Annotated in this window: 53 protein-coding genes and 3 pseudogenes (1 of these 56 running past the window's edge); 23 read left to right on the top strand and 33 right to left on the bottom strand. The window is 63.9% G+C overall.

Going from position 1 to position 57135, the window contains the following annotated elements:
• Both SE91_RS07555 and SE91_RS07560 read left to right on the top strand, forming a co-directional pair.
• A pseudogene (locus SE91_RS07555) lies at nt 1–344 on the top strand (acetyl-CoA C-acyltransferase); the annotation flags it as partial.
• 358 nt (nt 345–702) lie between these two features.
• A complete protein-coding gene (locus SE91_RS07560) occupies nt 703–1005 on the top strand; it encodes an HU family DNA-binding protein (RefSeq protein ID WP_060736676.1) in 303 nt (100 codons plus the stop codon).
• A 72-nt stretch (nt 1006–1077) separates the two neighbouring features.
• Here the strand turns inward: SE91_RS07560 and SE91_RS36945 are convergent, their stop codons facing one another.
• From SE91_RS36945 to SE91_RS07590, 7 genes are all read right to left on the bottom strand, one after another.
• Nucleotides 1078–1233, bottom strand: coding sequence for a hypothetical protein (locus tag SE91_RS36945; RefSeq protein ID WP_197489437.1), 156 nt, complete (start codon nt 1231–1233; stop codon nt 1078–1080).
• A gap of 4 nt (nt 1234–1237) precedes the next feature.
• Nucleotides 1238–3631, bottom strand: coding sequence for an endopeptidase La (gene lon / locus SE91_RS07565; protein WP_061847130.1), 2394 nt, complete (start codon nt 3629–3631; stop codon nt 1238–1240).
• Nucleotides 3632–3639: 8 nt separating this feature from the next.
• Entirely contained in the window at nt 3640–4023 is a 384-nt protein-coding gene (locus SE91_RS07570; RefSeq protein WP_060736674.1) for an Hsp20/alpha crystallin family protein, read from the bottom strand.
• Nucleotides 4024–4178: 155 nt separating this feature from the next.
• Complete coding sequence (locus SE91_RS07575) at nt 4179–4745, bottom strand: YciE/YciF ferroxidase family protein (protein WP_060736673.1); 567 nt, start codon at nt 4743–4745, stop codon at nt 4179–4181.
• A gap of 102 nt (nt 4746–4847) precedes the next feature.
• Nucleotides 4848–5054, bottom strand: a complete 207-nt coding sequence (locus tag SE91_RS07580; protein WP_008562594.1) for a hypothetical protein — start codon at nt 5052–5054, stop codon at nt 4848–4850.
• An 80-nt stretch (nt 5055–5134) separates the two neighbouring features.
• Nucleotides 5135–6352 carry a carboxylate-amine ligase gene (locus tag SE91_RS07585; RefSeq protein WP_197489438.1) on the bottom strand — a complete coding sequence of 406 codons (1218 nt, stop codon included), beginning with the start codon at nt 6350–6352 and terminating at the stop codon, nt 5135–5137.
• Complete coding sequence (locus SE91_RS07590) at nt 6327–7322, bottom strand: gamma-glutamyl-gamma-aminobutyrate hydrolase family protein (RefSeq protein ID WP_082813683.1); 996 nt, start codon at nt 7320–7322, stop codon at nt 6327–6329. The genes SE91_RS07585 and SE91_RS07590 overlap by 26 nt, the downstream gene beginning before the upstream one ends.
• 86 nt (nt 7323–7408) lie before the next feature.
• On the opposite strand from SE91_RS07590, the pseudogene SE91_RS07595 reads away from it, so the two are divergent.
• From SE91_RS07595 to SE91_RS07605, 3 genes and pseudogenes are all read left to right on the top strand, one after another.
• Nucleotides 7409–7704, top strand: a pseudogene (locus SE91_RS07595) (MarC family protein); the annotation flags it as partial.
• 167 nt (nt 7705–7871) lie between these two features.
• Nucleotides 7872–8525 carry an L-fuculose-phosphate aldolase gene (locus tag SE91_RS07600; protein ID WP_197489440.1) on the top strand — a complete coding sequence of 218 codons (654 nt, stop codon included), beginning with the start codon at nt 7872–7874 and terminating at the stop codon, nt 8523–8525.
• Between the two features lie 12 nt (nt 8526–8537).
• Nucleotides 8538–10325 carry a chloride channel protein gene (locus tag SE91_RS07605; RefSeq protein WP_082813684.1) on the top strand — a complete coding sequence of 596 codons (1788 nt, stop codon included), beginning with the start codon at nt 8538–8540 and terminating at the stop codon, nt 10323–10325.
• 106 nt (nt 10326–10431) lie between these two features.
• Here SE91_RS07605 and SE91_RS07610 read toward each other — a convergent pair whose 3' ends face one another.
• Entirely contained in the window at nt 10432–10683 is a 252-nt protein-coding gene (locus SE91_RS07610; RefSeq protein ID WP_061847133.1) for a DUF2798 domain-containing protein, read from the bottom strand.
• Between the two features lie 290 nt (nt 10684–10973).
• Between SE91_RS07610 and SE91_RS07615 the strand changes: the two genes are divergently transcribed.
• From SE91_RS07615 to uraD, 5 genes are all read left to right on the top strand, one after another.
• Nucleotides 10974–11372: a hypothetical protein gene (locus SE91_RS07615; protein WP_060736672.1), complete on the top strand. Its 399-nt coding sequence runs from the start codon at nt 10974–10976 to the stop codon at nt 11370–11372.
• 1246 nt (nt 11373–12618) lie between these two features.
• Entirely contained in the window at nt 12619–12891 is a 273-nt protein-coding gene (locus SE91_RS07620) for a hypothetical protein (RefSeq protein ID WP_061847134.1), read from the top strand.
• A gap of 89 nt (nt 12892–12980) precedes the next feature.
• The gene (locus SE91_RS07625; RefSeq protein ID WP_061847135.1) at nt 12981–13394 is read left to right on the top strand and encodes a DUF3830 family protein; all 414 of its coding nucleotides are present in this window, start codon (nt 12981–12983) and stop codon (nt 13392–13394) included.
• On the top strand, nt 13395–14330 hold the full coding sequence (gene puuE, locus SE91_RS07630) for an allantoinase PuuE (RefSeq protein WP_061847136.1): 936 nt from the start codon (nt 13395–13397) through the stop codon (nt 14328–14330).
• A gap of 5 nt (nt 14331–14335) precedes the next feature.
• Entirely contained in the window at nt 14336–15223 is an 888-nt protein-coding gene (gene uraD / locus SE91_RS07635) for a 2-oxo-4-hydroxy-4-carboxy-5-ureidoimidazoline decarboxylase (RefSeq protein WP_061847137.1), read from the top strand.
• Here the strand turns inward: uraD and SE91_RS07640 are convergent.
• Together SE91_RS07640 and SE91_RS07645 are read right to left on the bottom strand one after the other, a co-directional pair.
• A pseudogene (locus SE91_RS07640) lies at nt 15220–17947 on the bottom strand (molybdopterin-dependent oxidoreductase). The gene uraD and the pseudogene SE91_RS07640 overlap by 4 nt on opposite strands.
• Complete coding sequence (locus SE91_RS07645) at nt 17944–18771, bottom strand: FAD binding domain-containing protein (RefSeq protein WP_061847138.1); 828 nt, start codon at nt 18769–18771, stop codon at nt 17944–17946. The pseudogene SE91_RS07640 and the gene SE91_RS07645 overlap by 4 nt, the downstream one beginning before the upstream one ends.
• Nucleotides 18772–18879: 108 nt before the next feature.
• Here SE91_RS07645 and SE91_RS07650 point away from each other — a divergent pair, with 108 nt between their 5' ends.
• Nucleotides 18880–20229: an 8-oxoguanine deaminase gene (locus SE91_RS07650; protein WP_061847139.1), complete on the top strand. Its 1350-nt coding sequence runs from the start codon at nt 18880–18882 to the stop codon at nt 20227–20229.
• Between the two features lie 110 nt (nt 20230–20339).
• Here SE91_RS07650 and SE91_RS07655 read toward each other — a convergent pair whose 3' ends face one another.
• The 10 genes from SE91_RS07655 to SE91_RS07700 form a co-directional block, all read right to left on the bottom strand.
• The gene (locus SE91_RS07655) at nt 20340–21416 is read right to left on the bottom strand and encodes a BMP family ABC transporter substrate-binding protein (protein ID WP_061847140.1); all 1077 of its coding nucleotides are present in this window, start codon (nt 21414–21416) and stop codon (nt 20340–20342) included.
• Nucleotides 21417–21492: 76 nt separating this feature from the next.
• Nucleotides 21493–22410 carry an ABC transporter permease gene (locus SE91_RS07660; protein ID WP_061847141.1) on the bottom strand — a complete coding sequence of 306 codons (918 nt, stop codon included), beginning with the start codon at nt 22408–22410 and terminating at the stop codon, nt 21493–21495.
• Nucleotides 22397–23488, bottom strand: a complete 1092-nt coding sequence (locus SE91_RS07665; RefSeq protein ID WP_061847142.1) for an ABC transporter permease — start codon at nt 23486–23488, stop codon at nt 22397–22399. Before SE91_RS07665 ends, SE91_RS07660 begins: the two co-directional genes overlap by 14 nt.
• Nucleotides 23472–25043 carry an ABC transporter ATP-binding protein gene (locus SE91_RS07670; protein ID WP_061847143.1) on the bottom strand — a complete coding sequence of 524 codons (1572 nt, stop codon included), beginning with the start codon at nt 25041–25043 and terminating at the stop codon, nt 23472–23474. Before SE91_RS07670 ends, SE91_RS07665 begins: the two co-directional genes overlap by 17 nt.
• Before the next feature lie 308 nt (nt 25044–25351).
• Nucleotides 25352–25837: a nucleoside deaminase gene (locus SE91_RS07675; RefSeq protein ID WP_061847144.1), complete on the bottom strand. Its 486-nt coding sequence runs from the start codon at nt 25835–25837 to the stop codon at nt 25352–25354.
• A gap of 13 nt (nt 25838–25850) precedes the next feature.
• Nucleotides 25851–27383, bottom strand: a complete 1533-nt coding sequence (locus tag SE91_RS07680) for an ABC transporter ATP-binding protein (protein WP_082813685.1) — start codon at nt 27381–27383, stop codon at nt 25851–25853.
• Entirely contained in the window at nt 27380–28063 is a 684-nt protein-coding gene (gene biuH / locus SE91_RS07685; protein ID WP_061847145.1) for a biuret amidohydrolase, read from the bottom strand. The genes SE91_RS07680 and biuH overlap by 4 nt, the downstream gene beginning before the upstream one ends.
• 11 nt (nt 28064–28074) lie before the next feature.
• A complete protein-coding gene (locus SE91_RS07690) occupies nt 28075–29001 on the bottom strand; it encodes an ABC transporter permease (RefSeq protein WP_061847146.1) in 927 nt (308 codons plus the stop codon).
• Entirely contained in the window at nt 29001–30113 is a 1113-nt protein-coding gene (locus tag SE91_RS07695) for an ABC transporter permease (RefSeq protein WP_061847147.1), read from the bottom strand. The genes SE91_RS07690 and SE91_RS07695 overlap by 1 nt, the downstream gene beginning before the upstream one ends.
• A complete protein-coding gene (locus SE91_RS07700) occupies nt 30110–31222 on the bottom strand; it encodes a BMP family ABC transporter substrate-binding protein (protein ID WP_061847148.1) in 1113 nt (370 codons plus the stop codon). The genes SE91_RS07695 and SE91_RS07700 overlap by 4 nt, the downstream gene beginning before the upstream one ends.
• 399 nt (nt 31223–31621) lie before the next feature.
• On the opposite strand from SE91_RS07700, the gene SE91_RS07705 reads away from it, so the two are divergent.
• Together SE91_RS07705 and SE91_RS07710 are read left to right on the top strand one after the other, a co-directional pair.
• A complete protein-coding gene (locus tag SE91_RS07705; RefSeq protein WP_061847149.1) occupies nt 31622–32896 on the top strand; it encodes an allantoate amidohydrolase in 1275 nt (424 codons plus the stop codon).
• Nucleotides 32897–32989: 93 nt separating this feature from the next.
• Nucleotides 32990–34363: a hypothetical protein gene (locus SE91_RS07710; RefSeq protein ID WP_061847150.1), complete on the top strand. Its 1374-nt coding sequence runs from the start codon at nt 32990–32992 to the stop codon at nt 34361–34363.
• A 33-nt stretch (nt 34364–34396) separates the two neighbouring features.
• Here SE91_RS07710 and SE91_RS07715 read toward each other — a convergent pair whose 3' ends face one another.
• Nucleotides 34397–35410 carry a formamidase gene (locus SE91_RS07715; RefSeq protein WP_061847151.1) on the bottom strand — a complete coding sequence of 338 codons (1014 nt, stop codon included), beginning with the start codon at nt 35408–35410 and terminating at the stop codon, nt 34397–34399.
• Nucleotides 35411–35532: 122 nt separating this feature from the next.
• Complete coding sequence (locus SE91_RS07720; protein ID WP_061847152.1) at nt 35533–35754, bottom strand: hypothetical protein; 222 nt, start codon at nt 35752–35754, stop codon at nt 35533–35535.
• A 346-nt stretch (nt 35755–36100) separates the two neighbouring features.
• On the opposite strand from SE91_RS07720, the gene SE91_RS07725 reads away from it, so the two are divergent.
• On the top strand, nt 36101–36283 hold the full coding sequence (locus SE91_RS07725) for a hypothetical protein (protein WP_060736656.1): 183 nt from the start codon (nt 36101–36103) through the stop codon (nt 36281–36283).
• Between the two features lie 25 nt (nt 36284–36308).
• Here the strand turns inward: SE91_RS07725 and SE91_RS07730 are convergent, their stop codons facing one another.
• The 3 genes from SE91_RS07730 to SE91_RS07740 all read right to left on the bottom strand — a co-directional run bounded on the left by SE91_RS07730 (nt 36309) and on the right by SE91_RS07740 (nt 38988).
• The gene (locus SE91_RS07730; RefSeq protein WP_061851035.1) at nt 36309–37694 is read right to left on the bottom strand and encodes a vWA domain-containing protein; all 1386 of its coding nucleotides are present in this window, start codon (nt 37692–37694) and stop codon (nt 36309–36311) included.
• 5 nt (nt 37695–37699) lie between these two features.
• Nucleotides 37700–38647 (bottom strand): AAA family ATPase, encoded by a 948-nt coding sequence (locus tag SE91_RS07735; RefSeq protein ID WP_061847153.1) that lies wholly within the window; start codon nt 38645–38647, stop codon nt 37700–37702.
• A 140-nt stretch (nt 38648–38787) separates the two neighbouring features.
• Nucleotides 38788–38988, bottom strand: a complete 201-nt coding sequence (locus SE91_RS07740) for a hypothetical protein (RefSeq protein WP_060736655.1) — start codon at nt 38986–38988, stop codon at nt 38788–38790.
• Nucleotides 38989–39210: 222 nt separating this feature from the next.
• Between SE91_RS07740 and SE91_RS07745 the strand changes: the two genes are divergently transcribed.
• Nucleotides 39211–40185, top strand: a complete 975-nt coding sequence (locus SE91_RS07745; protein ID WP_061847154.1) for a quinone oxidoreductase family protein — start codon at nt 39211–39213, stop codon at nt 40183–40185.
• 39 nt (nt 40186–40224) lie between these two features.
• On the opposite strand, the gene SE91_RS07750 is transcribed toward SE91_RS07745, so the two are convergent.
• Both SE91_RS07750 and SE91_RS07755 read right to left on the bottom strand, forming a co-directional pair.
• The gene (locus tag SE91_RS07750; protein WP_061847155.1) at nt 40225–40500 is read right to left on the bottom strand and encodes a hypothetical protein; all 276 of its coding nucleotides are present in this window, start codon (nt 40498–40500) and stop codon (nt 40225–40227) included.
• A 97-nt stretch (nt 40501–40597) separates the two neighbouring features.
• Nucleotides 40598–41206 (bottom strand): S24 family peptidase, encoded by a 609-nt coding sequence (locus SE91_RS07755; protein WP_011088876.1) that lies wholly within the window; start codon nt 41204–41206, stop codon nt 40598–40600.
• 163 nt (nt 41207–41369) lie between these two features.
• Between SE91_RS07755 and SE91_RS07760 the strand changes: the two genes are divergently transcribed.
• Together SE91_RS07760 and SE91_RS07765 are read left to right on the top strand one after the other, a co-directional pair.
• Nucleotides 41370–41900 carry a GcrA family cell cycle regulator gene (locus SE91_RS07760; protein ID WP_008555772.1) on the top strand — a complete coding sequence of 177 codons (531 nt, stop codon included), beginning with the start codon at nt 41370–41372 and terminating at the stop codon, nt 41898–41900.
• Between the two features lie 45 nt (nt 41901–41945).
• Complete coding sequence (locus SE91_RS07765; RefSeq protein WP_061847156.1) at nt 41946–42521, top strand: hypothetical protein; 576 nt, start codon at nt 41946–41948, stop codon at nt 42519–42521.
• A 45-nt stretch (nt 42522–42566) separates the two neighbouring features.
• Here the strand turns inward: SE91_RS07765 and SE91_RS07770 are convergent, their stop codons facing one another.
• The gene (locus SE91_RS07770) at nt 42567–42923 is read right to left on the bottom strand and encodes a hypothetical protein (RefSeq protein WP_008555768.1); all 357 of its coding nucleotides are present in this window, start codon (nt 42921–42923) and stop codon (nt 42567–42569) included.
• 704 nt (nt 42924–43627) lie between these two features.
• Here SE91_RS07770 and SE91_RS37515 point away from each other — a divergent pair.
• Nucleotides 43628–43813, top strand: a complete 186-nt coding sequence (locus tag SE91_RS37515; RefSeq protein WP_008555766.1) for a hypothetical protein — start codon at nt 43628–43630, stop codon at nt 43811–43813.
• A 135-nt stretch (nt 43814–43948) separates the two neighbouring features.
• Entirely contained in the window at nt 43949–44290 is a 342-nt protein-coding gene (locus SE91_RS07780) for a phasin (RefSeq protein ID WP_008555763.1), read from the top strand.
• 194 nt (nt 44291–44484) lie between these two features.
• On the opposite strand, the gene SE91_RS07785 is transcribed toward SE91_RS07780, so the two are convergent.
• The 3 genes from SE91_RS07785 to SE91_RS07795 form a co-directional block, all read right to left on the bottom strand.
• A complete protein-coding gene (locus tag SE91_RS07785; protein ID WP_061847157.1) occupies nt 44485–44805 on the bottom strand; it encodes a c-type cytochrome in 321 nt (106 codons plus the stop codon).
• Nucleotides 44806–45084: 279 nt separating this feature from the next.
• Entirely contained in the window at nt 45085–45915 is an 831-nt protein-coding gene (locus tag SE91_RS07790; protein ID WP_060736652.1) for an alpha/beta hydrolase, read from the bottom strand.
• A 147-nt stretch (nt 45916–46062) separates the two neighbouring features.
• Nucleotides 46063–47859 (bottom strand): ShlB/FhaC/HecB family hemolysin secretion/activation protein, encoded by a 1797-nt coding sequence (locus tag SE91_RS07795; RefSeq protein WP_061847158.1) that lies wholly within the window; start codon nt 47857–47859, stop codon nt 46063–46065.
• Nucleotides 47860–47990: 131 nt separating this feature from the next.
• Between SE91_RS07795 and SE91_RS07800 the strand changes: the two genes are divergently transcribed.
• Nucleotides 47991–49277: a FecR domain-containing protein gene (locus SE91_RS07800; protein ID WP_061847159.1), complete on the top strand. Its 1287-nt coding sequence runs from the start codon at nt 47991–47993 to the stop codon at nt 49275–49277.
• 30 nt (nt 49278–49307) lie between these two features.
• A complete protein-coding gene (locus tag SE91_RS07805; protein WP_061847160.1) occupies nt 49308–52049 on the top strand; it encodes an EAL domain-containing protein in 2742 nt (913 codons plus the stop codon).
• 9 nt (nt 52050–52058) lie between these two features.
• Here the strand turns inward: SE91_RS07805 and SE91_RS07810 are convergent, their stop codons facing one another.
• On the bottom strand, nt 52059–52319 hold the full coding sequence (locus SE91_RS07810) for a hypothetical protein (RefSeq protein WP_008555749.1): 261 nt from the start codon (nt 52317–52319) through the stop codon (nt 52059–52061).
• Between the two features lie 260 nt (nt 52320–52579).
• Between SE91_RS07810 and rocF the strand changes: the two genes are divergently transcribed.
• The gene (rocF, locus tag SE91_RS07815) at nt 52580–53557 is read left to right on the top strand and encodes an arginase (RefSeq protein ID WP_060736649.1); all 978 of its coding nucleotides are present in this window, start codon (nt 52580–52582) and stop codon (nt 53555–53557) included.
• A 1140-nt stretch (nt 53558–54697) separates the two neighbouring features.
• Here the strand turns inward: rocF and SE91_RS07825 are convergent.
• Complete coding sequence (locus SE91_RS07825) at nt 54698–55009, bottom strand: nuclear transport factor 2 family protein (RefSeq protein ID WP_245318399.1); 312 nt, start codon at nt 55007–55009, stop codon at nt 54698–54700.
• Nucleotides 55010–55151: 142 nt separating this feature from the next.
• Here SE91_RS07825 and SE91_RS07830 point away from each other — a divergent pair, with 142 nt between their 5' ends.
• Nucleotides 55152–57135, top strand: the 5' portion of a protein-coding gene (locus SE91_RS07830) for a LuxR C-terminal-related transcriptional regulator (RefSeq protein WP_061847161.1). It continues 1901 nt past the right edge of the window; only the first 1984 of its 3885 coding nucleotides appear in the window; its start codon is at nt 55152–55154; the stop codon falls past the right edge of the window.

Consider the following 57135-nt stretch of genomic DNA (forward strand, 5'->3'; position numbering starts at 1 on the left):
CGAATATGGGGGACTCGCCGACGCTGATGCTGAATGCGCCGGTGCCGGCGACGCGCAAGGTTCTGGCGAAGGCGGGCCTCTCCATCGACGACATCGACCTGTTCGAAATCAACGAGGCCTTTGCAGTAGTTGCGGAAAAATATATCCGCGACCTCAAGCTCGACCGCGACAAGGTCAACGTCAACGGCGGCTCGATCGCGCTCGGCCATCCCATCGGCGCCACCGGCTCGATCCTGATCGGCACTGTGCTCGACGAGCTCGAACGGCGCGATCTCAAGCGCGGTCTGGTCACCATGTGCGCCGCCGGCGGCATGGCGCCGGCCATCATCATCGAGCGCATCTAGCGCGAGCGGATCTCGTCGCGGCGCCCGTAAGAACAGGGTGAGAGAGCCGTTGAGGCGCCGCAACACGACGTTCTAGCCTTATTTTTCAGGGTGAATCGCGACCGGCCTCGCACAAAGAGGCCGGTCGTCGCTTGTCGAAAGCCTCGAATCAGCTTTAGCAAGGTGGCTTGCGGGCCTTTGAAACAAGGCAAAAACCGCTGCCTGAGGCTCCTTTCACTCCGGAAGCAGCTAAAAAAGCAGGGTTTTTTGCTACAGAGGGCCAAAAAAGCCCGTAAAACCGCGACAAAGCTGTGCAGAAGGCTATAGGCCTTCGCCGGTTGGTCTAATATGCAACCGGCAACGAATCAGAGGAGACACGATGCCGACCCAACTTTCCAAATCGCAGTTGATCGAAAAGATTGCGACTGCCACCGAGCTTTCCAAGCGTGACGTCAAGAGCGTCATGGAGACGCTGACCGACGTCGGCCACAAGGAGCTCAAGAAGAACGGCCTGTTCCTGGTGCCGGGCTTCGCCAAGTTCGTGGTCATCAAGAAGCCCGCGACCAAGGCGCGCAAGGGCACCAACCCGTTCACAGGTGAAGAGATGATGTTCAAGGCCAAGCCGGCCCGGAAGATCGTCCGCGCCCGCCCGGTCAAGGCCGCCAAGGACGCCGTGGGCTAACAACGCAAAGGCCCCCTCGCATGGAGGGGGCCTTTTGTTTTGGGGCTGCCGCGAGGGCTCGAGACGGAGGGCTCAACCCTTGCGGCGCTTCACCCGGACCGGGATCGGCTGAAGCCGCGGCTCGGGTCCTGCAAGCGCATCGCGCACCCGGTCGATGGCACGATCGAGCAGCTGGCGCAGCCGCTGCGTCTTCCGTGATCGCTTCGCTCTTTCCAGCAGTTTTGTCATCACATTACTCCGCTGCCTCGACCTTGGCCTCGGCAGGTTCGAGCGCGGCGGCGATGGCCTCGTCGACGCGCTCCAGCCAGATGAATTCGAGGTTGTCCCGCGCGCTCTGCGGGATGTCGTCGTAATCCCGCTTGTTGCGCGCAGGCAGCATCACCCGCTTCAAGCCGGCAGCGGCCGCAGCCACCACCTTCTCCTTGATGCCGCCGACCGGCAGTACGAGGCCGCGCAGCGAGATCTCGCCGGTCATCGCCGTGTCGCTGCGCACCGTGCGGTTGGTGAGCAGGGACGTCAGCGCCGTGAACATGGCAACGCCAGCGCTCGGTCCGTCCTTAGGGGTTGCTCCCGCCGGCACGTGAACGTGGATGTCGCTCTTCTCGAATGCTTGCGGATCGATACCGAGCTGCGTGGCTTTGCTCTTCACCAGCGTCAGCGCAGCCTGCACGCTCTCGCGCATGACGTCGCCGAGCTGCCCGGTCAGGATCAGGCCGCCCTTGCCGGGCACGCGCGTTGCCTCGATGAACAGGATGTCACCGCCGACCGGCGTCCAGGCGAGACCGGTGGCAACGCCGGGAACGCTGGTGCGCAGCGCAATCTCGCCCTCGAAGCGTGGTTGGCCGAGCACAGTGGCGATGTCCTTTGCCGTCACCACGACCTTCTCAGCCGTGCCCTCGGCGACCTGCACCGCGGCATGGCGGAACACCTTGCCGATCTCGCGCTCGAGATTGCGCACGCCGGCCTCGCGGGTATAGCCCTTGACAATCAGCTTCAGCGCCTCCGGCTCGATCTCGGCCTGCTCGGCCGAGAGGCCGTTGGCCTCCAGCTGCCGCCGCACCAGATAGCGCCGGGCGATCTCCAGCTTCTCGTCCTCGGTGTAGCCGGCGAGGCTGATCAGCTCCATGCGGTCCAAGAGCGGACCCGGAATTTGGTCCAGCATGTTGGCGGTCGCGATGAACACCACGCGCGACAGGTCGAAGGGCACGCCCAGGTAATTGTCCCGGAACGTCCCGTTCTGCTCGGGGTCGAGCACCTCCAGCATCGCGGCGGAGGGATCGCCCTGCACGCCGCGGCCCATCTTGTCGATTTCGTCGAGCATCATGACGCAGTTGCGCGCGCCCGCCTTCTTGATGCCCTGGATGATGTTGCCGGGCAGGGCGCCGATATAGGTGCGCCGATGGCCGCGGATCTCGGCCTCGTCATGCACGCCGCCGAGGCTGACGCGCACGAAGGGGCGATCCATCGCGCGAGCGATGGATTGTCCGAGCGAGGTCTTGCCGACGCCGGGCGGCCCGACGAAGCACAAGATCGGCGCCTTGCCCTGTGGGGCGAGCTTGCGCACCGCCAGATATTCGATAATCCGGCTCTTGATCTTCTCCAGACCGAAATGGTCGGCATCCAGGATGCGGCGTGCCTCCTTGATATCGATCGGCTTCTCCTCGGGCAGCGCCCAGGGCAGCTCGATCAGCCAATCGAGATAAGTGCGGACCATGCCGGCCTCGCCGGCAGCCTCCGGCATGCGCTCGTAGCGGCGCAGCTCCTTCTTGGCGTGCGCGTCGGCCTCCGGCGGCATGTTGGCCTTGGCGATGGCAGCCGTCAGCTCGGCGACCTCGGCCGCCTTGCCGTCGCCTTCGCCGAGTTGGCGCTGGATGGTCGCCATCTGCTCGCGCAGGATCGCCTCGCGCTGCCGCTCGTCGAAAGAGGCCTTGGTCTTCTGGCCGATCTCGTTGGAAATGCGCAGCACCTCCAGCCGTTCAGCCAGATGCTTCGACACCTTCTCGACGCGCAGAGCGAGATCGATGGTCTCCAGCACCTCCTGCTTGTCCTGCGGCTTGATGTCCATGAACGAGGTCGCCAGATCCGCCAGCGCGCCGGGCGCGCTGGTGTTCTGGAACATCGCCACCAGCTCGGGCGGCGCCTGCGGCAGCAGCTCGATCGCTTCGATGGCCTGACGCTGCAGATTCAGCGCACGGGCCTCGATCTCCGGCGAGGTCGTGGTCGGCTCGGGAATCTGCTGGATGCGCGCGGCCGGGAACGGTGTCCCCGGCAGGAGGTCGAGGATACGCGCGCGCTGCACGCCCTGGCAGACGATGTGATGGGTGCCGTCGGGCGCGGTGATGTAGCGTACGATATTGGCGATGGTCGCGACGCGGTAGAGGTCGTCCGGCCCGGGCTCCTCGATCTCGGGGCTGCGCTGCAGGACGATGCCGACCGGCCGCTGCTCGCGCAGCGCCTGCTGCGCCGCGGCGATGGACTTCGGCCGGCCGATCGCGATCGGCGCGATGGCGCCGGGAAACAGCACCATCTCGCGCACGGGAATGATGATCAGGGCGTCTTCGGGGATATTCACGTCGGGGCCGTTCTGGGAATTGGTCTGTGCGGTATTCATCTGTTCGGTGGCCATGATCGACCTCAGGATTTGGCGAGGCGCAGCGCGACGCAGCCGTCCATCACGAAGCGGCTGATGGCGTAACGGCCGATGGGAAGCGCGATGCGCCGCTCGAAGCGGCCCTGCGGCAGCTCGAGGCGGTGGATGCGCGCGTTGCGAAGCTCCGGCGGAAGCGTGCGCTGGCCGGAGATGACGAGCACGCCGTCATGGATCACCGTCTCGACATTGTCCGGATTGACCCCGGGAAGTGCGACCAGGATCAGCAGTTCATGCTCGGTCTCGAGCACGTCGATCGGCGGCTCCCAGCAGGCTTCCTGGCGGCCGAACTGGTGACGCAGCCGTTCGGCGCGGGTCAGCTGGTCCAAGGCTTCGGACAGCATCCAGTCGAGGGGATTTTTGGGTTGCATGATCGAGGCTCGGCGGTGGGAAAGTCAGCATATGGGGCTGGTTCCCGGGAAATCCAGTGCGAGGCTGCGGACGTGCCATGCATCGTCGTGAGCTTCAAAAAAGCAAACGCCGCGGCATCGGCCGCGGCGTTCTGTCGTGGCAAGTAGACGCGGCATCAGGCCGCGGCGCGGTACTCGTCTTCCGCTTCGAGGTTGATCACGGACGTGGCGAGCTCGGTCAGCGTGTGATCGGTGGCTTCTTCCTCGTCCAGCGTCGCCTGGAGCAGCCTTGCCGCGTCCTGCATGCCGAGCTCCTCGGCCCAGGTGCGCAGTGTGCCGTAGCGGGAGATTTCGTAATGCTCGACCGCCTGCGCCGCCGCGAGCAGGCCGGCGTCGAGGGCGGGGGCTCCCTTGAACTCCTTCATGATCTCGGCGCCTTCGTCCGTGATGCCGTTGATGGCCTCGCACGGCTTGCCGCGCGCCGGCTTGCCCAGCATCTTGAAGATCTGGTCGAGCCGTTTGACCTGGCCCTGGGTCTCGCGCAGATGCTTGTTGAAGGCGGCCGCGAGCTCCTTCGAGTTCGCGGCCTTGGCCATCTTGGGCAAGGTCTTGATGATCTTGTTCTCGGCGAAATAGATGTCCTTCAGCGTCTCCAGAAACAGGTCGCTGAGCATCTTGGGCGCCTGACGCGGGCGGCGCGCCGCCGTCTTCTTGGTTGTCCGTTTCTTCGCTCGTTTAGCCATACGTCCTCCTCTTGAGGTGACACGGGAAGGCGTCGCCTTCCTCAATCCTCGGGCGATCAAAGCCCGCCGGAGAACGAAAGTTCCAAACTGCACCGCGCGGGCTCAGGTCGGACGCTTGTAAGGGTCTTCCTGGCGCTGTCGCTCTTCCGTCGCGCGGTCGAGACGAGCCCGCTCGCCGCGCCTGAGGTGGCCGGCTTTCATCACCCCGTACACCAGGGCCCCACCGAGCACGAACGCGCCGATGAACCAGAGCCAAAGCATTTGCCCCGAGGCGTGGCCCAGCAGCATGCCAACTCCGCTGTCGCTCATAGTCAGTCTCCACGGATGTCTATCTCTGATGACCTAAGTCGGCTGCCGAAACCTCGTTCCATGCGGCCGCCTCTGGCACGTCAGGCGAGATCCGGCAGGGGCTGTCGAGCAGGTGCGCCCCTCGGCTCTCCGCCCCGGGCGGTGAAGTCGCCCGCTTCGGTCGAGGTCCGCAGCCATTTCGTCACGTCAGCGATCGCTTCGCGCGGCGACCGACCGAATTTGCGCAGGCCACGGAAATATTCGAGCTGAAGATGCGCCGACGTGCCGCGTTTCGGGATGGTCTTGAGATGCTGGACATCGTCCTCGATGCCGAGATGCGCGATATCGGGCGCCAGCATGGCGATCACCGACTCGAGCCAGCTGCGAAATGAAATCGGCTCGAACGACATGAGATCGATATAGGTGCCATCGGTTCCATAGCGTTGGGCGCGCCAGCGGTTCTCCTCGATCAGCGCGCGGTGCACGGCCGAATAGGTGGCGTTCAGATCGGGATGGTGGATGACGTGCCGGACCAGCGCGCGGAACAGCGCGGCGATCCCCACCGAGTCTGCAATGGCCGTGCAGCAATCCGTGATGCGCAGTTCGAGCGTGGGATGCTGGAGCGAAGGCCGTAGCGCCCACCAGACATAAGTGGCGTTGGGGACGATGCCGGCGCCGACCAACGTCTTCACATAGGTCTCGTATTCGGCAAGGTCGCGAAACATCTCCGGGAAACCGGTGCGGGGCAGGGCGTCATTGGCGGCATTGCGGTATCCCAGCAATCCCGTGGGGTAGCCGCACCAGAATGGCGAGGAGGTCGACAGTGCCAGCAGCAGCGGCAGGAACGGCACTAGGCGGTGCATGATCTCGACGCGCAGGTCCGGCTCGGGCACCTCGACGTGCACGTGCAGTCCGCTGATGGGGTTGCCGAGGCCGACCATTCCGAGGTCGTTGATGACCTTGCTGTAGCGGCGCTTGCGGGTCATGCGTTGCTGCTGCGGCTGGGCCAGCGGATGCGTTCCGGCGGCGATGATGCCGACCCCGTGCTCCTTGCCGACCTCGGCGAGAACCGAGCGGTAGCGCGCGAGCTCGGCGATCGCATCGGCCGAAGATGCCAGAGGCGGGGTCGCCACCTCGATCTGCGATTGCAGGATTTCGGTGGTCAGCCGTTCCCCGAGGCGCTTCTGGGCCGCTGCCATGTAAGGCTTGGGCAGTTCGGACCGTGGGGCTGCGGATTGGCGATTGACCAGAAAATATTCTTCCTCGATCCCGAAGCGGTAGCGATGCATGGCCTTAAGCTGCCCTTTGCGTCTTGGCATGCTGGCGGACCGCGTCTCCAAAGGCAGAGAGGATGCGGGCCGACGCATGATCCGTGCTTGCCCAATAATCAGGATGAAACAGCGTGCCGAGCGCGAACCCGCTCGCGCCATCGACGCTGACCGCCTCGATTGCGCCGTCCCCGGCCACGGCTTCCGCAACGAGACCCGGCGCCAGATCGCCGATCAGAAAGCTGTGCAGCGAATTCACGGTGATGGTATCCGCGCCGCATATCCCGTGCAGGAGACCGCCCTTGCGCAGCGTGAGATTCTGCCGCAACCGATAGCGGGCGTCCTCATTGTCGGCCTCGGGCGTGCCATGGCGCTTGTCCTCGGGCAGATCCTCCGGCTCCTTCACCAGCGTGCCGCCGAAGGCGACGTTCAACTCCTGGATACCGCGGCAGATGAAGAGAGCGGGGATGCCCCGCGCCAGCGCGCGCGGGATCAGGCGCAGGGAAATCTCGTCGCGGAATTCATCGAACGGGCCGTCGCGCTTCTCGTCGACTGTTTGCCCGTAACGGGAGGGATGAACGTTGGTCTGACCGCCGCCGACGAAAAGGCCGTGGAGGCCATCGAGATAGGCATCGATATCGGCTTCCGGCGCCGCGGGCAGAATCCGCGGCACGGCGCCGGCGACGAGGCCGACGGCATTGACGCAGACGAGGGAGACAGAAGCGAGCTGCTCGCCGCGCGCGACCATGGAATCGGAGAGGATGCCGACCTGCGGTGCGCCGCTGCGGCCTTGCCACTGTCCACGCGAAGCGCTACGCCGCCATTGCTCGAGGCCGTACGCGACGGCATCGGCGGCGCTCCCGAATTGATGGATCGCAGCCTTGAGTTCTCGGACGTTTGTCCCTAATCGAAGCGCCCAGTGGCTGCAGGCAATCGGATCGTGCGGATCAATTCTGGAACGGGGTTCGTGCAATTGTCTTGGCCGCTTCTGTTCGGACGTTGATGTTCTTGCAAACGGCAATCAGCACGAATGGTTGCTCGGCTGGCGAGCGGCTTGATGTCTTTCCGAGCACGAGCGTTTAACTTTTGATATGGCGCCTCGCGCCCTCCGACGCCGCGGTGTTTCCGCTCGCCATTCCGATGACGGCCTCCGGCGCGATCGCGACCACGCTGCTGCTGTCGGGGGATGCCGGCTATGGCGCGAAGCTGCGATCATCATCGCGGTGGTGCTCTCGGTCTGCCTGCTCTGCATGCTGTGCTTCGTCTCAGCGGGCCTGATCGCGCGCACCCTCGGGCGCACCGGAAACGCCGTGCTCTCGCGCGTGCTCGGCATGCTGCTCGCCGCCTATTCGGTGCAGTTCGCCATCAAGGGGATTGCGGCCGTCCGGGCGAGCCTGCCGTAAGCTGCGACAATCTGGTAATTTGTTGATTTTACATTCCATTTCGAGAGGTGGCCGGTCCCTCGGCAAGATCGCGCGTGATCGGGTCGCTTTCGCTTGCACTGCCGCATGGCTTTGACGTACTTCCCCTCTGACAAACGTCCATCGCCAAGAAGCCGAGAAAAATCCAGATGTCGATGACAAAGGACGAGCTCGCCAAGAGACAGGCCATCATCGACGCCTGCCGCCGCATGAACGCGCTCGGCATCAACCAGGGTACCTCGGGCAATATCAGCGTCCGACATGCGGACGGGCTTCTGGTCACCCCGACCAGCGTGCCCTATGACGCCATGACGCCCGACCAGATCGTGTTCATGGCGATGGACGGCTCCCATGCCCCCGATCAGAAGCCGTCGAGCGAGTGGCGTTTTCATCGCGACATCCTGAAATCGCGGCCCGACGTCAATGCCGTCGTCCACGCCCATCCGACCTATTGCACCATCCTGGCGATCATGGGCATGGAGATCCCGCCCGTGCACTACATGATCGCGGCCGCCGGTGGCGACACCATCCGCTGCGCGCCCTATGCCACGTTCGGCACGGTGGAGCTGTCCGAGCACGCGGTGCGGGCGCTGGAGGGCCGGCTTGCCTGCCTGCTCGACCACCACGGAATGATCGCGATCGGCAAGACGCTGGACAAGGCGATGTGGCTCGCCGTCGAGATCGAGACGCTGGCGCGGCAATATCACGGCTGCCTCCAGATCGGACAACCGCCGCTGCTCTCCAGCGAGGAGATCGAGCGGGTCCGCCAGCGCATGGCCGGCTACGGCCTGTCGGAAGGGTAGGACGGACAGAAGGTGTTCGTGCGGATCAGGCATCTCGTCGATCGCAAGGGAACGAACCGTATCATGGTTCGACTGCGCGCCCTGCTGCGCAGCAACGAGTTCTACTTGATCCCGCTCGCGCTCGTCATCGGCACGCTCGCGGGTGCGGTCGTGACGCTGATGGCCAAGCTTGCCCAGCTCGCGCATGTGGTGATCTACGGCATTCCCATCGATGTCCACCTGTCGGCTCACGAGAGCGTCAGTCCGTGGGCAGCGCTGATCGCGCCTGCGCTGGGGGGGCTCTCGCTCGGCATCATGGAATGGTCGCGGCGGCGCATGAAGATCTCGAACGCGGTCGATCCGATCGAGGCGAATGCGCTACGCGGCGGCAATCTGTCGATGCGGGACAGTGTGGTGGTGTCGAGCCAGACCCTGATCTCCAACGGCTGCGGCGCCTCGGTCGGTCTCGAGGCCGGCTATACCCAGATCGGCTCGGGCATCGCTTCGCTGCTCGGCAAGTTCTTCAATCTTCGCCGCAACGATCTGCGCCTGATGGTCGGCTGTGGCGCTGCCGCCGCGATCGCGGCGGCGTTCGGCGCGCCGATCACCGGGGCCTTCTATGCCTGCGAGCTCATCGTCGGCGTCTATGCGGTCGGCAGCGCCGCGCCGATCCTGGCGGCTTCGCTGGCGGGCGCCTTGACGGCGCAATGGCTCGGCGGCGCGCCTTATTCGCTGGAGATCCCGAAGGTCAGCGCCGTCGGCGTCGAGCAGTACCTGGCACTCATCGGCCTTGCGCTCATCACCAGCGGTGTCGGCATCGCCGTGATGCGCTCCTCGCCGATGTTCGAGCGCCTGTTCGTCTGGATGCCGGTCTGGCTGCGTCCGGTGATCGGCGGCCTCATCGTCGGCAGCTTCGCGATCATCACGCCGCAGGTCCTGGCAGCCGGCCACGGCGCGATGGTGCTCGACCTCTTCAATGACATGACGATCGGCCTGATCGCACTAATCATCGCGTTGAAGGTGACGGCCTGCCTGGTGTCGCTCGCCTCGGGCTTTCGCGGCGGCCTGTTCTTCGCCTCGCTGTTCGTCGGCAGCCTGATCGGCAAGTTCTTTGCGGCGGTACTGCTTCTGATCAGTCCGAACTTCGCGATCGATCCGCTGGTCGCGATGCTGACCGGCATGGCGACGCTCGGCGTCGCCGTCGTCGGCGGTCCGCTCACGATGTCGTTCCTCGTGCTGGAGATGACCCGCAACGTCGACGTCACCGCCGTGGTGCTGGCCGGCTGTATCGTCACCTCGATCTGCGTCCGCTTCATGTTCGGCCACTCTTTCTCGACCTGGCGCCTGCATCTGCGCGGCGAGACCATCCGCAGCGCCAACGACGTCGGCTGGCTGCGCAACCTCACCGTCGAGCGCTTGATGCGCTCCGACGTCGGCAAGGTGCCGTCGACCACGACGATCGCCGCCGCGCGCCGCGAATTCGCGCTGGGCTCGCGGCCGGGGATCGTCATCGTCAACAATGCCGACGAATATGTCGGCCTCGTCCTGCTGCCCGATTTGTTCTCCAACGACCTCGACACCATCGCCGACGACATCCAGGTGATCGAGCTGGCGCGCCTGATCGACATCGTGCTGATACCGGAAATGAACGTGAAGTCGGCCATGGCGGTGTTCGACGAGGCCGAGGCCGAGATGCTGGCGGTGGTCGATTCCACCGACAGCCGCAAGGTGGTCGGCTTCCTCACCGAGAATTTCGCCCGGCGCCGCTATGTCGAGGAGATCGACAAGGCGACGCGCGGCGTGCTGGGGTCGCTGTCCTAGAGCATGATCCGGAAAATTGTGAAGCGGTTTTCCGAAGAGATCATGCTGAAACAACAACCCAAAGCGCGATGATGACCGTCCCATCTCATCGTGCTTTAGGCGTGTTCTATCGGCCGGGCGGGGCCGCGACGAGGCAGGCCACGATCCGGCGGACCAGCGGCAGCACCATCAGCAGCGTCGGAAAGGCGACGAGCCACGACAACGCCCAAGCGCCGGGCCAGGTCGCCAGGAACGCCGGCGTTGCCCCTAGGCTTCGGAGCGTGGAAATGACCGACACCACAGCCGTCACGAGGATGGACAGTACAAAGGGCATCACGATCGGCGCGTAGCGCGCCGGCAGTTTGCGAACCGCAATCATCTGATTTCTTTCGAGGAAAGGACGCGTCGAGCACGGTGAACCCTGGAAATGGCATCGATCCCGACGGCGTCGGTTGATGCGTTGGTTCACGTGAAACGCTTACGGCGACCGAAAACGGCGCGGCTGTTCATTAACCGCTCAGGTTGGATGGTTCAAGCTGGATCTGGTTGTTCGGTTTACAATCGTTCGAAGCGTGGCAGAACGCCGCGATCAGGAAACCATTTCAGTGGTTTGCGCGTTACGCACTGTTTGCCTACATATGTTTTGAGCCAGAACAGAGGAAGATCGAGATGAGTGATGGACCGATGATTTCCGCGGCCGGACGCAACACGGTCTTGGCTGCGTTCGCAGGCCTGGCGCTGCTCGCAAGCGCGGTGTCCCCCTCATCCGCGGCATCTTCGGGTTCGAGCCCGGCGGTGTCCGCAAAGGCTGCTGCGGCCCAGGCCTCCGCCACCGTTACCGATTTCAGTGCAGCCCGTCGTCGCCACTACCATCGGCGCGGGCCCAATGCAGCAGGCCTCGCCTTCATGGGCGCTGCGGCGGGCATTATCGGCGGGGTGATCGCCGAGCAGCGGCGCCGCGACTATTACGAGAACCGCTACTACTATGGTGGCTATGGCCCGCGTCCTTACTACGGCGGCCCCGGCTATTACGGCGGCAGTCCTTATTATTACGATCCGGGCTACTGACACTGGCCGTATCAAACGGCCGGTTCATGCCGCGCGGATCGGTTTCCATCGGTCAGATGCGCTTGTGGTTTGCAACGGGGTGGCGCTTTGCGCCGCCCTTTTTGATTGCGTCTGAACCCCTGCAGTCCTGTGTCGCCTCTGTCAATTCCAACGCGCAAAAATATTCCACTTTACCGAAATTCGGATTCGTCGTATGTGGTTCGCATCCCGGCTCATCTTGAGGGGCGGTCATGTTGTCGTGTGATCGCAGAGCCGGGCTTGCGGTGGACGCAGCAGCGTCGGGCGCGAAAGCCAAGGGCAGGGCGGATTGCTCTCCGTGAGCCCTCGGCATCGCGCGGACGGACGGCGCTGTCAGGTTCGTCTCGTCTGTAAGTTTCCGGCTCTGTCGACGGAGCCCGGGAATACTGCGGCGAAATGGCGGGCCGTGCGTACGGTAAAACCGTGTGGTCCTGGCCGTCGTTGCTACGGTCAAGCTCTTGCGGATGCGGCATCTGCGTCAACCGGCGCAGGGCTGGTGAATTCTGTAAGGCGAGGGAGGCCAAAGGGAATTCGGCTCCCGGGAGAGCACGGCATAAGCCGTCCGACCATCGCGCAGGGAAGGCCGAGTGTTAGGCTTCACCTGTATGCTGCTGTGCGGTCTCCTTTGCGCATTATTCGCGCAGCAGACCGCGGGTGCGAGTCGGCACCCGGCCTTCCCTGCGCCCTCTTGGCTTTAGAGGGTGGAGCGATCACGCAAAGCTCGGGTGAAACACGCCGCGAGGCTGTGAAGGCGTGTCTATAGCCACGTACTCGGTGTCATCGTCCGGCTTGACCGGACGATTCAGTATTTCAGAGACGCTTATGGTCGAGCCGAGAAGCCGCGGCGTACTGGATTCCCCGCTTTCGCGGGGAATGACAGTGGAGGTTGGAGAGCCAGCTATCGCTCCATACTCGTCATTGCAAGGAGCGAAGCGCCGAAGCAATCCAGAGCCGTCCCGCGGACGGATTCTGGATTGCTTCGTCGCAAGAGCTCCTCGCAATGACGAGTGGAGAGTACACGCACCACACTGCGCTCCCGGGCCCCGGACGCAGCGCAGCGTCGCTTTGATGGCGCGCTGCAGAGCCGGGACACGAGACTGCGCCATCACGCCCCGCCTGAAGCTCCGTCGACACCGGCCAATTATTCAGCGATCGCCCCCGCGGCGCCAATGGACTTGCCCGCCGCAATCCGGTTCAATGGGGGCAATTGAGTTTCCAGGCGACAACGATGTCGAGATATCTGCTGGTTCTGCTCCTGATCGCCTCGCCGGCGGCGGCGCAAGTCAAGATCGCGCCGAAGGCCAATCCGGCGCATTCCGATCCCTGTGCTCCGATCGGGCGCACGGCGGATGGCAAGCTGGTCTACTCCATGAAATGCGAGACCCTGCCGGTCCCTCCGCCGCCGCAGGCGGAGCTGAAGGAAGCACCCACGCCGGCCGCCGAGCCCGAGCCGGAGGTGCGGCGGAGTGGCATTTTCGGCTGGTCCTACGACCGCAGGTAGGGCCGCGCGCCCCTTGCGCGAAGCTGTCGGGAATGCTTTTTGCCGGAAACGACCCCGTGGGGCCTAGGCCCCCGACCCAGAGAGATGAGATGAGCAAACTCGTTATCCGCGCCGGCGATTTCACCTTTGATGCCCGTTTCGAGGAGCAGCTGGCCCCCAAGACCGTCGCCGCGTTCCGCAAGGCGCTGCCGTTCGAAAGCCACATCATCCACGTGCGCTGGAGCGGCGAGGGGGTGTGGATGCCGCTCGGCGATCTCGATTTCGGCGTCGACTACGAGAACCACACGAGCTATCCCGCGCCCGGCCAGATCATCCTTTATCCCGGCGGCATCAGCGAGACCGAGATCCTGCTCGCCTATGGCGGCGTGCACTTCGCGAGCAAGATGGGTCAGCTTGCCGGCAACCATTTCATCACGCTGACCTCCGGCCTGGAGAATTTGGCGACGCTCGGCAAGAGCGTGCTGTGGAAGGGCGCCCTGCCGATCCGCTTCGAGGAAGTCTGAGTGACCGACGCAAGCTATCCGCGCGATCTCCGCGGCTACGGCCGCAACCCGCCGCATCCGCAATGGCCCGGAACTGCGCGGATCGCGGTGCAGTTCGTCGTCAATTTCGAAGAGGGCGGCGAGAACAACATCCTGCACGGCGACCGTGCCTCGGAAGCCTTCCTATCCGACGTGCTCGGCGCGCAGCCCTGGCCGGGTCAGCGCCACGCCAATATCGAATCCATGTTTGAATATGGTTCGCGCGCCGGATTCTGGCGGCTCTGGCGCATGTTCACCGCGCGCAACTGGCCGACCACCGTTTTCGGCGTCGCCACCGCGCTGAAGCGCAACCCCGAGATCGTCGCGGCGATGAAGGAAGCGGGCTGGGATATCGCCAGCCACAGCCTGAAATGGATCGAGCACAAGGACATGACCGAGGCGCAGGAGCGCGCCGAGATCGCCGAGTCCATCCGCGTCCATACCGAGGCAACCGGTTCGCGGCCGCTCGGCTGGTACACCGGCCGCTCCTCGATCAATACCAACCGTCTGCTGACGGAAGAGGGCAACTTCCTCTATCTCTGCGACTCCTATGCCGACGATCTGCCCTACTGGGTCAAGGGTGCAAACGGCAAGCAGCTCATCATTCCCTACACGCTCGATGCCAACGACATGCGCTTCATCAACCCGCAAGGGTTTGCCGAAGGCGAGCAGTTCTTCACCTATGTGAAGGACGCGTTCGACGTGCTCTACGCCGAAGGCGAGACCGCGCCGAAGATGATGTCCGTAGGCCTGCACTGCCGCCTTGCCGGCCGGCCTGGACGCGCGGCCGGCTTGATCCGCTTCCTGGACTATATCGGCAAGCACGAGCGCGTCTGGGTGCCCACGCGATTGCAGATCGCGCAGCATTGGCACGACAAGCATGCGCATCTCGCGGCCGATGCGTTCGAGATCGGATAAAGGTGATGTCGCAGATTTCCCTGGCCGATCTCAATGCCGCGAGCAACGCGGATTTCGTCGCCGCGCTCGCCAACGTCGTCGAATATTCGCCGTGGATCGCCGAGAAGCTTGCAGGCCAGCGGCCATTCGCCGGCATCAACCAGCTGCACGCTGCGCTGATGGCGGCGATCCAGAGTGCGGAGCCCGATGTGCAGCTGGCATTGATCCGGGCGCACCCCGATCTCGCCAACAAGACGCAGCGCGCCGCCGGCCTCACGGCGGACTCCACTGACGAGCAGAACAGCGCCGGGCTCGATAGGTTGTCGGACGCCGAATACGCCGCGTTCGAGCGCGTCAACAGCGCCTATCGTGAAAAATTCGGCTTCCCCTATATCGTCTGCGTGCGTCGGCACACCAGGGATTCCATCCTGCGCGACTTCGAGACACGGCTGCTCAACATCGCCAAGACCGAGACGCGCCGCGCGATCGAGGAGATCGGCCGCATCTCCGCGCTGCGGCTCGATCAGCTCGTCATTGCAGACGACAAGCTGAAGGTGCACGGCCGGCTGTCGACGCATGTGCTGGACAATCACGTCGGCAAGCCCGCGTCCGGTATTCCGGTTGAGCTTGTCGAGCTGTCCGCGCTCGGTCAGAGCCGCGTGGTCGCTCGCACCGTCACCAATGCAGACGGCCGCACCGATCAGCCGTTGATCAGGGGCCGTCCGCTGCCGATCGGCCGCTACGAGCTCCGCTTCAGCGTGGCCAAATATTACGCTGCGCGCAACGTGGCGCTGGCCGACCCGCCGTTTCTCGACCAGATCCCGCTGCACTTCGCGATCAGCGAGCCGGAGAGCCACTATCACGTGCCGCTGCTGGTCACGCCCTGGAGCTATTCGACTTATCGCGGCAGCTAGCTGCCGAACTTGTCGAGCAATGCCGGAAACAGCCGGTCCGGCTTGAAGGGCGGTGCAGTGAAGCGGATGCCGGTGGCGTCGGCGATGGCATTGCCGAGCGCGGCGGCGACCGGATTGTACGGACTCTCGCTCATCGACTTCGCGCCCAGCGGTCCGATCGTGTCGGTCGTCTCGGCGAAGAGAACCTCGGTACGGGGCACGTCGGCGAAGGAGGGCAGGTGATAGTCGCGGAACTTGGCATTGATGACCCGGCCGTCCGCGTCGATCGCCATCTCCTCGTAGAGCGCCGCACCAAGCGCCTGAGCGACACCACCTTCGACCTGCCCGCGGCATTGCATGGGATTGGCGACGATTCCTGCGTCTGCCGCCTGCACGCTCCGGAGAATCCTGAGCTCGCCGGTGCCCTTGTTCACGGCGACGCGGAAGCCCTGGACGTTGAAACCGACCGTACGCGGCGTGCCGTCGGAATGGCCGTGCGCTGCGAGCGGCTCGCCGCGTTCGCGCGCGAGCCTTGCCAGCTCGACGAAGGACATGCGTCGCACGCCGCTGACGACGGCCTCGGCTTCGAGCGTGCAACTGGCGACGTCGCAGAGCCAGGCGCTCGCGGCCGCGGCTTTCAGCTCGGTCGCGAGTTGCATGGCCGCCGCATGTGTCGCCTTGCCCGCGACGAACATGCCCGCGCTGCCATAGGCGCCGGTGTCGTGGCCGCCATGGGCGGTGTCGGACTGATGCAGACGGATCCTGTCGACGGTGGTCGCCAGCGTCGTCGCGGCGATCTGCCGGTGCACGGTGCTGGTGCCGTTGCCGAATTCGGACGGTGCCGACGGTGAGGTCGAAGCCGCCGTCGTCGTTGAGCGCGACCACGGCGTCGGCGAGATGGCCGGCCGGCGGCGCGGAATCGATCATGGTGAGGGCGACGCCGTCGCCGATCAGCCATTCCGGCGGCAAGTCCGGCTGCGGGCCCTCGGCTTGCATGGCGCGCTCGACGAGGTCGAGGCACTGGTCGAGTCCGTAGGAGCCATAGACGACGTCGTGAAACTCGGACGGCGGCGGCGACAGCATGGGATCGCCGGGCCTGACGATGTTGCGCCGGCGCATCTCGTAGGGGCTGATGCCGAGCTGGCTTGCCAGCTCGTCGATCGCAGCCTCCACGGCGATTAGCGTCTGCGGCAGGCCGTAGCCGCGAAACGCTCCCGCCGGAACCGTGTTGGTGTAGACCGCGGCGCCGTCGACCCGCTTGTTCGGACAGTTGTAGACACTGATGGACTCGGCCATCGCGTGGAACATCACCGGGCCGGCGTGATTGCCGTAAGCGCCGGTGTTGGAGAGCACGTCGAGCTGGAGCGCGGTGAGCTTGCCGTCGGCATCGGCGCCGGCCTTGATGTGGACACGCATCGGATGCCGCGTCGAGGTCGCGATGAACTGCTCCTCGCGGGTCAGCTCCAGCTTCACCGGCCGTCCGGTCTTGAGTGTTGCGAGCGCCAGGATGTCCTCGACGAACATCTCCTGCTTGCCGCCGAAGCCGCCGCCGACGCGCTCGCAGAACACGCGGACCTTGTCCATGGGAAGCTGGAAGATATCCGACAGCGCGCGCCGGGTCAGGAACGGCACCTGCGTCGAGGTGCGGACATTGAGCACGCCCGATTGATCGAGCCAGGCGAGGCCGCCATGGGTCTCCAGGGCTGCATGCTGCACACGGTGGCTGTGGAAGGTGCCCTCATAGGTGACGGCAGATGTGGCGAGCGCCGCTGCGACGTCGCCGAATTCGCCATGGGTCTCGGCGACGAGATTGCGCCGGGCGTCCGCGACGCGGTTCGCGGTGGTGCGGTCGGGATGAACGAGGGGCGCGCCGGGCGCCATCGCCTGCTCCGGATCGATCAGTGCCGGCAGGATCTCGTAGTCGACCTTAAGCCGCCGGCACGCCTCCTCGGCCGCGGCTTCGCTCTCGGCGACGATTGCGGCGACCTTCTGGCCGACGAAGCGGACGATGTCATCGAGAACGCGCGTGTCCTCGGGGTCCATCCAGTCCTTCTCGTGTCGCGCCGTCGAGATCAGGACCGATGGCGCATCTTCATGCGTCAGGATGGCGAGCACGCCGGCAACGCGAAGGGCGTCCGACTTGCCGATCGCGACGATCCTGGCGTGAGCATGGGGCGAGCGCAGCAGCTTGATGTGCAACAGATCTTCGATTGCGGTGTCGAAGGTGTAGCGGGCCTTGCCGCGCACGATGTCGGGACCCGCCGGCGCCGGCAGGCTGCGGCCGAAGGCGGCGCCTGCCTCGACGCTTCCCTCGATATTGGACTTGCCGAGGATTGCATCCTCGATCGAGCGATAACCGGTGCAGCGGCAGATGTTGCCCTTCAACGCGGTGCCGAGATCGGTGCGCTGCGCCTGGTTCAGCGAGGCGCAGGTCAGGATCATGCCGGCGGTGCAGAAGCCGCATTGAAAGCCTTGCGCGGCGAGGAAGGCCTGCTGCATTGGATGGATGCCGTGGTCGCCACCGAGACCTTCGATCGTGGTCACGTTGCGCCCCTCGGCCCGGAACGCCGGGATCAGGCAGCTATGCACCGGCTCGCCGTCGAGCAGCACGGTGCAGGCGCCGCAATCGCCGGCGTCGCAGCCCTTCTTCACCCCGAAATGGCCGAGCTCGCGCAGGAACGTGCGCAGGCACTGGCCGGCGCGCGGCGCTTGCGAAAACGCCTTGCCGTTGATCTCGAAGCTCATGACGGCGCTCCGGCAGCGAGCTCGCTGCGGATCTCCTCGGCGAGGCGCTGCGTCATGTGCTTGCGCCAGAGCGGTTTGCCGTGGATATCGGTGTGGTACAGGTCGTCGGTGATCTGCTGCGTGATCGCGTCGCGAAGCCCGCCGGCGTCCGGCGCTTTGCGAAAGGTCAGCTGGATCGGGCGTACCGTTGATGCCGTCACCGTCAGCGTCAGCGTGCCATCCGGATCGAGGCTGCCGATCAGCAGCGCTGCCGAGCGGCCAACGGGCGCCAGCGAGATCTGGCGAAAGGCGGTGCGGCGCCTCAATGCGGCAATCGGGATATCGATCTGCCGGATCAGGTCACCCGGCGTCAGGTGGTTGCGCTGGTTGCCGGCGACGAAGTCGACGACCGGAATCCTCTGCTCGCCGCCATCGGCCTTCCAGACGGTACAGACGCCGTCGAGCGCCGACGTCAGCGAGATCATCGGTCCCGCCGGCAGCGACATGCAGAGATTGCCGCCGACGGTCGCAGTCTTCCAGATCTTGAACGAAGCGAGAAAGGCCCGGCAGCACTGGCCGATCAGCGGCGCTGCAAGCCAGTCGGACGGGCAGGCGAGGCCATCGAGCTCTGCGATCGTGCACGTGGCGGCGATCGAGAGGTGGCTCTCGGTCATCGTCAGCGCCGGCCATTTCAGATCGGTCAGATCGATCAACCGTCTCAGATGGACCTGCGGTTCCGAGAACAGCCAGGTGCCGCCCGCGAGCCAAGCATCCCCTGCCGTCCAGGCAGGCAGTTGCGCGCGCGTTTGCGGATGGGCGACTGCTGTGATGGTATTCAAATCCATGGCTGCGCCAACGCTTCCGCCCGGTGAATCGTACGCACGAGTCTTGCAAGACCGGAGCCAAGTCGCAACAACAAGTCGCAGCAGGATGGTGTTAGGAGAAGCTGATTCATGAGCGACGCAAGGCCGATCTGGATCAGGGATCCCCTGGCCGTTCTCGCCGACGGCGCCGATCGCGGCGTCGTCGTGAGAGACGGCCGGATCGTCGAGCTCGTGCCGGCCGGCGGGACGCCGTTGGCCGCAGATGCCGCGGTGTTCGATGCAGGCGCCCATGTCGTGCTGCCGGGCCTCATCAACACCCATCATCACTTCTACCAGACGCTGACGCGGGCGTTGCCGGCGGCGATGGACCGCGAGCTGTTTCCCTGGCTTCAGGCGCTCTATCCGGTCTGGGCGAAGCTGACGCCGGAAGCGCTCGAGCTCGGCGTCACCGTGGCGATGTCCGAATTGCTGCTGTCGGGGTGCACGACGACGACCGATCACCACTACGTCTTCCCGGCGGGACTCGAGGAAGCCGTGGATATCGAAGTCGCCGTGGCCAGGCGGCTCGGCATGCGCGCGCTGCTGACGCGCGGCTCGATGAACCTGTCGCAGCGCAACGGCGGTCTGCCGCCGGACAGCGTGGTGCAGGACGAGGACACCATCCTGGCCGACAGCGCGTGTGTGGTGGCAAAGCATCACCAGCGCGGCGCGGATGCGATGGTGCAGATCGCGCTCGCGCCGTGCTCACCTTTCTCGGTGACGACGTCGCTAATGCGCGCGACGGCCGATCTCGCCGACAGGCTCGACGTGCGCCTGCATACCCATCTCGCCGAGACCGAGGACGAGAACGAGTTCTGCGAGCAGATGTATGGCTGCCGCCCGCTCGATTATCTCGAACAATGCGGCTGGCTCAATGCGCGGACCTGGCTCGCCCATGGTATATTTTTCAACGCCGACGAGATGAAGCGGCTCGGAAAGGCGAAGACAACCATCAGTCATTGTGCGTGCAGCAACCAGCTGCTGGCGTCCGGCTGCTGTCCGGTCTGTGAGATGGAGGAGGCCGGTGTTGGCATCGGGCTGGGCGTCGACGGCTCGGCGTCGAATGATAGTTCAAATCTGATGCAGGAGATCCGCGCTGCGTTCCTGCTGCAACGCGCGCGATATGGGGTGACCAAGGTCGGCCACAAGGACGCGCTGCGCTGGGCCACCAAGGGCTCGGCGGCCTGCGTCGGCCGGCCGGAGCTCGGCGAGATTGCCGTCGGCAAGGCTGCCGATCTCGCGCTGTTCAGGCTCGACGAGCTGCGCTTCTCAGGCCACGGCGATCCGCTGGCCGCCCTGGTGCTGTGCGGGGCGCACCGCGCCGACCGGGTGATGGTGGCAGGCAAATGGACTGTGATCGACGGCGCGATCCCGAGCCTCGATGTGGCAGATCTCATCCGCCGCCACAGCTCGGCGGCGCGGGCGATACAGGCCGGATAGTTCCAATCAAGATAGAAAGAGGGGGCGACCACAAGTGCCGGGTGCTTCTGGCCACCCCCTCCGAACCTCCTCCGGGAGGAGCAGGTGAGTTAGTCAATGCAAGAAGCGTGCTACTTGCCCGGCAGCTTGTCGTCGATGCCCTTCACGTAGAAATTCATGCCGAGGATCTGGCCGTCATCGAGGTGATCGCCGCCTTTGCATTCGACCGGCTTGCCATCCTGCCCAACGATCGGGCATTTGAACGGATGCAGCCTGCCGGCGATGATCGCGGCCTGGGCATCCTCGGCCATTTTTTTCACATCATCAGGCATGTTGGTATAGGGCGCCATCGCGAACATGTGGCTGTCGAGGCCGCCCCAGGTGTCCTCGGACTTCCAGGTGCCGGCGAGCTCGGCCTTGACGCGCTCGATGTAGTAAGGGCCCCAGGTGTCCAGGATCGAGGTGAGCTGGGTCTTGGGCCCGAACTTGATCATCTCGGAATCCTGGCCGAAGGCCAGCTTGCCGCGTTCGCTGGCGATCTGCATCGCCGCCGGCGAATCCGTGTGCTGCATGATGACGTCGGCCCCCTGATCGATGAGCGCCTTGGCGGCATCGGCCTCCTTGCCGGGGTCGAACCAGGTGTTGGCCCAGATGATCTTGACCTTGATGTTCGGATTGATGGTCTGCGCCGCCAGGATCGTCGCGTTGATGCCGGATACGACCTCCGGAATCGGGAACGAGCCGATATAGCCGAGCACGCCTGCCTTCGACATCTTGGCCGCGATCAGGCCTTGAATGTAGCGGCCCTGATACCATTTTGCCGAATAGGTCGACATGTTCGGGTTGCGCTTGTAGCCGGTGGCGTGCTCGAAATGCACGTTCGGATATTTCTTGGCGACCTTCAGCGTCGGGTCCATGTATCCGAAGGATGTCGTGAAGATCAGCTTGTTGCCGGCTCGGACCAGTTGCTCGATGGAGCGCTCGGCGTCGGGACCTTCGGACACGTTCTCGAGATAGGTGGTCTCGATTTTGTCGCCTAATTCCTTCACCAGCGCATGGCGTCCGAGATCGTGCTGATAAGTCCAGCCGAGATCACCGATCGGACCCAAATAGACGAAACCGACCTTCAGCTTGTCGGCGGCCGAGGCTGCGCCGACACTCGCGGCAAGCAAGAGCCCGGCAGCCAGTGCAAGAAGCGATTTCCTCATCGTCAATCTCCAAACATCAGGGGAAAGCCACGATCCGCAGCATGCGCGCCCCATCGCGCACGCCGTGGAATGAAATTCAGCGGTCAGGCACGAACACGGTGCCGAGCGCGGCCGGCGCGGTCGAGCCGCCGGTGCGCGCACGGGAGATAAGGACCAGCACGATGACGGTTGCGAGATAAGGCAGCGCCGACATGAACTGCGAGGGAATACCGGCGCCCCAGCCCTGCGCGTGCAATTGCAGGATCGTCACTGCGCCGAAGAGATAGGCGCCGACGACGAGGCGGCTCGGCCGCCAGGACGAGAACACCACCAGCGCCAGAGCGATCCAGCCGCGGCCCGCGGTCATGCCGGGGATGAAGAACGGTGTATAAGCGAGCGGCAGATAGGCGCCCGCAAGTCCCGCGCAGGCGCCGCCGAACATCACGGCGAAGGTGCGGATGCGCAGCACGGGATAGCCGAGTGCATGTGCGGAGACATGATTGTCACCGCAGGCGCGCAGGATCAGTCCCGCGCGCGTGCGGTACAGGAACCACCACACGCCGACGATGAGTGCGATGGAGAAATAGACGAAGCCGTCCTCGCCGAACAGCACCCGGCCGATCAAGGGAATGTCGGTGAGGCCGGGAATGGCCAGATGCGCGGCCGGCGTGATGCGCTCGCCGACGAAGCCGGCGCCGATCAGGCCGGAGAGCCCGATGCCGAGGATGGTCAGCGAGAGACCCGTTGCGACCTGATTGACGGCGAGACCGAGCGTCATCAGCGCGAAGACGAGCGACATCAGCATGCCCGCGACGATGCCGAACAGCGCCCCGATGAAGATGGATCCGGTTAGCCAGGCGCCGGCAAAGCCGCAGGCCGCGCCGACGATCATCATGCCCTCGACGCCGAGATTGAGCACACCAGAACGCTCGGTCACGAGCTCGCCGGTCGCCGCAATCAGCAGCGGCGTGGAGGCGGCAAGCACCGCGAGGATGATGGCCTCAACCAGCGCCACGTGGCACCTGTCGGTTCGAGAACACCAGCTTGAAGCGGTACAGGATGAGAGAATCGCAGGCGAGCACGTAGAACAGCAGAATGCCCTGAAACACCTTGGTGACGTCCAACGGAATCTTCATCGCGATCTGCGCCTGCTCGCCGCCGATAAAGGTCAGTGCGAGGAAGAGGCCTGCAATTAATATTCCAAGCGGGTTCAGCCGGCCGAGGAAGGCCACGATGATCGCGGTAAAGCCGTAGCCGGGCGAGATGCCCGGCTGGAGATGCCCGACGGGACCCGCGACCTCGATGATGCCTGCGAGGCCCGCCAGCGCGCCCGAGACCGCGAAGGTCAGGATGACGAGCTGATCGGCATTGAACCCGCCGAAGCGTGCGGCCCGCGGCGCAGCACCGACGACGCGGATCTCAAAACCCTTGATGGTGCGCCCGAGCAGGATCGCGGCTGCTGCGACGACGAGCAAGGAGATGATGGCGCCGAGATGCAGCCGGCCGCCCTCGATCAGCAGCGGTACGGTGGCCACCGGATCGAACTCCGCGGTGGTCGGGAAGTTGAAGCCGTGCGGATCGCGCCAGGGGCCGCGCACGAGATAGTCGAGCAGGAGATCGGCGACATAGACCAGCATCAGGCTGGTCAGGATCTCGCTGGCGCCGAACCTCACCTTGCAGATTGCAGGGATCAGCGCATAGAGCGCACCTGCAGCGGCTGCGAGCACGAGCATGACGGGGTGGACCCAGGTCCCGGCATCAGTGCCCTGCGTCTTCACCGCGATCCAGCTTCCTGCGACGGCGCCGATCAGGAATTGACCCTCGGCGCCGATATTCCAGGCGTTGGCGAGATAGCAGAGGGAGAGACCGATTGCGATCATCACCAGCGGTGTCGCCTTCACGGCGATCTCCTGGAGCGAATAGCCGTCGGTCAGGGGCGCGATGAAATAGGCATGCAAGGCGAACAACGGATTCTTGCCGAGGATCGCGAACAGGATGACCATGGTCGCAATCGTGAGGCCGATCGCGAACAGCGGAGAGATCAGCGCGATCGTGTTGGAGCGCTCCGCGCGCTTCTCAAGCACCAACTGCATGCGCGGCCTCCCTCGGCTCCAGGCTGCTGCCACCCATGAGAAGGCCGAGCTTCTCGCGGCTTGCGTCGCCCGCTGCGAGCGGTGCCGAGAGCCGGCCGTGGAACATCACGGCGATGCGGTCGGCGATCTCCGCGAGCTCGTCGAGATCCTGGCTGGTGACGAGCACCGCGGCGCCTGCGCTTGCGAGATCAAGCAGCGCCTGGCGGATGACGGCGGCGGCGCCGGCGTCGACGCCCCAGGTCGGCTGGCTCACCACCAGCACCGCGGGGTTGCGCAGGATCTCGCGTCCCATGATGAACTTCTGCAAGTTTCCGCCGGAGAGGGAGGCTGCTTCCGGATCGCGCCTGGCCTTGCGCACGTCGAATGTTTCGGTTGCGCGATCCACCGTCTTCAGGGTGGCCGCGGTATCGATGAAGCCGCGATGGACCATGCCGCTGGCCGCATGGCCGGTGAGCAGTGCGTTCTCCGACAGCCTCATGCGCGGCACGGTGCCGTGGCCGAGCCGCTCCTCGGGAACGAAGGCGGCGCCCAGCTTGCGTCGCTGCGTGATCGAGAGATGGCCTGCGGCAATGCCCACGATCACGATGGTGCCCGGATCCTGCGCCAGGCGCTCGCCGGAGAGCGCGGCGAACAATTCGTCCTGCCCATTGCCGGCCACGCCGGCGATGCCGAGGATCTCGCCGCCCTTCAGCTCGAACGAAATGTGTTCGAGCCATACGCCATGCGCCTCGGCGGGCGCCAGCGAGAGATCGTTGACGACGAGCCGCGGCACCGTGGTCTTGCGGCCGGATGCGGCCTTCACGTCCTTGATCTCGCTGCCGACCATCATGCGCGCGAGCGAGGCGGCGGTCTCGCGCCGGGGATTGCGGGTCTCGACCTTCCTGCCGCCGCGCAGGATCGTGGCGGTGTCACAGAGGCGCTTCACCTCCTCCAGCTTGTGGCTGATGTAGAGGATGGCGCGGCCTTCAGCCTTGAGGCGTTCCAGAACGATGAAAAGCTGGTCGGCTTCCTGCGGCGTCAGCACCGCGGTGGGCTCGTCCAGGATCAGGAATCTCGGATCCTGCATCAGCGCGCGGACGATCTCAATACGCTGGCGCTCGCCGACCGACAATTGCCAGACCTCGCGTTTGGGATCGAGCGGCAGCCCATAGGACTTCGACACCTGCTGCAGCCGTGCCGACATGTCCTTGAAGGACTCGTTGCCGTCCAGGCCGAGTGCGACGTTCTCGGCGACAGTCAGGTTGTCGAACAGCGAGAAATGCTGGAACACCATGCCGATGCCCAGGCTGCGTGCCTGCGACGGACCGGCCAGCCGGATTGGCTTGCCCTGCCAGCGAAGCTCGCCGACGCTGGGCTGGATCAATCCGTAGATCGCCTTGACCAGCGTCGACTTGCCGGCACCGTTCTCGCCGAGCAAGGCGTGGATCTCCTTCGGCCGGATCTCGATGTCGATGGAATCATTGGCGAGGAAATCACCATAGCGCTTGGTCAGCCCGATCGTCTGAAGCAGAGGGGGCTCGCTGGAATGCAGGCCGGAAGGCGTCTGATCTGACATTCGCTGATGCGCTTGCATGGATGAAATGCCTCAATAGTGGGCCAGTTTGAGCCGTCGCGTAAGATGTGAAAAGGCCTCATCCCTTGCTCAACGCGGCGGCAGTGCGGTGGTGCCGATGAGTCGAAGCTTCGGGTTTGGACGATGGTTGCCGCAAATCATGAGCAGCGGTAGCAATCGCGCCTGCGAGCGGCGCCTGTTGCAAATTTATGACGGTTTGAGCCATTCGGAACCCGTTGTGCTTCCACGCCTGCCGATGGCAGGCACGGCGCGCGGGCGCATTCGCCCCAGCTGGTAAGGTCGCCGGGTAATCACTTCGTCCATATGCCGTCATGCAGCGCTTCGGCCTCGTCCTCGAGCAACGGCCCTACAACTTCGGTCGGCCGCTGCCCGCTGGCAAAGACGTCGCGGCAGGGCAGGTCGAGTGTCGGGTTCTCCGGATGGTTGCCGGTGACGCCGCGCAGGCGATCCTCGCTGAGGCCGTAGACCACGCGGCCGATGCCAGCCCAGTAGATCGCGCCGGCGCACATCGCGCAGGGCTCGGCAGAGGAATAGAGCGTCGCCTTCGCCAGCACCTCGTGGTCGAACGTGCAGCAAGCCTGCGTCGCCGCGAGCCGCTCGGCATGCGCGGTGCCGTCGTGATCCGGCATGTAGCCGTTCTCGGTTTCGATCAGCACCTTGCCATCTGCATCGACGACGATGCAGCCGAACGGATGATTGCCATGGGTGAGGGAGCTGCGGGCGACCGCGAAGGACAGGCGCAGGAAGTGCTGGTCCTGCTCCGATGCACCGTCCATAGCTCCTCCGCGATCAGTGTCCCGCCATGTGCCGGCCGACCACGGTGAGATCGGCCTCGCTGGTCCGTGCTTCATACACGAATTTGCCGTGGAACATCACCACCAGCCGGTCGGAGAGTTCGAGCAATTCGTCGAGATCCTCGCTGACCAGCAGCACCGCCGCGCCGCGGTTGCGCGCGGCCATGATCTCGGCGTGGATCTGCGCGACCGCCGCGAAGTCGAGGCCGAAACAGGGATTGGCCGCGATCAGCACCTCGACGTCACCCGCGAGCTCGCGGGCCAGCACGGCGCGCTGGACGTTGCCGCCCGACAGCGCCGAGATCGGGGTATCAGGCGTGCGGGTCTTGATCTTGTACTGGGCGATCTTTGCCCTGGCATCGTCGCGGAAGGCGCCGCGATTGAGCCACCAGCCGCCACGGGCGAAGGGCGCGCGGTCGAATTCCCGAAAGGCGATGTTGTAGGCAACGCTCATGCCGCCGACGCAGGCGTTCTTCAAGGGCTCCTCGGGCAGCAGCGACATCTTGTGGCGCCGCATCTCCTCGCGGCGGGCGCCGTAGGGATCGCCGGCCACACGGACCTCGCCGCTTTCGGCCTCGCGCTGGCCGGCCAGCACCTCGACCAGCTGGCGCTGGCCGTTGCCGGAGACGCCGGCGATACCGACGATCTCGCCGGCGCGCACCGTGAGCGAAACGTCATGGACGGCGATGGCACCGGCATCATCGAACGCGTGGAGCTTTTGCAGTTCGAGCCTGGCTTGGCCGGGCTTGCCGGTGCGTGGCGGCTGCACCGTCAGCTCCTCGGCACCGATCATGATGCGTGCCATCGCATCCGGGGTGAGCTCGGCGACCTTGCCGCGCCCGGCGAGCTTGCCGCGGCGCAGAATGGTGACGTCGTCGGCGAAGGCCATGACCTCGCGGAACTTGTGCGTGATCATCAGGATCGTCAGTTCGCCTTTGACGACCATGTCGCGGAGCATGCCGAGCACCTCGTCGGCTTCCGCCGGAGTCAGCACCGAGGTCGGCTCATCCAGGATCAGGAAGCGGCGCTTCAGATAGAGCTGCTTGAGGATTTCGCACTTCTGCCGTTCGCCGGCGGAGATGTCGGAGACCTTCGCGCTCAGCGGCACCTTGAAGGGCATCCGTGCGAGGAACGCCTCGAGCTCCTTCATTTCCTTCGGCCAGTTCACCACCGCGGGCACGTCGTCGCGCGCCAGCACGAGGTTTTCGGCAACCGTCATTGCCGGCACCAGGGTGAAGTGCTGGTAGACCATGCCGAGGCCGAGCGCATGGGCGTCCTTGGGATTGGCGATCGCCTGCTCGCGGCCGCCCACCAGGACGTCGCCCTCGGTTGCGTGATAATATCCCATGATGCATTTGACGAGGGTCGACTTGCCGGCACCGTTCTCGCCGAGCAGCGCGTGGAACGAGCCCGGCCGCACCTTCAGCTCGACATTGTCGAGCGCCAGGAAATCGCCGAAGCGCATCGTCATGGCGATGGCGTCGACGCCGAAGGCGCCGGACGGCGGCGGTGTTTCGCCGATGATCACGAAATCGCTCCGATGACGGCGTCGGAGGTCGAGACCGCGCCGAACACGCCACCCTGCATCTTGATCATCTTGAGCGCGTGGTCGTGGTTGCTCTTGTCGGTCGCGCCGCAGCAATCGTGCAGCAGCACGCATTCGAAGCCGCGGTCGTTGGCCTCGCGCATGGTGGTGTGAACGCAGACGTCGGTGGTGATCCCGGTGAGGACGATGTTGTCGATGCCGCGCACCCGCAGGATCAGCTCGAGGTCAGTGGCGCAGAACGAACCCTTGCCGGGCTTGTCGATGATCGTCTCGCCCGGCAGCGGGGCAAGCTCGGGGATGATATCCCAGCCGGGCTCACCGCGCACCAGGATGCGGCCACAAGGGCCGGGATCGCCAATGCCGGCGCCGATCTGACGCGAACGCCAGCGCTTGTTGGCGGGAAGATCGGAGAGATCGGGGCGGTGGCCTTCGCGGGTGTGGATGATGTGGAAGCCCTGCTTGCGCATCGCGGCGAGCAGCTTCCTGATCGGCTCGATCGGCGCCCGCGTCAGCGAGAGGTCGTAGCCCATCTTGTCGACATAGCCGCCGACGCCGCAGAAATCGGTCTGCATGTCGATGATGACGAGCGCGGTGTTCTCGGGACGAAGATCGCCGTTATAGGGCCAGGCATAGGGCTCGGACTTGATGTAGCGCTCGGGCATGATGTTGCTCTCTAGCGTGTGATCGACAATTCCGCCGGGGCTCCGGTCAGCGTGCGTTTCGGCGAGCAGGTGATAATCATGATCGTCAGCGTCAGGATGTAGGGCGCGGCGTTGAAGAGGTGATAGCCGGAGGTGATGCCAACCGATTGCAGCGCCGGCCCCAGCGCCGCGGCGCCGCCGAAGGCGAGCGAGGCCCACAGGCACAGCAGAGGATCCCAGCGCGCGAAGATCACGAGCGCGACCGCGGTGATGCCCTGGCCCGAGGAGAGGCCCTCGTTCCAACTGCCGGGGTAGAACAGCGACAGGAACGAGCCGCCGATGCCGGCGAGGAAGCCGCCGACCATGGTGGCGCGGAGCCGGATCAGCAGCACCGAATGGCCCATCGCGCGTGCGGCATCCGCGCTCTCGCCGGCCGTGCGGATCAGGAGGCCCCAGCGCGTCGTGCGGAAGGCCCAGTAGAGAATCGGCGCGAGCGCGACGCCGATCAGGAACAGGACGTTGATGCGCAGTGCGGCGCGCACCTGCGGAACGTCGCTCCACCAGCCGAAATCGATCGCGGGCAGGCGCGCCGCGGTGGGTTCGATCAGCGGCTTGCCGAGATAGAATGCAAGGCCGGTGCCGAACAGCATCAAGGCGATGCCGACCGCGACGTCGTTGACGCGCGGCAGCGAGCAAATGCCGGCGTGCAGCGCGCCCAGAAGCGCACCGGTGATGCCGGCGGCGAGCACGCCTAGCCACGGTGATCCCGAGAGATACGAGATGCCGTAGGCGCTCATCGCGCCCATCACCAGCGTGCCTTCGAGGCCGAGATTGATGCGGCCGGAACGCTCGGTGATGCATTCTCCCAGGCTGACGAACAGGAATGGCGTCGAGACGCGAATGGCACCGCCGAGTACGGCGAGCGGGACAGTCCAGAGTCCGATCGATCCGTCTGCCATCAGGATTTTCCCTTCAGGAAACCGATGCGGCCGTAGAGCGCGTCGCTGGCCAGCACGAAGACGAAGATGATGCCCTGGAGCACCAGCACGGAAGCATCGGGCAGCCCCAGGCGGCGTTGCAGCAGGCCGCCGCTGGCGCTGATGCCGCCGAGCAGGATCGCGACGGGAACGATCGCAAGCGGATTCTGCCGGGCGAGGAAGGCGACGAGGATGCCGGTGAAGCCGTAACCCGCCGCGAGATTGGCGTTGGTGCGTCCCTGTACGGCGGCAACTTCGATCATGCCGGCAAGGCCGGCGGCGCCGCCCGCCAGGAAGCAAATGGTCAGGATCAGCTTGTTGACGCCGAGGCCGACGATCTTCGCGGCGCGGATGTTGCCGCCGGCGACGCGCGCGGCGAAGCCGAACACGGTGTGATAGATCAGGACATAGGCGGCGATGGCGGCGACCAGCCCGAACACCAGGCCCCAATGCACGTCGGTGCCGGGAATGGTGCCGATCATGTTGGCGGCGCCGATCTCGCGCGTCGACGGCTTGTTGAGGCTGGCGGGATCGCGCATCGCGCCTTCGACGAGATGATTGAGGATCGCGAGCGCGATGTAGACGAGCAGCAGGCTCGAAATCGTTTCGTTGACGCCGCGATACTGTCGCAGGCCGCCCGATAGCATGATCCATAAGCCGCCACCGGCCACGCCGGCGCAGACCATGGCGATCTGCACGACGAGCGGCGGCATGCCCTGAAGCGCGAGCGCCGCGCTGGTCGCCGACAGCGCGCCGATCAGCAGCGCGCCTTCGCCGCCGATGATGACCATGCCGAGTTGCGCGGGCAGCGCGGTGCAGAGTGCTGTCAGGATCAGGGGAGCAGCACGCGTGAGCGTGTTCTGCCAGGAGAACCAGGTGCCGAACGCGCCGTAATACATGTAGAAGTAGAGATCGAGCGGATTCTTGCCGGACATCGCGACGAAGATGCCGAAGACCACGAGCGCGCCGACGAGCGCCGCGCCCGGGATGAGGATGTACTCGATCGTTGCGCCGTGGCGCTGGAGAAAGCCGGGATCGGCGGCCGGGGCAATCGTCCCGGTCGCACCAGGGGAATCCGCAGCTTCGCTCGTCACGAAGTCGCTCCGAGCACGCCTTCGACGAGGTAGTCCATCTTTTCCAGCTCGGGATCCTTCTGGCCTCGATCGGTGCCGGCGGGGATCACCGTCTTGCCCTTGTTGTCGACCAGCCCGCCCTTGAAGATGGCGTAGCCTTCGGCCGAGAGGAATTTGGCCTTGACCTCGTCGGCGTGCTTGCGCGCTTCGGCGGAAACAGCTTCACCATATGGCGAGGTCTTGACGATCTCCTCCTTGAGGCCGCCGCGGTAGAAGTTCGGAATGCTCTCGCCGCCGGCGATCATCTTCACGAATTTCGGATAGAGCGCTTCCCAATTCCACTCCGCGCCCGTGAGATAGGCCTTCGGCGCGAGCGGCGACTGGTTGGTGTGGTAGCCGCAGACGAAGGCGCCGCGGCGCGCGGCGTTCTCGACCATGGTCTTGGGACCGTCGACATGGCAGGTGAGCACGTCGACGCCCTGGTCGATCAGGCTGTTGGTGGCCTCGGCCTCCTTGACCGGCATCGACCAGTCACCCGTGAAGATGACCTGCGTCGTGGCCTTGGGATTGGCGAGCCTGGCGCCGAGGGTGAAGGCGTTGATGTTGCGCAGCACCTGCGGGATCGGCTTTGCCGCAACGAAGCCGAGCTTGCCGCTCTTCGAGGTATAGCCGGCGACGATGCCGGAGATGTATTGAGCTTCGTCGATGTAGCCGAAATAGCTGCCGGCGTTCTTCGGATCCTTGTCGCTCCAGAGGCCTCCGCAGTGCTCGAAGCGCAGCTTCGGGTATTTGGCGGCCATCTTGGTCACATGCGGATTGTAGTAGCCGAACGAGGTCGGGAAGAGCAGGGTGGCGCCGTCGAGATTGATCATGGACTCGATCGTCTTCTCGACCGCGTCGGTCTCCGGGACCTTCTCTTCCTCGACGACCTTGAGCCCGGGAATCTTTTTCAGGGCGGCGGCGCCCTGCGCATGGGCCTGGTTGTAGCCGTAGTCGTCGCGCGAGCCGACATAGATGAAGCCGATGGTCGTCTCGGCCGCGAAGGCCGGGCGGATGCCGGCGGCAGCGCCGAGGGTCAGGGCCGCACCGCCTTGCAACACATGACGTCGTGAAATCCTGCCAAAATCCATTGCTTGCTCCCCTTGGGCGGATGCCCGCCTTGATCTCGCGGCTACCGCCGGTCTGGCGGAGCCTAGGGGGAAGTGTCGCAAGCTTCGTGCCACAGGCCGCGGAGAGCGGCTCGAATTTAAGTCATTGATAACATTTGGATTTGAACAGTTGCTCGAATCCTCATCAGGAAGCTGGCGGATTAATTTATGGGCAGTAATTCCCAATTGTATGCAATGGAGTTGAGCACTTTTAACTGTTTCGCGTGTGTGCACGCGGGTTGGGACTGTCGGCCGCTCGCCCTCATTCATGCTAACGACGCGTGGATCGAAACGGCGCCGGATGCGATCTTCGCCGGCACTGAACTTGTACCTACTGTCATCGGGACCGCCGTTGTCCCGCGAGATGGGAAGCCCGCCGAGATGGATGCTGGTAACGCCGCTCAGACGACATCGCTCGGCGAACAGATCGTGAGCCGCATCGACGAGCTCAGCGCGATCTCGGAGGAGGCGGGCAAGCTCACCCGCGTCTATCTCAGTAAGGAGCTGCGCGAGGCTGCGGACCTCATTCTGCGCTGGATGCGCGAGGCCGGCATGAGTGCGCGTCTGGATGCGATCGGCAATGTCTGCGGCCGCTATGAAGGCGAGCGGCCAGGTGCGCCCTGCCTGATGCTCGGCTCGCATTACGACACTGTGCGCGATGCCGGCAAATGGGACGGGCCGCTCGGCGTGATCACGGCGATCGCCTGCGTCGCGGACCTCAACCGCCGCGGCAAGCGCTTGCCGTTCGCGATCGAGGTCGTCGGCTTTGCCGATGAAGAAGGGGTGCGTTTCGCCTCGACGCTTCTCGGCAGCCGTGCGGTGGCCGGCGCATTTGACGAGAGCGTTCTGAACACGCGCGACCGCGACGGCGTGTCGATGCGTGATGCGCTCATTGCGTTCGGTCTTGACCCCGATCATATCGGTGCGGCTGCGCGGTCGCGGCGCGAGCTGCTCGCCTATCTCGAGCTGCACATCGAGCAGGGGCCGGTGCTGGAAGCGCAGAACCTGCCGGTCGGCGTGGTCACCGCGATCGCCGGCGCGACGCGGCTTGCCGCGCGGCTGACCGGCATGGCCGGGCATGCCGGCACGGTGCCGATGTCACTTCGCCACGACGCGCTCACCGGTGCTGCCGAGTGCATCGGCGCGATCGAACAATTTTGTCGGACCGACGCGAACGGACTGGTCGGCACCGTCGGATACATCCACGCCACGCCAGGCGCGACCAACGTCATTCCGGGCGAGGTGTCGTTCACCATCGATATGCGCGCGCCGACCGACATGCATCGCAAGCGCGCGGTCACGGAAATCGTCCGTCAGATCGAGGCGATCGCCGGGCGCCGGGAACTGAAACTCCAGCTTGATGTCACCCACGAAAATCGCACCGCGCCTTGCGCCCCCTGGCTGAAGGAACAGATCGCGCAGGCGATCGTCGCGGAAGGCTTCGCTGCATTCGAGCTGCCGAGCGGGGCCGGGCACGATGGCATGGCGATGATCGACGTCGCCGATGTCGGCATGATCTTCGTCCGCTGCCGCGGCGGTATCAGCCATCATCCCGATGAGCATGTCGAGCTCGCCGATGCCGATGCGGGCGCGCGGGTGCTGCTGCGGGTGGTCGAGAATTTCAAGTCGCGGGAAACCGGCGCTGGCTCGAACTGACACCCTGGAATCCGCTTGTCATCGGGGCGAGACACGAATCAGTCACACTTGTGACGGTGACCGGCGATCGCCGGGGATCACGATCAGGCGTACATGAACAGCGATATTTCCTTGCCGTCACATCGCGGAAACCGGTTTTATCAGGGCGTGACTGCGACCTTCGTCGCCAACGCGCTTCAGGCGGTCAATTTCCTCGGCGATCGATTCCTGAGAAGGTCGCCTCATTCGCTGTCGGCTATCGCGGATCTCTACCGGCACTCGATGGATAGCGCCTTCTCGGTGACAGAGGCATTCCTCGTCACCGGCGCGCCCCACGCCTCGGCCTATTATCCGCGCGACTTCGCCTGGTTCTATCCCGACGTGCTCGATCCCGAGACCATCATGGACTCGCAGGACGCGGTGCGGCGCGTGCGGCTGCTCGAGAAGAGCGTGCGCCTGCTGCTGGAGGCGGTCCGTGCCAACGTCGTCACCACGACCATCGTGCCGGCGGGGCGCGGCCGGTATCTCGGCGTGAACTATTTCTCGCGGCCTTCGGACACGCTGCTCGGCATCCTCGCCGGTCTCCGGCAGATGATCTCTGCTGAGGAGCGGGCGTCGTCCTATCTGGCAATGTCGCAATGCGCGCACGCCGGTCGCCTGCTGCTGGCCGAATACGGCGATGACCTGAAGCGCGCGATCCTCCAGCTCGCGAGCGAGCTGGAGCCGTTCGACGACGGCGGCACCAGATATCTGCTGTGCGACCCTCGTGGCCCTCGCTCTGCGGCAACGGACACCCGGGCCGAGCGCCGGCGTTTCGTCACCAATGCCTGCGTCTACACGACGTTCGTCTGGGGCGTGCAGCTCGGTATCATCGGGGAGATCGAGCTGAAGCGGCTGCTCGGGCGCGAACTCGCGCAATACAAGCGGGACCTGCTCCGCCTGTTCGGCAAGAACGGCTACATAAGGCATTCCCTGGATGGTCGGGCGGGCACGCCAGCGTCCTCGGTTGCGCTGGACTTCGTCGGCGTGCATCGCGGCTTATGGGATATGAGCGATGTCAGCGAACGGGCGCTGTTTGCGGCGACCACGAATCTGGTCATCGCCGAACCGCGGTTTCGGATCCCGAGCACGTTCCATTTCCTGGTATCGGCGGATAATCCGCGGACCAAGATGATCCACAAGATCGCTGCGCCCGCCTACCAGGGGCGCTCCTCCTGGCCGACGTTCAACGTCGAGTTCGCGGATCGCATGCTGGACTACGACGAAGCCTCGGGGAGCGACACCTACCGCGCTTGCGCTCAAAGCATATTGAAGGACATTCGCACCGCGACCGAGGTGCACGGCGGATATCAGGAATTGATCTCCGAACAGGGCCTGAAATACCGCACCTGGGCGTACAAGGGCGCAGTGGCGCACTCCTGGTTTCCGCGCTTCCTGTCCGTCTGGAGGAGGGCGTATGGAGCGCCGCTACTTCGATGGAATGACTGACAGCCGACGAGGCTTGTCCCGACCAGAGAGGATCTATTCCGCTGCCTTCGCCGTCTTGCCGAACATCCGCGTCGGGGCCGGGAAGCCGCAGGAGGTGCCGTCGGTGACCTTGATCTGGTCTTCCCATGGCAGGCGATAAGTGCCCGCGACCATGTCCTGCATGAAGGTATAGGGGCAGTCCATTGCGCCGCCCTTCACCGCGACATAGCCGCGATGCCAGAGCTGGTAGATGTTGTTCTCCACGCCCCAATTGATGCGGGCCTCGCGCACGAGATCGGGTCTTACCTCGGCCGTGATGATCTCATCGGCGCGGCCGGTCGTGCCGTGCGCCAGCACGCGGCCGTCGAAATTGACGATCATGCCTTCGCCCATGGAATCGAACGAGCCGTCCGAGCCGCACATGCAGACGTTGGCGGTGACCATCAGGTTCTGGAACGAATTGGCCTGATTGGTAAAGCGCCAGGTTTCGCGAATCGGTGCGGTGTAGCCCGCGGTGCGGATCATGATCTCCGCGCCCTTGTAGGCGCATTCCCGCGCCATCTCCGGGAACATGCCATCATGGCAGATGATCAGCGCGATCTTCGCGCCTCGCGGCCCTTCGATCACGGGGATGCCGATGTCTCCGGGCTCCCACGGCTCGACCGGGATCCAGGGATGAAGCTTCCGGTAGTAGAGCTTGATCTCGCCGTGCTCGTCGATGATCAGGCCGGAATTATAGGGATTGCCCTGCGGGTTGAACTCCATGATGGAGAAGCAGCCCCAAATCCGATTGTCGATGCAGGCCTTCTTGAAGGCCGCGACCTCGGGCCCATCGAGCCGGCACATGATCTCGGGATTGGTATCCATCGAGAGGCCGTGCAGCGAATATTCGGGGAATACCACCAGATCCATGGTGGAAAGATTGCGGCGGGCCTTGCCGACCATCCAGACGATGCGCTCGGTCTGCCTTGCCAGATCGGCAGGGGTCACGACGTTCGGCAGTTGCAGCTGCACGAGCCCGATGACGACGCCCTCGGGCGATTTGTTCAATCCACCAAGCCCGTTCATGACCAGCTCCCTTGCCGCATCCTGCGTGTCGTATTCTTACGGAAAGCAAATCCGATTTCGGCAGAGAGCAAAAGATGATTTTTCAGGCGATCGTGCCGACGCGCTACGCAGGGGCGGATTCGTCACGCCACGAGATCGAGCAACCGGCTTGAGCCGCGCACGAGCGCTCTGCGTCCGGTCGGTGTCATCTCCGGCAAGCCGTCATTGACGACGACGAGGCCGAGCGTGACGAGGCTTTCGATGAGGTGGGTCTTCGAGGGGCGACCGTTCGATGCCGGATTGCGAAGTTTACGCAGTGCTTCCCATTGATCCGGCGAAAGATCGAAGTCGACGTCGTTGCTCATGTTGCCTCAAACGATTATTACCGTTCGCGCGCCTCTGTTAGCGACGCTGCGTGAACACCGTGCGACGACAATGAGTCGGGAATTCGGTCGGCTGTTTAGAACTCCTCTTCACAATTTGCCGCACTTCATTGCGCCACAAGAGTTAAGATCGCTCGACTGCAATACCGTCCAGACCTCGATCACATATTGATGATTTAGGCATGTCTCGCGATGCGGATTGTTGCGCTGCACGGAAAGTGCTGTTGTCCCATTCTGCGTCGCAATATGCACAGAAATGATGAGACGGAGCATTCGGAAGTCTGTAGGTTTACTCGCGGCAATGGCTTCACAGGCAGGAGTGGAGTGCATGAACAGGCTGGTGGAAATTCGCAGTCAGGAATTCCTGTGCCGCGAGCGCGCAGCGCGCGATTTTGAGCGGCGGGTCTTCTGGCTCGCGCAAGCCCAGGAATGGGAGCAGCGCGCGCTCGACGAGATTGCTTATCACTTTCGGGAGTGCAATCTCGCCCAGGCCGAGTTGACCGCCAGCTGACTTCAGGGCCGGGCGTGATTGCCGATCACTGATAGGTGGCCACGATATCGGACACTGCGCGCTCGAGCTGCTGCGCGGTGGCACATTGGCGTACGACGCTGCAGAAGGTCGCGTAGCGCGGCATCTCGGAATCGCCAAAGCCCCAGGCGAGCCGTCCTTCGGGATTGAGCCAGACCAGCCGCTTCGAACGCTCGGAGATGCGGCGCAGGATGTCGGCGCGGGGGTCTAGATTGTTGCTGCGGGCGTCGCCGAGCACGATCACCGTCGTCTGCGGCGTCAGCGTGCTCATGAACTCCTTCTCGAAATCGACGAGCGAGGAGCCATAGTCGGAGGAGCCGAAGCCTACCTTGGACATGATCTCGGCCATCGCTTCTTCCGGGGAATTCTTCTCCAGGATCTCGCTGACCTCGATCAGATGCGAGGAGAAGGCGAACGAGCGGACGTCGTCGACCACCTCGTGGAGCGAGTGGATCAGCAGCAGGAAGAAGTCGGCGACCTGGGCGACCGAGCCGGAGACGTCGCAAAGCGCGACGATCCTGGGCCGGTCGCGATGCTTGCGCTTCCACGCGGTGAGGAACGGAACGCCGCCCCAGGCTGCGTTGCGGCGGAGCGTCCGGCGAACGTCGAGGTGGCCACGGCGCTGGCGCTTGCGGGGCTTTGAGTAGCGCTCGCGCAGCCGCCGAGCGATCTGGCGGATCAGGGCGCGCATCTCGGCGACCTGACGGCGCTCGATGCGCGCCAGCGGCGCGTTGCGCAAGATGTCGTTGCGGAGGTTCTCGGCCTGCTCCCGAGCGTAGAGGGCAAGTCCCTGGGAGACCGTGTCACGCACGGCTTCGCGCAGGGCATCGAGCGCGGCGCGCAGACGCTCGGCCAGCGACGGGTTGGTCGCGGTTAACTCCTCGAGATCATCCCGCAGGCGCTGAAGGCCCATGGCGTCGAGGATGCGGCTAGAGAAGATGCCGCGCTGGGTGGAGTAGCGGATATCGGAGAGCGAGGCAGCGCCCGAGGCACTGGCAATCGCTGCTGCGATCGCATTGCGATCCTGCGACAGCAGCATCTGCGCCAGCGGGCCCAATTCCTGGGAAGGCTGACCGTCGCCGGCATCGTTTGTCGCGCCGGCGGAGGACTGTTCTCCGTCTCGTGAGGCCTCGTCCGAAGGGGCGTCGTTCTCCGTTTCGGGCTGATCCTGCCGCGGTTCCGGCTGGCTGAAGAAGAGATCGAAACAGTCGCCGAGTGCGAGCTTCTCGTCCTGCGACTTGGCGAGCGTCAGCAGCAGCGCATCGCGCAGGATGGCGCGGTCGGAGAAGCCGACCTGCTTGACCGCGCGCATCGCATCGATGCTCTCGGCGGGCGAGACGTGAACGCCGGCGCCGCGCGCCGCCCGAAAGAAACGATGTAGATTCTCGCGCATCGGCGTCAACCGAAGACGTTGGACCGTGCCGCCTTGGCAATGAAGCTCGTGACCTGCGGCGATGCTGCCTCGATATCGGCTTCGTACTTCAGGAGTACGTTGAGCGTGTCCTTGACGATGTCGGTGTCGAGCTCGGTGGCCTGAAGCAGCACGAGCACGCGCGCCCAATCGATGGTCTCGCTGACCGAGGGCAGCTTCTTCAGGTCGAGCGAGCGAACCTCGTGGATGAAGCCGACCATCTGCCGGCGCAGTGTCTGCGAGATGCCGGGCACGCGGCTCTCGACGATGCGTTCCTCCAGCCTCTGCTCGGGAAAGCCGATGTGGAGATGCAGGCAGCGCCGCTTCAAGGCGTCGCCGAGATCGCGCTCGCTGTTGGAGGTGAGGATGACGGTCGGCGGCGTGATCGCCGAGACGGTGCCGAGTTCGGGGATCGTGACCTGGAAATCGGACAGGATTTCCAAGAGCAGCGATTCGAATTCCGCATCCGACTTGTCGATCTCGTCAATCAGGAGCACGCAGCCGCCCGGCTGCTCCAGCGCCTGGAGCAGAGGGCGGGGCTCGACGAATTCCTTGGAGAAGAACACGTCGCCGAAATCATGCAGCTGGTCGAGCGCGGCGTGCAGCGTCTGCGCGCCGCCGAGCACTTCACCGAGCTTGTCCTTCAGGATCTGCGTATAGAGAAGCTGCTTGGCGTATCTCCACTCATACAGCGCCTTGGCCTCGTCGAGACCCTCGTAGCATTGCAGACGGATCATCTTCATGCCGCGCCAGGCGGCGATCGCCTTGGCGAGCTCGGTCTTGCCGACGCCGGCGGGGCCCTCGACCAGGATCGGCTTCTCGATCTGTTGCGACAGGTAGACGGCGGTCGCGATCTGCCGGCTCGCGATATAGCCTTGCGCGGCGAGGCCGCTCTCCACTGCCTCGATCGACGTCGAGGCCTTCTGATCAGCCACGAAATGGCGCTCCCAAAGGTCTTGCTTGAGGCTTGTTCTGCCTGCGTTCTGGGCAAAGAACAAGCCTCGTTTGGGAGACATCAGACCCGCGTGAAGGCGATTTTTCCGCTCAACGCAAATAGTTATGCGCTGGCGCGCGATCAGTGCCGCAGCAGCTCCGGCTTGCGGATGGTTTGTCGGAGCTCGGCGCCGCAATCGGCGCATTCATAGACAAAGTCGATCTTGGCGAGGCTCCAATGCGGTTCGACCTCACGCACGTACATCGGCAGGAACCCCATGCAGGTGGGGCAATTCACGGGCGCGATATCGACATCCTGATGATGCTGAACATAAGCTGGCATCTCGGCTCTCCTTCGCAGACGACGACCAAACCCCGCGTCAACGCTACTGCCACTTGCGCCAGGCCCGTCATCAACTTTTCCGAACAGAGGCGGAACGGCGCGGGTTTGTCGTTCGCTGTGACATTCTTGTTACGTGTCTGTACTGTAACGGGCGGACCAAATGCCTATTTCAAAGGCCAAATCGATCGCTGAGATTCACTGCAACGATAAGGGAGCAAGCCCATGACGCATGCCATTCGCTTTCACAAGACCGGCGGCCCGGAAGTCCTGGTCTGGGAGGAGGTCAGCGTCGGCAAGCCCGGTCCGGGCGAAGCCCGCATTCGCCACACCGCCGTCGGGCTCAATTTCGTCGACATCTATAATCGCTCGGGCCTTTATCCGGCGCAGCTGCCGAGCGGGCTTGGCAGCGAGGCGGCCGGCGTCGTCGAGGAAGTCGGCGCAGGCGTCACCGATCTGAAGCCAGGCGATCGTGTCGCCTACGGCGCCTCACCGCTCGGTGCCTATTCCGAGGCCCGGCTGATCCCCGCCGATCGCTTGTTGAAGCTGCCTGATGGGGTCGACGACAAGACCGCAGCGGCGATGATGCTCAAGGGGCTGACGACACAATATCTGATCCGGCAGACCTATCAGGTGAAGGCCGGCGATACCATCCTGCTGCATGCCGCGGCGGGCGGTGTCGGCCTGATCCTGAGCCAGTGGGCCAAGCATCTCGGCGCAACCGTGATCGGCACCGTCAGCAACGACGAGAAGGCCAAGCTCGCCAAGGCGCATGGTTGCGATCATGTCATCATCTACACGCGCGAGGATTTCGTGAAGCGCGTCGACGAGATCACCGGCGGCAAGAAGGTGCCGGTCGTCTATGATTCCGTCGGCAAGGACACGTTCCTGAAATCGCTGGATTGTCTCGCGCCGCTCGGCGTTGCCGCGCTGTTCGGCCAATCCTCCGGCGCGGTGGAGCCGCTCAATCTCGGCCTGCTGGCGCAGAAAGGCTCGCTCTACGTCACGCGGCCGACGCTCTTCACCTATGCCGCCAAGCGCGAGAGCCTCGTCGCAATGGCGGCCGAATTGTTCGATGTCGTCAAGTCCGGCGCAGTCAAGATCGAGGTGCACCAGACCTATCCTCTGAAGGACGCCGCCAAGGCGCATGCCGATCTCGCCGCGCGCAAGACCACAGGATCGACCGTGCTCATGGTGTGATGTCCAGCTGAGCGGCGTGACGCAGGCTGCCGGCTTCCGTCACGTCCGTTCGTGCTTGCGCAGATCCCAGGCGTGATCGAGGCTGGCTGCCTGGAGGTCGATATCGTCAGGTGCAATCTGGGGCAGGGCGGCTTCGGCCAGAAGCGTCTCGGTCACGTCTTCGACGGAATTCTCAGCGATTTCGTGGATGAACGAGACGTTTCGGTATTCGCCCGAAGCGATGCGGGAGATGACTTCGCGCCGCGTGATTTCGGGATCGACGACCGCCTCGCGGCCGCGCCGGCCATAGTCGATCATCACGACGAAATATTGCATGGAACCTGCCGCACGCCAATTGAGGTGTGCGGCAGAGTATTTCTGAAAAACAGAATGAAGTCAAGTATGATTTCCAAAAATCGGAAATCTGTGACTTCTATTTGCCTTTCTTGCGAGGGCGTGCCGACTTGGCGCGCAGCCGCTCGAGCTGTCCCTTGGGCATCGAGAGGCAGATCTCGCCGACCCAGTCGAGCTTCACGCCGACGATCGGCTTGGCATTGAAGCTGTTGAGATTGACGACGGACGGGCTTTTCCCGCGCTCGATGGTTTTCAAATAGCGCTCGCCGGTCTTGAGCCGGACGACGGCCTCTTCGCCGTAGAAGCTCGACAGCGGATGACGCTGGTCCTTGTAGACCACGATGACGTCGCCGCTCTCGTATTTGGGCAGCATCGAATCGCCCACGATCTCGAATGCGATCGTCTCTTCCATGATCGGGAAGGGCAGCGCGATGTCGCCGAGCCCCTCCGGCGGAACCTGTTCATAATCCGGTTCGATCACCGCACCGGCGCCGACGCGCCCCATGATCGGCGCGAGATTGAGCTCGAGATATTCCATGATCGGGATGATCTCCGAGGCCTTCACCAGCCGTTCGCCGCCGAGGATCTCCGAGACCGCGCCGGGCCGTACGCCCATGGCCGCCGCCAGGCCGCCCTTGCTCTTGCCCGTTTTTTCCAGGCCCCGCTCAATCATTGCAACGTCCAACATGGTGATTCCCTCGATTGCACCGTCTTGCTCTTGTAATCCGAAATTCGGAATTATTGCAATTATGAATATCAGAATTATTGCTTGACTTCAGTTTCGGAATACCGGAATGTGCCCGTCGCCACCCGATCCTGGGATCGGAGCAGGCGCATCACAGGACAGCAGCATGGAACCGGGCCATTGGCCGTCGGAGCACTCCGACGCGCTTCGCGATTATTTTCTCAAGGGCATGTCTTATGCGGAGATCGGAAGGCAGATTAACGCAAGGTTTGGAACGGCTTACACGCGCAGCGCGGTGGTCGGCCGTGCCAAGCGGCTCCGGCTCGTCGTCCCGCAATGGATGACGAGCCCCTCGCTCGCGCCATATTTGCCGGGTGAAGCACCTGTTTCGCCACGCCGCGCGGTGCTGCCGAACCTGAACGTGCCGCCGAAATCCGCAATGAAGCCTGCGGCGCCGGTGAAGTTGCGCTGTGTCGGCGTCCAGCCGCGCCTGATCCAGCTGGTCGAACTCGAATCTGCCGACTGCCGCTATCCCTATGGCGGTGACAAGGACGGGGAGGAGATCGCCTTCTGCGGCCATCCGCGCCAGCCCGGCTCCAGCTATTGCGCGCCGCATGCGCGTTTGACGCGCCGCTCTGGAACTGGGGCCGCGCGTGTCGCCGGTCCCGTCGTACTGAGGCTGGTCTCTGCGGCCTGACCTCGTGCCATCCGTTCAATCGTCAAATTCGCAAGGAGCATCCGAGTGGCACGTGCCCGACGCAACAAGTCCTACAAATTGGCGACGATCTACGACCGGCGGTCCCGCGACGTGCCGTTCAATGGCGAGGTGGCCGAGGTCGAGATCGATAATCCGCTGGCGCTCGATCCCGGCGAGAAGATCGTCGCAATCCGATCGATCCGCAGCGATCCGCTCGGCCGGCTGCATGCGCATCACCAGATCGATGAGGCACAATACCGCGGCGGACGCGCCTTCCAGAACGATTGGGAAAGGGCGGAGCGAGGACCACAGGCCATGGATCCGACCCGCGAATATGTCGATGGCGCGCGCACGCGCGAGCCGGTCACCGAGAGCCAGCGTCAGGCCGTGCTGCGGCTGAACAGGGTCGAGCGCGAACTCGGCACCGACGGTGCGGCATTGGTGCACGACGTGCTGGTGCTGGGCTTGACGATGGATCAGATCGGGCAGCGTCGCGCCGTTCGCACGCAGCGCTGGAACGACTATTTTGCGCGGCGTTTTCGCGAATGCCTGGACCGCCTGGCGCTGATCTACGGATTCGCCACAAAAGCGGCGATCTCACGAGCGGAACAGCGCAAATGACGACGGCATACCCGCGGTTTCCGCCGCGGGCATGCCGTCTGCCGATCACGGATGCGGTACGATCTTGTAGGGTGTCGTATAGGGTTCGACACGGAGCGAGGCGCTGGCCAGTAGCCCGATCTTGGCGGTCGGCGCCTGTTGCAATTCGCCGTTCGGGCCGCGATGCACGTTATACTGCCAAACGGAGAGATCGCCCTTCTGAGCCAACGCATGCGCAACAGCGCTCGCGTCGTTGCCGCCGAGCGCCTGAAGCTCTTCGGCCGACAATCCGACGACGATTTCGTCCTTGATGGTGACGATCTTGAACAGGTTCATCTTGGTCTCCTGCGCCCATGCGCCTTGGGTCGAGAGGATGAGAAGCGCGACCGCGGCGCCCTTGATGAGATCGCAGCGAGAAAGCATGTGGTCGTCCTTTGGTGGTGGCACGCGCCCAGATCATGAGTCTATCAGCCATGGCGCCGCGATCTGCGTGGCCGTTCCGCAACCGCTTTGTCGTTCGTGCCTGAACAAGGGTTCACCGGTGGAAGACAAATCGGGGCGCTGAACCTCGCTGGGAGCCCGTCAAAACGGGGTGCTTCCAGAGGACTTAAGGAAGGCATCGTCTCTGGCGCTTTGCAAGTCGGTCGACTCACCGCGTCTTAGGGGCGGGCAGCCGACGTTCATGTTATTGAGGATACAACCGCGGAAGCGCCACTCAACACATACGTGCATAAGCTGCCCGGCGCCAACTGCCTGCAAACGTCTATTCACATCGGAAACAAAGGCGAAACACTGAGCCGATTGACGGCAATCAAGTCTGTGTGCGTGATCGATGCCGCTTCTTGACGCAGGTGGGTGACGGCCATCGATATTCCTGTTATCCGGAATTGCCGGGGTGCGATGCGGACCGAGCATCGCTGCGCCGGCCGTTGGGCTTGCCGGAGGGGTTGTTCCTTGTCATACTTACAACCTGTTCGGCTAGGCCAACCGTTCCGGATACGGAGTTCGGCCTGTTGTCGAAGAAGCAGAGATCTGATGGTCGCCATTGCATTCGGTTGCGGCATTCGGTTCTCGCATGCGACTTCGACTCCGGAACGTGAAGGACCGATGCTTGCCATAGGTGCGAGATGAAGAACCTCAATTTCGCGGCTGAACTGCACCTCAAGCTCGGCGCACCTGCGACCGGTACCGTCGAAAGCCTGCGCCTGCTCCGCGCGTTCCTGAAGCTTGAGCCTCGGCAGCGTTTCGAGGTCATCAAGCTCGTCGAAGACCTCGCCACCGAAGAAGCCCTTCCCGAACATCCCTTGTCCTGAGCCAGGCCGCGCCGGCTCTTCGCCCTTCATTTCCGCCAGATCCGGCGAACCGGACTACGTTTGCTCCGAAGGCTGACCGCTGGAAGGTGGTTGGGCAAATGTGGTATTCAGTCAGAAAAAGGGAGGAGTGCGACCATGATCGAACCGAAGCTCGAAGTTCCGGCCGAACTGCGCGACTTGGCCGAAAAGACGATTGACCAGGCCGAAAAGGCCTTCGGCATGTTTTTCGAGGCGGCCACCAAATCGATGTCGACCGTTCCGGGCGCAGGAACGGAGGTTTCGAAGCAGGCACTTGCTTTCACCGAGCAGAACATGAAGTCGGCATTCGAGCATGCGCGCAAGCTCGTTCACGCCACGGACCTACAAGAAGCGATGCGAATCCAGTCCGACTTCCTGCGCAGTCAGTTTACCAGCGCTGGGGACCATATGCGCCAGATGTCCGGTAGCTTCATGCAGTCGGGCAAGGGCAAGTCCTGATTCTGTTGGTGCCGCGCTGCGTGCCCACAAATTGGTCTTGCGCAGCGGCAAGATGCGCATTCTGCTCCGGGAGCAGGTCCATGACGGGCCACCGGATGGACCTCCATTCGCCGTCCGTCATCTTTTCTGCTGATCCCTGTCGGTCCTCCGGCAGGGATTTGCAGTTTTTGGGAGACCCGCAATCGATCGGGGCTCTAGCGGCGCAGCGATCCGATATAGGCCGCGATATCGCCGGCTTCGATCCGGCTCAAAGGAAAGTTCGGCATCTTCGGGTGCGGATCGAGCAGGAAGAAGGCGAGCCGCTCCGGACTGAAGTCCGGCCTGCGTGCAACGGACGCGAAGGAGGGCACGTCCACGCTCGCTTGCGTCTGGCCGTTCGCCACCACGTGACAACTCGCGCACCAGCGCTTGGCGAGGTCGGCGCCCTGCCTGGCGTCGGCGGCGAGGGCAGGCGATATGTCAAGGCCCACGATAGCGGCAAGCAACGGGCAGATTCGTCTCAAATACCGGTGCATCGAGCAACCCTACATGCGTTCGATCGCGGCCGAGGCGCTCATCCGCAGCATGATCCCGGAAATTGCGAGAGATCGATGCGGGCGATGACCGACCGCAGCAGTCTGCGAATCGAACGATAGAGGTGCCGTACGAAAGCCGGCGTCCTTGCCGCGGGCAACCGTGGGCACTTCGTATCAAGACTTTCGGTATAATGCGACACGTGCCTCTCCGAGCTGGCGAGGCCCTTCCTATCCCGACTGGCCCGGAGCGGCCTTGATCTGCCGCAAATGGGCGTTCGGCTAATAGTCGCCGGGGTTCATGATCATCGGACTTTTCGTATCGGCTGGCGCGAGCGCGCTGCTGGCACTGTCGCGCAGGAAGCGGTCGAGCGTCGCCTGGATCTTCTCCTTGACGGCGTTGGGGCCGCGATCGCTCATCTCGCTGTGCTGAGCACCGGTATGGACGATGTCGATTCCGCGCGCTTTGGCCTCTTCCGGCGTCGGCAGCACGCCTGGATCGGTCACGAAATGCGGGTCCTTCGAGCGGAACGACAGAATCTTCATGTTGTCGCTGAGCACGAAAGGCACCCGCAGATTGTCGAGCGTGATCACCTTCGACACCAGCTCGGGGTGCTGGTGGGCGACGTACATCGAGACGTCGCCGCCGTTGGAATGACCGACGAGGGTGATGTGGTCGTAGTCGGCGTTCTCCTGCCGCCTCTTCAGCTCGCTCAGCACGAACAGAATGTTGGCCTCGCAGCGGATATAGACGTCACGGCGCCCGACATATTGCTGGCCGACATGGGTCATCAGCGGCGGATCGCTCGGCAGATCCTGCTGGATGCTGGCAACGAGATAGCCGCGTGCGGCGAGCACGTTGGCGAGAAAGGAATACTCGGTGGCCTTGACGGTGTTGCCGTTGCTGATGATGGCGAGCGGTAGCTTCCAGAGGCCGAGATTGGCTTTGGTCTCGTAGTCGCGCCGCACCGCGAGCTCGACCGAGATCGGCCGTTGGCGCGACGCGTCGAGCAGGGTCAACGTCTCATGACGGATCGCGAACCGGCTGACGACGAAATATTGGCCAACGCCAAGCACGCAGAGAAACGCCAGGATCGCAAACACCCTCTTCATGACTTCGTCTCAAATCACATTCCACTGAACATGGTCACCGGGAACTCGCGGTTCGAGCCACCGTGAGCAGCTTACGGGATTAAATTTAGGCAAGTTTGTGAGCCAGGCCGCGACGGCGCCGCATGTCGGGCGCCGCAGCGCCAAGGACTAGAGACAACCGGCCTTGCCGCGTTCGGGGCAGAGCCGCAGTGCGCTCGACAATGTGAGCAGGAAGCGCGGGCTGCGGCGCTCGTTGTCCGGCGCCCGGTAGCTTAAAGGGACGGCTACGCCGAGATCGGCCTGGAGATCGTCCGGCAGGAAGAAGCGCACGCCCACCCCGGCCGACGTCAGCGCCAGACCATCGCTCAAACGGTAGCCGTGGTTCCAGACCGCGCCAGCGTCGCCGAAGGCGTAGAGTTGATAGCCGGTCCAGTAGCGAAAATCGAGCTTCTGGTCGAAGCGCAGCTCGAGCGAGCCGGCAAAACCGTTGTCGCCGCTGATCTCGGCCGCGCCATAGCCTCGGCCGAAGGCGGCGCCGCCGAGATAGAACTGCTGTGACGTGAACAATGGCCGCGATGCCGTCTGGCTCGCCGCCGAGAGCTTGATCGACCAGGCGTCGTCGAGCGTCTGGTAGCGCGTGAACCAGAGGTTCAGCACCGAGAAATTGGACGACGCGCCGATGCGGGACAACAGATCGTCATCGAAATGCGAGGCCCCGAAGATGTCGAGGCCCTGCCGATAGCTCAGAGTCGCGAAATTGGTGCCGCCGAAGCGATCCTGAAGCCTGTAATCGGCGGTCACGCTCGCCGTCCTGATGTGGTCGTTGTACCAGGGGCCGTAGAGGTCGTGCTCGGAGACATTGCTGAAGGTCGCCGCCGCAGTCAGGATCAGCGAGGAAGATTGCGACTGCAACGGGGCGATGCCGGCACGCAGCTCGAAGGCCTCGGTCGTGGTGATGTCGCTGTCGAGGCGGCGCGTATCGCCGGGCCGGACTGCGCTGTACAGGACCGATGCACCAAGGCGTACGCCATCGACGCCGACCGGCGCATCATAGGACATCCGCGCGAAGCCGAGCTGGCGCGGATCATTGGCGATGGTCGACAGGTTGACCGCCAGCGTGTCGCCGGGCGTGAGATAGGAGTTGAAGGCACCGGTCGCGTAGGTCTGCCACGGCCCGACCGACGATGATCCGAGATTGTCCAGGCCAAACGACGAGAACACGTGCCAGGTCTTCAAATAGACGACGAGACGGAAGCGGCCGGTCGCGCCGCCAATCTCTTCCAGCGCGGTATCGGTGATGCGGACACCCGGCCTGCCGTTGATGAGGAAAAGCTGGCGTTCGAGCGTTGCAAGGCGCGACGGATGCTCGGCCAGGACCGGCCCGAGCATCGGCCTTACACCGAATTGTTCGGCGCCATCGCCCTTCAGCTCGGCTTGCACGATGGCGCCTTCGATCACCTCAATCCGGACACGGCCGTTAGCGATGTCCTGCGGCGGCACGATCGCCCGGCTCAGGTGGAAGCCGGCTTCGCGGTAGAGATCGCTGATCGCGCCGGCAATTGCGGCGAGATCCGCCTGCGAGACCTTCTTTCCCAGATGGGATTGATAGATTTCGGCGATGCGATCGCGCGAGACGGCGTGGGCGCCGACGACGTCGATTCCGCGGAGGACGAATTGCGGCCTGGTGTCGCCACCAGTGTTCGGTTGCCCGACCGAGGGAAGCCTGACCGGGGGGCGGTTGAGTGTTTCCCGTTCGGTTTGGTTTTCAAAGTATTTCTCGGGCTGACGCGGGTCGAAACCCGGCTGGTTCGCCTGTTGTGCGAAGGACTGCGAAACTCCCGCAAAGATCGTTGCCGACAGTACCACGGCGGTAAGGAGATGCTGCCGCGCAGCACGCGCAGCGAACCCGTCTCCGTAGTTTGACGGAGAAGTTCCTATCGGACGGTAAGGGTTCGTTAGCTGCATGATTTTTCTTAGTTTTTTATGGTCAATGATTGGTTAATGCGGCGTCTTCGCTGGTCGCGTCCCGCTAATTCTCTCTTGAGTGATTTCGGATACGCGTGAGGTCTGGCTGTCACGCGGATCGAGGGATCGTCATGTTCGGTAGAGTTGGAGTGCAACGCGCCTTGCTGGCGGCGTTGATGCTGGGAATGGCATCCGGGGCATGCGCCGCCGAGAACGGCGTCTGGTCGGTGAGCAAGTCGACCGGCGAGGTCTGGGTCGCCGGCAGCGGCGCGCAGCAGGTGTCGCTGACTCAGGAGGCGGCGCTCAAGCCCGGCGACACCATTCGTACCGGACGCAACGGCCGCGTGCTGCTCGTCCGCGGCGAGGAGACGATCCTGATCTCGCCCAACTCCGTCGTCGGCCTGCCGGCCGAGCAGAAAGAGGGGCTCTCGACCACCATCATCCAGCAGGCGGGATCGATCCTGCTCGAGGTCGAGAAGCGCAACGTCAAGCACTTCGAGGTCGAGACGCCCTATCTCGCCGCCGTCGTCAAGGGAACGCAGTTCAGCGTCACGGTGGGAGCGGCCAGCACCAAGGTCGGCGTGCTCCGCGGCCAGGTCCAAGTGTCCGACTTCAAGACCGGACAGATCGCCCAGATCATGCCCGGACAGGCGGCCACGGTGTTCGAACATGGCAAGCCCGGTCTCAGCCTGAGCGGTGCGGGCACGTTCAGCCCGATCGAGCAGGGCAAGCCGCGCGCTCCCACGATCGACCGCATTCCTGTGCCGAAATCCGGACTGACGGCACCGCGCAATGCCGCCAGCGGCCATGCGATCCACGCGCTCGGTCCGACCGACAAGGGGACCAAGGCGGCCAGCCCGCCGAAGTCATCGCATCAGGCTGCCGGAGGCCAGGTCTCCAAGCCTGGCGTCGTGCGCATCTCGACGTCGCTCGGTGAGGTCAAGCTGAATGTCCACAAGGCCACGCGTGGGCTCGCCCACAGCGGCCATGCGCCCGGTCATGTACGCAGGGCCAACGCCAGCGCGGAGCCCAGCACCGTCTGGAGCGGTGGCAACACCAGCACCCCAGGGTCCAACAGCGCCGTCCAGACTGCGCTGACGACGAGCGGTGCGGCGTCGGCCGGCAGTGCGTCGAGCGCCGGCGCAGCTAGCGCCGCTGCGGCCGCAGGCGCTTCCAGCGACAGCCCCGGCGCCAGCAAGGGCAATTCCGGCGGCAACGGCAACAATGGCAACGGCAACAACGGCAACGGAAATAACGGCAACGGCAACGGCAATAGCGGAAACAACGGCAACGGCAATAGCGGCCACGCCAACAATGGCGCCACTGGCAACGGCAGGGGCAACAACGGTAACGGCAATGGAAATGGCGGCGGCAATGGCAGCAATGGCCATGGCCAAGGTCATGGCAATAGACGCTGAGCCGGGGCCTCAGCGGCGGGGGAGGATCGGGTGAAGCGTTACCGGCCGCATATTCTGGTTGCGATCGCGCTCGCGGTCGTGCTGTCCACGGGCTGGCACGGCGCGCTTCGCAATGCGATCACCGACCTCAGGTTCGGCTGGCAATCGCGTACTGCCAGCGGCAATGTCGTCGTGGTCGCCATCGACGCGCCCTCGATCGAGCAGATCGGCGTCTGGCCCTGGCCTCGCCGGCTGCACGCGGAGCTTCTCCACAGGCTGGAAGCGGCCGGCGCGCAGGACATTGCCTTCGACGTCGATTTCAGCTCGCCCTCGGATCCCGCTTCTGACGAGGCTTTCGTCAAGGCGCTGCGCGAGGTCGGTGGCTCGACGATCCTGCCGTCGTTCAAGCAGCCCGCGCCGAATGGCGGCGTAGCTCATATCAATCGTCCGCTGAAGCCATTCAGCAATCAGTCATGGCCGGCCGTCGTCAATGTCGCGATCGAACGCGACGGGCTGGTGCGCCGTTATCCGGTCAGCGAGAGGCTCGGCGATACCTTCGTGCCTTCGATGGCTGTGGTGCTGGCCGGGCAGGACGCCAATCGGCGGCCCCCCTTCCTGATCGACTTCGGCATTCGGGCGTCCTCCATTCCGACTGTCTCCTATATCGACGTGCTGCGCGGCAATACCGCGGCCCTGGACAAGCTGAGAGACAAGAAGATCGTTGTTGGAGCGACTGCGCTGGAGCTTGGCGACCGGTTCAGCGTTCCGAATGGCCGCATCGTCGCGGGACCCGTGCTTCAGGCGCTCGCGGCGGAATCGATCCTCCAGAACCGGATGCTGCGCTGGACCTCAGACGCCGGCATGATGCTCGGCCTCGGCGCGATCTGCCTGTTGATGATCTATTCATGGCGGCGCTTCGCGCCGGGCATGCGCGTCGCGATCTTGCTTGCTGCCGGCACGGCCGCCGAGCTGGTCGCGGTCCTCGTGCAGGCGAGATGGCCCTTCGTCATCGACACGTCGCTGTTTCATATCGCGATCGTTGCTTATCTGACGGCGATCGCGCTGGACGAGCTCGATTTCCGTGGCCTCCTGGGGCGTATCGCAGAGAGCCGCTTCCATCGCATCGCGATGTCGCTGGGCGATGGTCTTGTCTGCACCGACGAACAGCACCGGATCACGGTCTGGAATCCCGGCGCAAGCGCCATCTTCGGCTACATGCCGGCTGAGATGATCGGTCGCCCTTTCGAAACGCTGTGCGCCGCGCCGGCAGATGGCGAGGTGAGGCCATCCATGCATGACGCAGCGCGCCAGGCGCTCCTGGTTCCCGGCGGCGCCGTCGTCGTCGAGTTCGAAGGGCGACGCAAGAACGGCGAGACCTTCCCCGTCGAGGCGAGCTTCTCGGGCTGGCAGGGAACGGACGGCTTCCAATATGGGGCAATCCTCCGCGATATCTCGGTGCGCAAGCGCGAGGCCGAACGCGTCAAATATCTGGCCGAACATGATGCGCTGACGGGCCTTGCCAACCGCAACGTGCTGCATGCCTCGCTCACTCGTCTGATCACGGCGGCTGAGCAGCGGTCTTCGAACGTCGTGCTGCTCGTGCTCGGGCTCGACGGCTTCCAGCAAATCAACAACATGCTGGGCCACGCCGCGGGCGACCTCGTGCTGTGTGCGGTGGCCGAGCGTCTGACGATCGAAGCTGGCCTAGGAGCGATCGTCGCGCGCCTGAGCGGCGACGAATACGCCGTCGCGCTCGATTGCGCGCAGATCGGCGAGCCGACTGCCGAATTCGCCGAGCGGATTGCGCGTGCATTCGAGGCGCCTCTCGCAACGGCCACGCGGCAGCATCGGGTCAAGATCAGCCTCGGCGTTGCCGTCTATCCCGAAGGTGGACGCAACGCGGACGACCTCTTGAGCAACGCGCACCTCGCGCTGACCAAGGCGAAGCTGACGCGGCGCGGCAGCCATGTGATCTTCGAGAGCGCCATCAGGCAAGAGCTCGAAAGCCGCCTGACGCTCGAGGGCGAACTCGCGCTTGCCGCCGATCGCGGCGAGTTCGAGCTGTTTTACCAGCCCCAAATTCGCCTTCTCGACGGCAGCCTTATCGGCGCCGAAGCGCTCATCCGGTGGCGGCATCCCCTGCGTGGTTATGTCTCGCCCGCGGAGTTCATGCCGGTGGTCAACAGTTCGGCGCTGTCCGAGCGCGTTGCGAATTGGGTGATGGAAACCGCCTGCCGTCAGGCGCGTGCCTGGGAATTGTCCGGCAACGACGTGCGCGTCGCGATCAATCTCTCGCCTTCCCAGCTTCAGTCCGGCGATCTCGCGCATGCGGTTGCGGCACTGCTCGACAGCACGGGGCTTACCCCCTCGCTGCTCGAGATCGAGGTCACCGAAGATATCCTGCTCCATGACGAAAGCCGCGTGCTCGACATGTTCAAGCGGATCCAGCAGCTGGGTGTCCGCGTCCTGTTCGACGATTTCGGCACGGGCTATGCGAGCCTGAGCTACCTGAAGAAGTTTCCGCTCGACGGGCTCAAGATCGACCGGTCGTTCGTGTTCGGCCTGCTCGCGAACTCCGACGATGCCGCGATTGTCGGCTCCACCATCGGGCTCAGCAAGCAGCTCGGCCTCACGGTGGTAGCCGAAGGCATCGAGGACCGCGCCACCGCCGACTTCCTGGTGAGCATGGGATGCGAGGAAGGGCAGGGATATTTCTTCGGCCGCCCGATGCCGGCAGAGGCATTCGAGAAGCAGTTCCTGACGGTCGAGCTCGAAGCCGTCAGCGCGGCCTGAGCAGCCGGCTCAACGGCGGCGCGCCACTGCGACCCCGAACAGGAAAGCGACGAACAGGCTGGCGAGCGGCGCTTCGCGCGTGATCGCTGCGACGGTTGCGAGCGGCCGGCCCGGCTTTCGCGCTTCCTCGATCGCTGAGGTCAGCCGATCGACCGCTGCATGCAGGCCTCCAGCAACTTCACCGACCGTCCGCGACACATCCGTCGCTGCGTCGATGGCGCGCTCAGCCACGCCGGGTTGATGATTGGACTGCGGTATCTCGGTGCTCAAGCGCGACCTCCAAGCATGAGGATGGAGGCCGACACCTTTGGCTATCCGCGCGAGCGCTCGTTTTGAACAGCGGGTCTGACGACCTTTGGCTATCCGCGACAGGCGCCGTTGGTTTTACGGCGGGTGCCGGCCTTGGATGGGCAATTCAGCGCGCCGCATTTTGTTCCGGACTGATACTGCGACGGCGGATCTCCCCGGGAAACGACGGGTGCGAATCTCTGTTAGGCTGGCGGTGGCTTTGCTGATGTCAGGAGACAGCCGTGACCGATCGGACCGTAACGGATCGAACCCGGCGCATCGCCTTGCTGGGAGCGCCCATCGACATGGGTGCTTCGCAGCGCGGTACCTTGATGGGACCGGCGGCGCTACGCACCGCGGGTCTTGCGACACTGCTCGAGAGCCTCGATTTCGAGGTCGCCGATTACGGCGACCTTTCGGTGGCCGAGATGCGGGACTTCACCGACAAGCCGCCCGCGCAGGCCAATCATTACCGCGAAATCCAGCGCTGGACGCGCCTATTGAGCTGCAGAGGCTATGAGATCGCGAAAACCGGCGCGCTGCCGATCTTCCTCGGCGGCGATCACACGCTGTCGATGGGCTCGGTCAATGCGATGGCGCGCCACTGGCAGGAGTGCGGCCGTGAATTGTTCGTGCTCTGGCTCGACGCCCATGCCGACTACAACACGCCGGAGACGACAATCACGGCCAACATGCATGGCATGTCGGCGGCGTTCCTGTGCGGTGAGCCCGGCCTCGATGGTTTGCTGGGCGATGATCCGCGTGCCTCGATCACGCCTGACAGGCTCGATCTGTTCGGCGCGCGTTCGATCGACAAGCTCGAAAAGGAGCTGATGCGGGCGCGTCGGATCCGGGTCGTCGACATGCGCCAGATCGACGAGTTCGGCGTTGCCGTCCTGATCCGGCGCGTCATCGAGCGGGTGAAGGCAAGCAACGGCGTGTTGCATGTCAGCTTCGACGTCGATTTTCTCGATCCGTCCGTGGCGCCGGGCGTGGGCACCACGGTGCCGGGTGGCGCGACCTATCGGGAGGCGCATCTGATCATGGAACTGCTGCACGATTCCGGCGTGGTCGGGTCGGTCGACATCGTGGAGCTCAACCCGTTCCTGGACGAGCGCGGCCGCACCGCGCGCACAGCGGTCGAATTGATCGGGAGCCTGTTCGGTCAGCAGATCACCGACCGGCCGACGCCGAGCAATGCGATTGCACCGGGCGAGTGAAGCGGCAGGCGGCTGGCGGACCCGCGAAACGTCGGGCGGATTGAGCTTACCGAGTTGACCCGTTGCAGACGTCCCCGCATCTCCTGATGCAGAGAGCCTGGTGTGTGATCTGCGCGAGGTTTGATCTGAATCAAGCAACCGAAACAGCGAAACAGGCATGGCGTTTCGGCGTGCGGCATTCATAGCTCTTCGCTAACTCCTCCAGTAAGGGGCCGCCTCATTGCTGGCCTCTTCAAATCCCAAACGCCGATCTCTGCTGCTGGCCCTCGGCCCGCCGCGTACAAGGTTGTGGGCAGGCCGCAAATCTACGGGAGCGCGAATCGAATTGCTTTTTGTTATTGTGGGAACGCGAATCGGAGGCGCGATGCGAGACCCGAAAGCCAAAGAATGGTCGGAAGCCGAGCTTCGGCTCCTGATCAAGATGGTCAAACATCGCGCCAAGTCAGCGGAAATAGCCAAAATGCTTCGAAGACATGTGGGGTCTATCAAGCGCACCGCTCGCGACCTTGGGCTTCTGCTGCGAAAATGAGCCCATTGGCGAGAGCGACCTCGCAAATCATGCCGGCTACCCTGGGCCGCCTTTTGACCCGAAACGGTCGTTTTGACTTAAATCAACGCAAGCTAACCGGCATCTCCTTTCTTGCTCCGGATGAGGTACTCGGAGCCCAAGAGATTCAACGTCACGCCTGCGGTTCGTCGCGCGATGATCGCGACGAATGATCAGAAAGTGTTTCGCATTTATGGGCCGAACGGTAGCGCATGGAAGTGCGAACGCAATGGCGTCTCGCCTCGCATGCTCTGGAAACTGCTCGCGAACGAACTGATAGAGGACGAACCACAGACAGCCGTCACGATCGCTGTGCCCGCAACCATCCGCATGCGCCTGAGTAAGGTTGGGCTGGACATTCTAAAAGCGAGTTTAGACGGAAAAGCATGAGGCCAGTCGCCTCGGCTGGACGGTTAGGAGACGGGCAGCGCGCGAAAGCGATGCCGAAAACTCGCCTGGTTCGGATCGCCTGCCTGCACCGGATCGCGCCCAGAGGCCTCGAGCGCGACGAAATCAGAGTGCATCGTCACCGCGCCTTTGGCTGTTGTTGGAGCACGATCCTGTCGGAGAACGGCTCTTTTCGGGATCGTGCCCTAGCGCAAGGGGCTGCAGTCCAGCACCTTGATCCTCCCGGCAGCGTCAAACGCCATAAGCGCACTCATCACGCCCGTGCTGGTGGCGTACGAAATCACGGTTCCGCGGTCCGAAGGGTTGAGATCGTCCAAGGTGCCTGCCGGATATTTTTGGAGGCGATCGGTCCAATAGGCACGAAGCGCCGCGCGGCCGGTGATGGTTTGGACGCCGCAGCAACCGCAATGCACCACGGCATCGTCGGCATGAAGGTCCAGGATCGCTTCGATATCGCCGGCGCGATAGGCATCAAGCCAGTCGACCGCAACGGCCATCGGGTCATAGGGGATATTTGTCACTTGCTACCGTCCAAACTGATCCAAGCCAGAGGAACCAAATCGACCGATTGTATTTTATTATCCCACCCGGCCACGGCCATATGCCGAAGGACTTAGAAACCGGGCCGAGGCAAACTCGATGTTGGACGCATCCGCCAAGCAGGGGATCCTCAAACCGATCCGGCTTGTGCTCTCTGACCGGCAACCGGTCGTCCTGCAGGGACTGAGGTCGATCCTCGGGACACTGCAGGACTTCGATGTTGTGGCGTCGACCAGCGATGGGACAAGCTGCCTGCATGCCATTCGGGACTTGGCGCCCGACGTCGCGCTGATTGCCGATACCCTGCCGGACCTGACGGCATCCGACATCCTCGCGATCGCGAAAGCCGAGAAGCTTTCCACCCGCCTGGTGTTCTTTACGGAATCCGACACCAACCAAGCTCTGACCGCCGCAATCGCCACCGGCGCCTGCAGCGCCATTTCGAAGTATGTTGCCCCCGGCACCATGCTGCGATCACTGCGGCTGATGGCGAAAAGCGGTGTGTCGCTGGAGCAATCCGATCTCTCGCCGACCGGCAAGGAGGCTGACCGCGACGGCAAGATCGAAAAGATGCTGGAGCTATTGACGCCCCGGGAACGTCAGATTGTCCGGCTGGTCTCGGAGGGAATGTCGAACAAGGAGATCGCGCGGACGCTCGATCTCTCCCACGGAACCGTCAAAGTCCACCTGTATAATATCTTTCAGAAGCTCGAAATCACCAACAGAACTGTGCTTGCGACCATCTCGTTGTTGCAACGCACTTCGGGCTTCAGCACGCTCGCTGTGGCCTTTCTGGCGTTTGCAATTGCCGACGAACTCAAGGCCGCGGACGCAAACGACATGCTTGGGCATGGCGATGGCCCCGGCCAGAGGGACGAGCACGCCGGATATGAGGTCTGGAAGAAGGCCATTCTCCAACATCTCATCGTCTCGAAATCGGGCGGGACGCCCGCGTCCACGGAGAAGGACTTGCTTGCCAAGGCAGTCCAGGCCACCGACCCTGCGGCGGCAATGGAAGCACTCCGCGCGGCCGAGCAACTGCTGGGCCCGAGATTTTGGAAAGAGGGGGGTGCGGTCGGATCGGGCACGAACAATCTTCCTGCGCATCTCCCGGCGGCAATTACCGCCACAGGGACTGGAGGCGGCGTAGCCCCGGAACATCAAATCCCGCAGCCTGCTTCCAATTCGATGTCGATTCATGGAGGCTATGGCACCTTCGCCGCTATCGCCGGTGCGTTGATCTACGCCTTGAACGATCCGCAGCTCGCGCAGGCGCATGAGTCGGGTCAGGCAGCGATTGACGACCTCCTGGCCAACATTGGACACAATGCGACCACCACGCTAGCCGCGATCACGCACGTCGACACCAACCACGCAGAGAAGTCGGCCCCGGAATTCCCTGCGCGCGATGTCAGCCCCCATTCTTCCTTTGTGGTCCCTGCAAACAACGTCACGCAAGAAGGCGTCCAGGTCCAGGCGGGCCCGGACGCTGCGGGTCATACGCTCCAAAAGTCTATCGGCCTATCGGACGCTGGGCACGATTCCGGACCGGACGGATCTGGCCGCGACCAGTTGATGGGAGGCAACGTTGAAGACGTTGTCCATCGCGCTCCGATCGCTTCGAAGTCTGGGTTTTCCGATGCCGCCCCGGATGGCGTATCCGGGCCGGACAGGCTCAACCTTGCAGCTTTCGGGGCGCTTGCCTGGCTGCATCTGACGGCGGCAGCCAAATCCATCCCGCCACACACCCTTGCCTGGATCTACGATCCCGCAACCAATCAAACGATCGTCTATGTCAACCCGACCGATCGTGCCCTTGATGTCGGAGATCACGGCCTGCTGGAATTCCATCTGCAGGGAATTGTAGCTGTCGCAGAGTCCGGGGGCACTCACCCCTCAGAAGCCGTTGCTGTCGCGGTCACTTTGGAGCAGCTCGAACAAGCGCTGATAACGGCGATCTCAACCGATGAGGCTGGGCTGAGTCTCGACGACAGTCATGCGAGCGAGAGCTTGCCTGAGGCGGCCGGCTTTTGGAACGGTTCGGCCGATGACGGCTGGAACTTCCACGTCCCACACGTTCGAA

This window comes from Bradyrhizobium sp. DOA1, from assembly GCF_001593325.1.
In the GTDB taxonomy this organism is placed as follows: domain Bacteria; phylum Pseudomonadota; class Alphaproteobacteria; order Rhizobiales; family Xanthobacteraceae; genus Bradyrhizobium.

Bases quoted from the DNA above. Each gene is read 5' to 3' on its own strand.
- SE91_RS07750 (WP_061847155.1), bottom strand. From the start codon at position 40,500: ATGCAATATTTCGTCGTGATGATCGACTATGGCCGGCGCGGCCGCGAG.
- SE91_RS07570 (WP_060736674.1), bottom strand. From the start codon at position 4,023: ATGCAACCCAAAAATCCCCTCGACTGGATGCTGTCCGAAGCCTTGGAC.
- SE91_RS07720 (WP_061847152.1), bottom strand. From the start codon at position 35,754: ATGAGCAACGACGTCGACTTCGATCTTTCGCCGGATCAATGGGAAGCA.
- SE91_RS07705 (WP_061847149.1), top strand. From the start codon at position 31,622: ATGGATGCTGGTAACGCCGCTCAGACGACATCGCTCGGCGAACAGATC.
- SE91_RS07780 (WP_008555763.1), top strand. From the start codon at position 43,949: ATGATCGAACCGAAGCTCGAAGTTCCGGCCGAACTGCGCGACTTGGCC.
- uraD (WP_061847137.1), top strand. From the start codon at position 14,336: ATGTCGCAGATTTCCCTGGCCGATCTCAATGCCGCGAGCAACGCGGAT.
- SE91_RS07800 (WP_061847159.1), top strand. From the start codon at position 47,991: ATGTTCGGTAGAGTTGGAGTGCAACGCGCCTTGCTGGCGGCGTTGATG.
- SE91_RS07560 (WP_060736676.1), top strand. From the start codon at position 703: ATGCCGACCCAACTTTCCAAATCGCAGTTGATCGAAAAGATTGCGACT.
- SE91_RS07825 (WP_245318399.1), bottom strand. From the start codon at position 55,009: ATGGCCGTTGCGGTCGACTGGCTTGATGCCTATCGCGCCGGCGATATC.
- SE91_RS07785 (WP_061847157.1), bottom strand. From the start codon at position 44,805: ATGCACCGGTATTTGAGACGAATCTGCCCGTTGCTTGCCGCTATCGTG.
- SE91_RS07795 (WP_061847158.1), bottom strand. From the start codon at position 47,859: ATGCAGCTAACGAACCCTTACCGTCCGATAGGAACTTCTCCGTCAAAC.
- SE91_RS37515 (WP_008555766.1), top strand. From the start codon at position 43,628: ATGAAGAACCTCAATTTCGCGGCTGAACTGCACCTCAAGCTCGGCGCA.
- SE91_RS36945 (WP_197489437.1), bottom strand. From the start codon at position 1,233: ATGACAAAACTGCTGGAAAGAGCGAAGCGATCACGGAAGACGCAGCGG.
- SE91_RS07745 (WP_061847154.1), top strand. From the start codon at position 39,211: ATGACGCATGCCATTCGCTTTCACAAGACCGGCGGCCCGGAAGTCCTG.
- SE91_RS07585 (WP_197489438.1), bottom strand. From the start codon at position 6,352: ATGCCAAGACGCAAAGGGCAGCTTAAGGCCATGCATCGCTACCGCTTC.
- SE91_RS07625 (WP_061847135.1), top strand. From the start codon at position 12,981: ATGAGCAAACTCGTTATCCGCGCCGGCGATTTCACCTTTGATGCCCGT.
- biuH (WP_061847145.1), bottom strand. From the start codon at position 28,063: ATGCCCGAGCGCTACATCAAGTCCGAGCCCTATGCCTGGCCCTATAAC.
- SE91_RS07600 (WP_197489440.1), top strand. From the start codon at position 7,872: ATGTCGATGACAAAGGACGAGCTCGCCAAGAGACAGGCCATCATCGAC.
- SE91_RS07670 (WP_061847143.1), bottom strand. From the start codon at position 25,043: ATGTCAGATCAGACGCCTTCCGGCCTGCATTCCAGCGAGCCCCCTCTG.
- SE91_RS07700 (WP_061847148.1), bottom strand. From the start codon at position 31,222: ATGGATTTTGGCAGGATTTCACGACGTCATGTGTTGCAAGGCGGTGCG.
- SE91_RS07580 (WP_008562594.1), bottom strand. From the start codon at position 5,054: ATGAGCGACAGCGGAGTTGGCATGCTGCTGGGCCACGCCTCGGGGCAA.
- SE91_RS07610 (WP_061847133.1), bottom strand. From the start codon at position 10,683: ATGATTGCGGTTCGCAAACTGCCGGCGCGCTACGCGCCGATCGTGATG.
- SE91_RS07790 (WP_060736652.1), bottom strand. From the start codon at position 45,915: ATGAAGAGGGTGTTTGCGATCCTGGCGTTTCTCTGCGTGCTTGGCGTT.
- SE91_RS07650 (WP_061847139.1), top strand. From the start codon at position 18,880: ATGAGCGACGCAAGGCCGATCTGGATCAGGGATCCCCTGGCCGTTCTC.
- SE91_RS07690 (WP_061847146.1), bottom strand. From the start codon at position 29,001: ATGGCAGACGGATCGATCGGACTCTGGACTGTCCCGCTCGCCGTACTC.
- SE91_RS07620 (WP_061847134.1), top strand. From the start codon at position 12,619: ATGTCGAGATATCTGCTGGTTCTGCTCCTGATCGCCTCGCCGGCGGCG.
- SE91_RS07645 (WP_061847138.1), bottom strand. From the start codon at position 18,771: ATGGATTTGAATACCATCACAGCAGTCGCCCATCCGCAAACGCGCGCG.
- SE91_RS07715 (WP_061847151.1), bottom strand. From the start codon at position 35,410: ATGAACGGGCTTGGTGGATTGAACAAATCGCCCGAGGGCGTCGTCATC.
- SE91_RS07710 (WP_061847150.1), top strand. From the start codon at position 32,990: ATGAACAGCGATATTTCCTTGCCGTCACATCGCGGAAACCGGTTTTAT.
- SE91_RS07665 (WP_061847142.1), bottom strand. From the start codon at position 23,488: ATGCAGTTGGTGCTTGAGAAGCGCGCGGAGCGCTCCAACACGATCGCG.
- SE91_RS07730 (WP_061851035.1), bottom strand. From the start codon at position 37,694: ATGCGCGAGAATCTACATCGTTTCTTTCGGGCGGCGCGCGGCGCCGGC.
- SE91_RS07615 (WP_060736672.1), top strand. From the start codon at position 10,974: ATGAGTGATGGACCGATGATTTCCGCGGCCGGACGCAACACGGTCTTG.
- SE91_RS07770 (WP_008555768.1), bottom strand. From the start codon at position 42,923: ATGCTTTCTCGCTGCGATCTCATCAAGGGCGCCGCGGTCGCGCTTCTC.
- SE91_RS07575 (WP_060736673.1), bottom strand. From the start codon at position 4,745: ATGGCTAAACGAGCGAAGAAACGGACAACCAAGAAGACGGCGGCGCGC.
- SE91_RS07740 (WP_060736655.1), bottom strand. From the start codon at position 38,988: ATGCCAGCTTATGTTCAGCATCATCAGGATGTCGATATCGCGCCCGTG.
- SE91_RS07755 (WP_011088876.1), bottom strand. From the start codon at position 41,206: ATGTTGGACGTTGCAATGATTGAGCGGGGCCTGGAAAAAACGGGCAAG.
- SE91_RS07725 (WP_060736656.1), top strand. From the start codon at position 36,101: ATGAACAGGCTGGTGGAAATTCGCAGTCAGGAATTCCTGTGCCGCGAG.
- SE91_RS07655 (WP_061847140.1), bottom strand. From the start codon at position 21,416: ATGAGGAAATCGCTTCTTGCACTGGCTGCCGGGCTCTTGCTTGCCGCG.
- lon (WP_061847130.1), bottom strand. From the start codon at position 3,631: ATGGCCACCGAACAGATGAATACCGCACAGACCAATTCCCAGAACGGC.
- SE91_RS07760 (WP_008555772.1), top strand. From the start codon at position 41,370: ATGGAACCGGGCCATTGGCCGTCGGAGCACTCCGACGCGCTTCGCGAT.
- SE91_RS07675 (WP_061847144.1), bottom strand. From the start codon at position 25,837: ATGGACGGTGCATCGGAGCAGGACCAGCACTTCCTGCGCCTGTCCTTC.